This window comes from Photobacterium sp. TLY01 (assembly GCF_021432065.1).
GTDB classification, from domain to species: domain Bacteria; phylum Pseudomonadota; class Gammaproteobacteria; order Enterobacterales; family Vibrionaceae; genus Photobacterium; species Photobacterium halotolerans_A.
Map to the genome: position 1 here is coordinate 1608706 of NZ_CP090364.1, position 57671 is coordinate 1666376.

Sequence of the window (57671 nt, forward strand, 5' to 3'; positions counted from 1 at the left end):
GACCAATTTGGCCGTGTGCAAGCTGTTGGCGGCATTAACGAAAAAATTGAAGGATTCTACAAGGTTTGCGCCTATCGGGGCCTGACCGGACACCAGGGTGTCATCTTACCGAAAACAAATCTGAGTAACCTGTGTCTTTGTGACGACGTTCTAAACGCAGTGAAAGACGGTAAATTTCATATTTGGGCCGTCGATAGTGTCGATGATGCGCTACCTTTACTGACAGGTAAATCTTTCCGCCGGGACGAAAGCAACCAAGAGAGCGATGAAGATACACTCTTAGATGTCATCGCGATACGTATAGCGCACTTCCATAGCGGTCATAGCGACGAAGGGTCAGGTTGGTTGACCAAATTCAAAAACTGGTTGGTCCACCACTGATCCGAGTTGTTAGGCGTACAGGTGTAAGCTAAATTGCCCCAATAATTTCAAAGAGAAAATAGCATCCAATGAAGAAATGCAATTCTTACAACCGTGACGATCTCCTCGCTTCCAGCCAAGGCCAACTGTTTGGTCCTGGCCGTCCTCAATTACCAGCACCGAACATGCTGATGATGGATCGTATTGCTGAAATCAATGATGAAGGTGGTGAGTTCAATAAAGGCCTCATCATCGCTGAACTGGATATCAAGCCTGACCTGTGGTTTTTCGACTGCCACTTCCCTGGTGATCCTGTTATGCCTGGCTGCCTGGGTTTGGATGCAATGTGGCAACTTGTTGGCTTCTTCCTTGGCTGGATTGGCGGTGAAGGTAAAGGCCGTGCTTTGGGTGTCGGCGAAGTGAAATTCACTGGTCAAATCCTGCCTACGGCCAAAAAAGTCACCTATGAGATCCAAATGAAGCGCGTGATTAACCGTAAATTAATTATGGGTGTTGCTGACGGCCGAGTACTGGTTGACGGCAAAGAGATCTATGTCGCTAAAGATCTGAAAGTTGGCTTGTTTCAAGACACATCAAATTTCTAAGCCGCTAACACGAATATGAAAGAAGGTCGCACAATGCGACCTTTTTTGCGTATAGGTGTCAAATAAAGTTAAGCCCCTCTCCAAAGGGGCTCTGCATGGTTGGGGATATGAGGGTGAAGGTTTTATTTTGCGCGGCCAGATTGCAATTCTTCTCTCGCGTCTCGCCAGCCACCTAGCCAGTTCATACGGGCGTCCACGGTTTGATATGGACATGCGTCACTGGAACGACCATTAATGCCAGCTTGATAGCCTCGAGATTGTGCGCGTTCCATACGATCCCGCTTTTGTCTCTTCATAGTTCGATCCTCATCCTTATTCATATTAATCATTACCATTACATAATGATGGAGTTTTTGTGACTCCACTTAAAGGATTGGATATTTCGCTCGAGAGATCAACCTTGATAAAAAATCAGGCTCACAACTTGTGAGCCTGATTAAAAATCGAACAATTTTGACAAATCACTTTCTGCGGCGGAAACCCAGCAACGCCATAAGTGACAACGTCACTAAGCCAATGGAGCCCCCTTTCCGGCTTACGCTCGTTTCATCATCCGTCCGAGGTTGAACCTGCGCATCGACACGAGGGATCAGCTTCACGGCAACTAGACGCTCATCGCCATCACACTCTGCATTCTTGCTGGTCGACTTATACCCCGCATCGCACTTCAGTGCTGTCGCAGAAATAACACCTGCATCATTAATACCTGTCGCCTGAGCAATACGGAACCGGTTCGCATTTCCGTTCACATTGTCATCATTGGTGAGGTCATCCAGCATCCAGGCAGACTTCGCCGGCAACGCATCTGTGACAGCGTCACTACCTGCCAGATAAGTGAAAGCACGTTGACGACGCTGACGACCATTCACCTGATTCACAGTTTCCGCGTCTACCCAACCCACAATCTGATCATGAGTGTTGATGGCACTTGGGTAGCCATTTGCACCGGCAAAGAAAATGCTGCTGACGGATGAGTCGAGCCATTTGAACGAATTCGACGTCGCATCGTACAAGTACATCATTTCTGCGTACGAACGCTCTGTCGACTTGGCCCGCTTAGCCACACCAATCACTTTGTTTTGATCATTGATGTCCGTTGCAATGGTATAGCGGTAAATGCGGTCATTACTCTGTTCAATATTCAGGTTAGGGATATACGAAACCGTCCAGCTCTCTGCAGTCGGCGTACCACTCACACCGTCTTTCAGCTTAAAGATGGCCGCGCGGACTGCGTAATAATCGTTATCCACTGAATCTGTGGTGTATCCCACCATCACAGGTTTCCCGTCAACCAGAGAAACCGCTCGGGCTGATGCCTGGAAAGAACGGTTATTGTCATCTGGATCCAACGCCGGGCGATCCGATGCTCGTGCTGCAATTAACTGAGCTTCTGAAGTAACTGATGCATCAACATTCCAGGTGGCTTCAACATCAACATTCCAGAATGCCGCCTCATTGGCGAAGACAGTAAACTGACAGGCCCAGGATTTTTCATCTGTGCCAAACAACTCACTTGGGTTCGAAGCCTTCGTTTTACAGTTATTCAGGTCACTACGGTTGATTGGCACATCATCAGGCAGCTTGATGTTGTCATTGAGATTGGAGGGCGCAAACGCCGCGCTACCAACCACCAGCAGATTACCAGCTGGATATTCAACAGCATCCCAGGCTAATGTCTGCCCCATATTTTTTACCAGGTCACTCCCGGCTACCGGCAATAATGAAACCTGACTGGCACCAGAGTTCACAAAACCGCGCTTATTGAACTGGCGGGCATAACGGTTGTTATTGGCGAAATAAGCCGAGCTGGTCACACCCAATGCATAATTCACTTCAATTTGTTTTGGTGGAACATCAGTGTCTTCAGGATCATCAATTAATATGGTTCCATAAGAACTAATAGCACCATTTGCAGAGACATGATCGCCGCCATCCACCAGCGTTCCGAGTGACGGTGTCACACTTAAATCATACCCGGCCATATCATTGGCGAAGGTCATGACACGCTCAAACGTTCTTTCAGGATCCAAAGGGTCCGAGTCACTCTCAAGCATCGGCAGCGTGTTCGCATAATAATTATCCTGCCAGGCAAATTGCTCTCTGCGCAGGCCACCATAGCCCGACCCATCTTCCGGCTTGTCTGAGTTATAACCGACACCAAAAAACCGAGTCTCAGCCCAGGTATCGCAGGTGTTGAATCCGTATGCTGAGCTGCAGTGCCTTTCTAGAGACCACTCATCATTGATCTGCTGGAAGTTATCCAGCTGGTAGGGAATTTCGTCGCGGATATCAATGCCGTCACTGCCAAAGCGGCTTTCGCCAAAGACTTTATAACTGGTTGATGAACAGCTGGTTTCAAAACAGTTTTCAGTGCCAGTCGATGGACTGATCCCCTGGCCATAAAACTGCACCTGGCTGGCCAAATCACTGTTGTTTTTGTCGTAATATTGCAGTGCATCTACACCACTGGCATCACCGCTCACTTCAACGACGTCATACACCGCCGCTTGTGCCTGTGTGACGCTGGCAACAACAATGGCCAGCGTTGAAAACTTGAACATCTTATGTCGCATTAGGATTCCTTCTGCATTGCTTCTAGTTCTTCCCAACGCTCAAATGCGACCTCCAGTGCTTGCTCTGCCTCTGCCAGGCGTGACAGCGTCACCTGAGTATCATCACTTGAACTTTGGAAAAAGGCAGGATCATTGATTTTTTCCTGCAACTGGGCAATCTCATTTTCCAAATCTTCCAAACGAGACGGCAACTCTTCAAGTTCTTTCTGAAGTTTATAAGACAACTTCTTACCCGGTTTTTCCCGGCTCACTTGTTGCCGCTGTTGGCTTTCATCTTTTTTATTCTCGGCTGCTTGCGCTTCGGCCTGTGCTTTAGCACGCTGTGCAGCAGAGTTGGCGCGCTGTTCCTGGGCATCATGGTAGCCACCCACGTATTCATTGACGACACCCTGACCTTCAAAAATCCAGCTTGTGGTCACAGTATTATCAACAAACTGACGATCGTGGCTCACTAAGAGCAAAGTGCCCTGATAGTTGGCAAGAATATCTTCCAAAAGTTCCAGAGTTTCGATGTCCAAATCATTCGTTGGTTCATCCAGAACCAATAAATTATTTGGCTTCAGGAACAGCTTGGCCAATAACAGCCGGTTTTTCTCACCGCCAGACAGCGCCTTCACTGGTGTACGCGCTCTTTTGGGGTGGAACAAAAAGTCCTGAAGATAACCTAACGCGTGGCGGCTGCGACCGTTGACAGTGACTTCCTGTTTCCCCTCTGCCAGGTTATCCAGCACAGTTTTTTCCGGATCAAGAATCTCACGGTACTGGTCAAAATACGCCACTTCCAGCTTGGTCCCACAGTGAAAATGCCCTTCTGTCGCCTGCAGCTGGCCCAGCATGAGCTTGAGCAAGGTACTCTTACCACAGCCGTTTGGTCCAATCAGGGCAATACGATCACCACGCATGACGTTAAAGCTGAAATCCTGGATGATAGGCTTGTCATCGTACCGGTAGCTGATATGTTCAGCTTCGAAGACAACCTTGCCTGAACGACGGGCTTCCTGGAGCTGCATATCCGCCTTACCCATGACTTCCCTGCGTTCGCTGCGCTCGACACGAAGTTGTTTCAGCGCTCTGACACGCCCTTCATTACGGGTACGTCGTGCTTTAATGCCCTGCCGTATCCAGGCTTCTTCCTGCGCAAGTTTCTTATCAAATTCCGCATTCTGCTCGCCTTCGATGCGTAACAGTTCTTCCTTCGCGTCGAGATACTTATCGTAATCACCAGGAAATGAATTCAGCTTACCGCGATCCAAATCGACAATTCGGGTCGACATTGAACGAATAAAAGCCCGGTCGTGAGAAATGAAGATAATGGAGCCACGGAAATCTTTTAAGAAGCCTTCCAGCCATTCAATGGTGGCAACATCCAAGTGGTTCGTGGGTTCATCAAGCAAAAGAATATCAGGCTCACTCACCAGAGCACGCGCCAGCGCGGCTTTGCGCTGCCAGCCACCAGACAGATCAGCCAGCAAAGTACCGGCATCTAACTCGAGGTGTTCTAATACGGAGCTGATTTTGTTATCAAACTGCCAGGCATTCGCATGGTCCAGTTTTTCCTGAGCCTTGGCTAATTGCGCAAAATGCACTTCACTGGCATCTGTGGTGATTTTGTCGAGTAAGTGATGATACTCGCGAAGCAAACCACCCACGTCAGATAAGCCTTCTGCAACAAAGTCGAAAACAGTGCCTTCGGCATTGCGGGGCGGATCTTGTTCCAGCCGTGAAACTTTTAACTCGCTCATGCGCTGGATGCTGCCGTCATCCAGCAGCACCTCACCAGCGATGACTTTCATTAACGTGGATTTACCGGCGCCATTGCGGCCTACCAGACACACACGTTCATTTGGTTGCAGCAGAAACTCGGCATGGTCCAATAATGGATGATCGCCATATGCAAGCTGCGCGTTACTAATTTTAATTAATGCCATGACTCTTTAACCAAAGTGCCAGCTCAGCAGCATCAAAAGGCCAGCTAAGCTCAGAAACAGATTCATTATCGTAAAAAGATACGACCGGTATTGTGACGCCGTAACGGGAAAACAGGTTGTCGTCAAATGCAATGTCAACGACATCGACCTGCTCTGAAACTCCGGCCTCCGCAAGCAGTGCATACGCCTGCTCACAGAGGTGGCATCCCTCCGTACTGTAGAGGATGATAGACACGAAACAATCCTTAGTTTATCGACTTGAGCGACTCAAACGTCGCCTTCCTTATGGGTAATAATCCAGCAGTTATGGATTTGCTTATTGCGGGCAAAATCCATCGGCAGTGTTTCAGAAGAAATGTTCTTCGCCACCAGCCCCAAATCTGCTAACGCCGCTTCATCCATCTTGAAGTGACGTTTATTGTTGGAGAACACAATTTCTCCGCCCTTGCGCAGCATTCGCTTCAGGTTTTCCATCAGCATAATATGGTCACGCTGCACATCAAAACTCTGTTTCATGCGCTTCGAGTTCGAGAAAGTTGGCGGGTCAATGAAGATCAAATCAAAAGTGTCATCCACTTCCTGCAACCATTGCAGGCAGTCCGCCTGAACATATTCATGCTGGCGGCCGACCTGGCCATTCAAGGCCATATTTTCCTGTGCCCAACGCAGATAGGTATTTGACATATCAACCGTTGTTGTGGATTTCGCGCCACCGCAAGCAGCATGTACAGTTGCCGAGCCAGTGTAAGCAAACAGGTTGAGGAAATCTTTGCCTTTAGACATCTCGCCAAGACGACGACGGGTAATTTTATGATCCAGAAACAGCCCTGTGTCGAGATAATCAAACAGGTTCACCTGAAGCTTTACACCGTATTCGTTCACCGTCATATAACGCGACGCATTAGACAGTTTCTGATACTGATTTTTGCCTTTCTGGCGCTCGCGTACCTTCAACACGACTTTGTCGCTGTCAACACCAGTCACCTGAATCGTGGCTCGCATAATATCCATTAAGCGTCGACGGGCCGTTTCCTCAGGGACTGATTTCGGTGCGGCGTACTCCTGAATCACCACATAGTCTGCATACTTATCAATGGCAGCATTGTAATCAGGCAAATCGGCATCGTAGACACGATAGCAATCCAACGCTTCTTTCTTTGCCCATTTATCCAGTTTCGACAGGTTCTTCTTCAGGCGATTGGCAAAATCCGGTGCAACCAGCGTTTCTTCCAGTTTCCCTTCTGTTGCTCCTTCAACTTGCTTCACACCACCGGCAGTGATCTGATATGTCTTGAGTACACAGTCTAATGCACCGTTTCGCAGCTTAAACTGCTTATCGGCCCGCATACGCATACAGCTCAGCAATTCATTTGACGATGAGAAAATAGACGCCACTGATCCGGCAAAGGCCAGCTTGAGCCGGTTACCCAACTCAGTGTAAAGCGCAATCAGCTCAGGTGTGGTGCCCAGGCGTTCACCATAAGGGGGGTTACACAGGATCACACCGGTTTCAAATCCATTCGGACGAACCAGCTGGGTGGCATCACCGTACTCGAAATCAATCAACTCACTCACACCGGCGCGGCCTGCATTGTCTCTGGCCACACTTAACACTCGCCTGTCCATTTCACGGCCAAAGAAACGAGTTGTGACTTTCGCCACGCCCCGGCGAGCTTTCACAGAGGCTTCGGCATGCATCTCTTGCCAGGCATCCTGGTCAAAATCATTTAAGGCTTCAAACCCCCAACGCTTACGTTTCAGACCCGGCGCAATTTCCGCGGCAATCATGGCCGCTTCAATCAATAATGTACCGGAGCCACACATTGGATCTAACAATGGCTTCTCTGGCGTCCAGCCACTTTTCATCACCAAAGCCGCAGCGTGCGTCTCGCGCAATGGAGCTTTACCCGCTTCAGTACGATACCCGCGCTGATGAAGACCGCTCCCCGCCATATCCAAACCAACGACGGCTTTATCATTCGACAAACGCACGTGGATACGTAAATCAGGTCGCTCGCGGTCAATGGTCGGACGCGCCTGATTACCCTTGGTAAAACGGTCGACAATGGCATCCTTCACTTTCATCGCGCCATACTGGCTGTTACGGATTTCACGGTTCGTACCATTGAAATCGACAACAATGCGGGTACGGGAACTGAAATACTGCTCCCAGCTGATCGCCGTCGCGCCGAGATACAGATCTAAATCGTTTCTGACGTTGAATTCGCTTAAGACCTGGACGATACGTGATGCAATTCGAGTCCATAAACAGCAGCGATAGGCCGTATTCTGATCAGCGGCAAAGCGAACGCCGGCATGCACAACTTTCACTTGTGCAGCACCGAGTTGAGTCAGTTCATCGGCCAGAAGATTTTCCAGACCACGGGAAGTAATAGCGAGATATTGATTCATGGGTTTCTTTTCAAACAAATGTTGCCCGCGATTATACCTGAATTCACAGATATGCGCCTGTATCACCGATACTGGCAAATCATTTTTTCTGCACTGTTCGAGTATAAATCAACCGAACCATCGCAGTTTTCCCTCACATGGCTTAGCTTTGCCGATACGATACCAATCCATATTGCTCATCAGTGATACAGACTTTTTTCAGCCATCCTTGCCCAGAAGGTGGTTTCCCACAGGAAACAATCTAACCTTAACAGCTTGAATACAAACAGCTTATAACGTTTGAGTAAGTGCCAACCTCCCTTCAGGATCATTATCCCCGCACAGAAACAATAAATATAAACCCAATTAAATCATAAACTTAAAAGCAAACCCGCCAAGGATACATGTCGTTGCTATCGTCAAATAGTCGTTCAGAAACAGTCAGAGTTGGTAAGTATTTGCTACCCCTGGAGTTATGTATATACAATAATCGCAGGGCGCATAACTCGATTCTTTCCTGAATGGAAAGATGAGAGGCGCGATCATTCCGCCTTTGTAACTGAGTTTCACAAACAGGGAAAACAGGGAAATATCCACTTAGAGAAACGATAATTTGACGGAAATTACTGGTGTTTTTTTGTCCAAAAAAAAGACAAGCAACAATAAAAAAGTCCCTATTTTTACTGATTTTTTGCATCAAGCTGACGTTAACTCACTCAATGTCAGTACAAATATCCCCCAAAATACGCATTGATGGCCATTATCCCCACCGGTAAGCGGGGCATGTCCGGCGTACATAAGAGAAATATCAACCGAGCTTAAAGGCAACAATGCTGAATCATGCCTTTCTGAATAAAGTCGATAAGGAAGATGATACTTAGCCAACAGGCTGTTTCACACACGGACAGAGATGCAGGATAAACAAGCCGTTTCGTAAGTAGGAATGATGAAGAGATTCGTAGAGGTAGCTGCTCATCGCGAACGGCAGCTCAGAGTAGCCAATCTACCCTGCTAATAGCACAGTGAGGTCATTAAATCGGAGAAAACGGAACGCTGGCATCACTTATGACAGTAGATTAAACCAGGCCATGACGCGAAACAGATGAAACGTTAAGGGGAGCTGCAATGATGAGGTAAGCCTGTTTCTGTATGCTTTGCTGAATAAGATATCCAGACAAACAATCAGCCTACCAGCGCCAAACCCAGTTCTGCGTCTAAGTGAATGGCCTGCATTCTGTCATTCATGACTTTGATAATGCCGCAAAATTCGAGCTCCTTCCCTGATGTCAGAACATGTGGCTCAACATCAGCCAGCATGCAGAGACTGGCGCAACCACTGTTTTCAATCACCAGATAGCGGGCTGAGCCAAAATCGGTGTCTAACCCAATAATTTCACCGTTATAAGGTGTATAAGCCCCCTCTTGCTGAGAAAAAAACCAGCTTTTAGGCATCATTGGCTTATGGAAGCGACTGGCAGCGACAGCATTTAAGGCCAGTTCGACCTTACGTGGCGCGGATAAATCCAGCCCGGAAATACTTTCGAGATAGGTTTGGTAGGTGCTTGCATCATCAACCGTAAATTCGCAGCGGCTGAAAGCACAAGCAATCAGATGTTTACTCGGAATTGAAACGCGGAAAACCATCTCTTCGCCCAGGTCGAGCATTAAAGAGTCATTCTTCTGGTCGTAATACCACGTCCACGAATTATTTGGTTTTAACACGATAGGCTCCAATGTCAGTGTCTTAACTGTGATCAAAGCAAGAAAATTAAGTACGTAAAAAGAATTGTACTAACTAAGTGATAAAATAAAAGGGGAAAAAATATGTAAGATCATGGTGTTAGCCTCTGTAATTTTGACAAATTACTCCCTTTCCTGAAGTTGAAACATAAAAACGCCCACTTCTTAGTGGGCGCTAGTCATTGTGATGGCTGTGGATCGGCAAATCCGATCATTGAGTGACGGTGTCACTCATAATCGTAAATCACAGTTCAGCACGATATCTTTCACCAGTTTAGGGCCATGATAGATAAAGCCTGAATATACCTGGACCAAACTGGCACCGGCTAACAGCTTCTCTCTCGCAGCAATGGCTGAGTCAATACCGCCTACCCCGATAATCGGAATTTGGCCTTTTAACTCATGATTGAGCATGCGGATAACTTCTGTGCTTCTGTGCTGCAGCGGACGGCCGCTCAAGCCGCCTGCCTCATCACAATGTGGCATGCCTTGTACCAGGGTGCGGTCCAGAGTCGTGTTCGTTCCGATCACACCGTCAATCTCATTACGGATCAATGAATCGGCAATCTGGATCAGCTCGTGATCTTCAAGATCGGGTGCGATCTTCAGGGTAAGCGGTACATATTTGCCGAATTTCTCGGCCAGTGATTTCTGTCTGCCCTTCAATTGCGTCAGCAAATCATCCAATGCCTCACCGTATTGCAGATTACGCAGCCCGGGCGTATTCGGTGATGAGATATTCACAACGATATAACCCGCATGCTCGTAGACTTTATCCATACAAATCAGATAGTCGTCTACCCCTTTCTCCAGCGGTGTATCTTTGTTTTTACCAATGTTGATACCGATAATGCCGTCAAACGTGGCTTTCTTTACATTTTCGACCAGCTGGTCAACACCTTTATTGTTGAAACCGAACCGGTTGATGATGCCTTCTGCAGGCTTTACCCGAAAAAGTCTCGGTTTGTCATTTCCCGGCTGAGGTTTAGGCGTCACAGTACCGACTTCAACAAATCCGAAGCCCATCGCACCAAAGGCGTCAATGCATTCGCCATTTTTATCCAGGCCGGCGGCCAGACCAACAGGGTTTTTAAACTTGAGTCCCATGACTTCAACAGGACGATCAGGGAGGTTTTGACGGTAAAAAATATCGAGAGGTGTACCGGTGAAGCGAGAAAAGTTCTTAATAGCCAAATCATGCGCTTTTTCAGGATCAAGCTGAAACATGGCCGAACGCGCGAGGCGGTAAATCATTATACCTCCTTAAAAAAAAGCCCCGTATAAACGGGGCTAGATTATTCACTGATTTGGTTTGCAATTCAAATTTAATAGCACCAATTCACGCATTGCAACGGAGAATTTTGCAAATTCATGGGCTGTACCCACCTTGAATTCAGCAAGTACACTTTCCCAACGTTGAATGGCGGAGTGATGATGCTCAATCCACATCTCAATCAGCGTTTCAGGTTTTTCATTGCCCTTGCCTGCTCCGATCACCGCAGAGGTGAGCTGACGTTGCTGCCAGTCCAGATCTTCACGAAAAGAAGCACGAGCCAGTGCCTGCCAGTGGTTTTCAACCGGTTGATTGTGAACCTGCTGCAGGAACCAGTGCAGTGATAACTGTGCGCCAAGCACAAAGTAAACCCGAGCAATAAAACCAACATCTTTGTTCAGCTCTTTCGCACTCTGCGCAATATCCATAGCAGAATACAGGCTGCTCAAACGGGCAATATTGTGTGCAAGCTGTGCCGGCACGCCTTCATTGATCATGCTGTTCGCCTGATCATTATGCTCCTGCACTTCTTCTGCCACCAGATACTGTTCCAGATTGTCACGCAGGTTATTCAGCGTTGGCTGATAGAATGCAATTTGTTCTTCAATGCCCATCTTACGATCGCGGTTACGCAAGAACCAACGTGTAATACGGCGCAGCATACGACGACAACGGTACATCATCTCGTATTGGACATGTGCAGGGACTTTGTTATCCAGTTCGCGGATTTGCTCGAAGAACTGCTCAAAGCCAAACACATCGCGGCCTACTGAATAAGCAGAAGAAATTTCCGCAACAGTCGAACCGGTCTCTTCCTGCAAACGGGTCACAAAGTTACACCCCATCTCGTTAGACATCTGGTTGGCCAGCGAGGTCGCAATCAGCTCTCCTTTCAGAGGGTGATTTTCCATCTGAGTACGATACTTTTCCTGCAATGCTTTCGGGAAGTATGCCGGCAGCAGACGGTTGTGATAAGGATCTTCAGTGATCTCTTCAGTGACCAGTTCTTCTTTCAGTACCATCTTGCCGTAAGCAACCAGGACAGCCAGTTCCGGACGTGTCAGACCAATGCCGTCTTTCTCGCGCTCAGCCAGTGTATCGTCATCAGGAAGATACTCCAGGCCACGATCCAGCTTACCTTCTTTCTCCAGATGATGAATGAAACGGATCTGTTCTTTCAGTAACTGTACGCTCTGATGCTGAGTCACAGAAATCGACTCACTTTGGGTGTACGCATCGTCCAGTACGATATCGCCCACTTCATCTTCCATCTGCTCAAGCAGCAGGTTGCGTTGCTTGTAAGTCAGATCACCCGCAGCCACCAGACCATTGAGCAGGATCTTGATGTTCACTTCGTTATCGGAGCAGTCTACACCGCCCACGTTGTCGATGAAGTCGGTATTGACCCGTCCGCCATTGATCGCAAACTCGACACGGCCCAGCTGAGTCATACCCAGGTTGCCGCCCTCACCAACGATCTTGGCACGCAACTCACCGCCGTTCACACGCAGGCCATCATTAGCACGGTCGCCGACATCTGCATGTGTTTCACTGGCAGCCTTCACATAAGTCCCGATACCGCCGTTCCACAACAGATCCACTTCCATCGTCAGGATCAGTTTGATCACTTCGTTTGGTGTCAGGCTTTGCTTGCGCGTGCCTAGCAGTTTCTGAATTTGTGGCGACAGCTTAATCGACTTGCTGCGACGCGAGAATACACCGCCCCCTTCAGAGATCAGGCTGGCATCGTAATCTTCCCAGCTTGAACGAGGGAGATTAAACAGACGGTTACGCTCTTCCCAGCTGGAGGCTGAATCCGGGTTTGGATCCAGGAAGATGTGCATGTGGTTAAATGCTGCCACCAGGCGCGTATGTTTAGACAACAACATACCGTTACCAAATACATCACCGGCCATGTCACCAACACCAGCACAGGTGAAATCTGTGGTCTGGCAGTCAATGCCCAACTCGCGGAAATGACGCTTAACCGATTCCCAGCCACCTTTCGCCGTGATGCCCATTTTCTTGTGGTCATAACCGTTAGAGCCACCAGAGGCAAAAGCATCACCCAGCCAGAAGTTATAATCCGCTGAGACCGAGTTCGCCAGATCCGAGAAGGTCGCGGTGCCTTTATCGGCAGCAACAACCAGATATGGGTCGTCCTCATCGTGACGAACAACATTGCTTGGATAAACAATCTCGCCTTCAATGATGTTATCCGTGACATCCAGCAGTGCGCGAATGAAGCGTTTGTAACAACGCTGACCTTCAGCCAGGATTTCTTCACGGCTCGTCATCTGCGGCTGACGCTTACAAACGAATCCGCCTTTTGCACCCACAGGGACGATAACAGTGTTCTTCACCTGTTGTGCTTTCACCAGGCCCAGGATTTCGGTACGGAAATCTTCCTGACGGTCTGACCAACGCAAACCACCGCGGGCAACTTTACCCCCACGCAGATGCACACCTTCAATATCTGGCGCGTATACGAAGATCTCAAAGAAAGGTACAGGTGCCGGAATTTCCGAAATTTCTGACGGACGCAGTTTCAGCGACAGCCATGGCTTCGGCAGGCCTTGTTCATCAGTCTGATAGTAGTTCGTACGTTGGGTCGCCAGAATCATTTCCATGTAACGACGGATAATACGATCGTCATCCAGGCTTTCGACTTCTTCCAGCTTCTCATTCATTTTCGCGATCAAAGCTTCTTCAGCTTTCGCGCTGAATTTAGTCGCAGGATCAAAACGAAGCGCGAACAGATCCACAAGATCACGCGCTAAATCAGCGTGATTCGCCAGTGTATCTTCAATATATTGCTGACTGAACGGGAAACCAACCTGGCGCATATAGCGAGCGTAGCTTCGAACAATCGTGATTTCACGGCCGGTCAGCTCTGCACAAAACAGAAGACGGTTAAAGCCATCACTTTCCAGTTCACTGTGCCAGATAGCCGCAAATGCTTCCTGGAAACGATCACGGGCATCGCTGAGATCAATATCGTTGCAACCATTCACCAGCATTGCAAAGTCGAGGATCCAGAATACGGTCCCGTTCGCTGTCACGATCTCGTATGGCGATTCACCGATCACACGCAAGCCAAGGTTTTCCAGCATCGGCATCACATCTGACAGATGGATTGGCTCGTCACGATGATATAGTTTCAGCTTCACAAAGCGTGAATCTGTTGCGACTTCCTGCGGACGGTAGAACAGCATGCCCAGTTTTTTGTCTTCACTCAGGCTTTCCAGCAGTTCAATGTCAGCAACCGCGGAACCAGGCAGCATTTGTTCTTTGTAAGAACGCGGGAAAGCACGCGCGTAGTTTTTCGCCAGAGGGGTGCCCTGATTTTCACCGAAGTTTGAGATCAGTGAATCAATTAAACGATCTTCCCAGGAAGCAGCCGCTTCGACCAGATTACGTTCGATCGCTTTTACATCTACATCAAAGTTGTTGTTATCTACACGCACAATATAATGAGTTCTCGCTAGTGGGCTCTCTGAGAAGAACGTGGTGAAATCCACGTTTTGTTTAGAGCCAAAATACTCTTGGAAAATTTTCTGAGTCTTAATACGCAGTTCGGTGTTATAACGCTCGCGGGTGACATAAACCATGCAAGAGAAGAAGCGACCGAAAGGATCTCGTCGAACAAACAAACGCAGAAGATCACGATCCTGCATTCTGACCACGCCGCTGGCCACATCCTGCATTTCTTTTTCGCTGGCCTGGAACAACTCATCACGCGGATAGGTTTCCAGGATATTATTCATCGCTTTCCAGGAATGGGAGCCCTCTGAATAGCCACTGCTCTTCAGAATACGAACCACTTTGTTGCGGATCAGCGGAATGTTCATCGCTGTCTGATGATAAGCCGTTGCTGCATACAGCCCAGTGAAGCGATGTTCACCAACGACATTGCCATCTTTATCCAGACGTTTAATACCGATGTAATCAATATAGGCTGGACGGTGAATCTTCGACTTACCGTTACTCTTGGTCAGAATCAGTAAGTTGGGTTTTCTTGCTTCAACGCGCGCCGATTCAGGCAGGTCAGACAGCATGAGTGAACGGGCTTTCCCCGGTTTACTCAGCAGGCCCAGACCTTTCTCGTCGCACGGACGTAATTCAAAGTCCCCTTTCACTGGCACCAGATCATATTGGTGGTAGCCCATGAAGGTGAAGTTATGCCGGGTGACCCACTCCAGAAACTCAATCGCTTCCTCACGGTGGCTCTTCTCTACCGGTAAGTTCGCTGATTTGAGTTCTTCTGCAATCTCCAGCATTTTGCTCTGCATGGCTTGCCAGTCATCAACAACCAGCTCAATATCTTGCAGGACTTGCTCAAGTTCGTTTTTCAGAGCATCCATCTCAGCTTTGTCAGAGAGACGGTCAACCTCAATGTGGAATAAGGTTTGCAAATCGCCGGATTCTCCACATGCTTCAATGATCACCCCTTGATCATCACGCTTGAAGAAATACGGACCATTGAACATCAAATGACTGGCAATACCCAGACGGTTTAATGTCATTCGGACTGAGTCGACCAGAAACGGATGATCCGGCGTCACAATTTCCACTACCGTGTGGGTTGACTGCCAGCCGTATCGACTCAATGTCGGGTTATAAACACGAACAGAAATTTGGTCAGGTTTGTTTTGCACCAGATGGTGCCAGAGGCTCAGTACGGCACCATACAAATCAGATTCATTCCGTTGAAGCAGATCATCATCTGCCAGTTGTCCTAACAATCGCTGAGCAAACACTTCGACTAATGACTGCTGAGGGGATTCTATCTTGTCCTGGATTAAGCCATACACTTTTTCAAGCAGTACCGGCACTATTGTGTCAGGTGCGGTCATAGCAGATGCTCCATCGTTATTACTTTTATCAATCTAGTATAGGGTTTTATAACGACGCCCTGAGTTCAGCGCTAAAAAACTTCTCTCTGGCGAGGTATTGTTGACTCGAAAGCTATTGTAGGGGGTTTTGTTGCCAAATGGTTACGTTAATTACTCTGGTTTTTGAAGAAAAAATCGAATATGTGACTAAGGTAGATGTTTTGACTTGATACCCGCCGGCAGACAAAAATTCCAATGCGATAACTTGCTGTTACACGCACTTTTTGGTCTAACCATCTAAAAATATAAACTTTTTTCTAGCCGCGAAACGAATCAAAATCCCAGGCAGGTGAATATGAAATACTTTATTCGCAACAGATAAAAAAACCAGTTTCGCATAATTATGTAGGATATTTGTTAATTTCCGACTAAAGACAGGTTTTAAGCGATTTTCTCCAACTTTTCAAAGCGGTTTTCCGCGCTGACGACAACCCGAAAACGCCCTTTTATACCCAACTGACTGAGGAAAGGCCGGAGTCTGACGGCCGGGAGCTGCAGCCTGAGTCCCTCGTCGGTATGAACCAGCACTGAGCTGGCAGCACCTGAGTAATGCTGCAGATAGATGTGATAGGGAATGTTGACTGAAAAGGTGTATCTCTTCATGCAAACAAGCCTGCTTGATCGAATAAAATGGGTCGAATAAAAAAGAAAGGCTCCCGGAGGAGCCTTCTGATTAAAACAGACCTGCCTTATTGTTCAAGTGCTTTTTCCACTTTCTCAAACAAATCTCTCGCCAGATTGTCCAAACCGGCCAGTTTCTCCAGCTCGGCACGCATCAACGCCTGGCGTTCCTCATCATACAGGCGGTACTTGAGGAAAGGCTCAATCAGGCGCGAGGCCAGTTGCGGGTTTGACGTATTCAAGGCTGTCAGTATCTCAGTCAGGAAACGATAGCCACTGCCGTCTTTCGCATGGAATCTAACCGGGTTATTGGCGCAAAAACTTGCGACCAGGCTGCGCGTACGATTCGGGTTCTTCAAACTAAACGCTGGATGTTGCATCGTCTCACGCACATTATCCAGAGCGTTTGCCGCCGGATTCTTGCCCTGAAGAATAAACCATTTGTCCATGACCAAGCCGTCATGCGTCCATTTGTCACTGAAATCTGCCATCTGCAATTCACGGCAGGCCAGCTGTGCTTCATTCGCCGCCGACATAGCAGCCATCGTATCTGTCATATTGTCAGCCGTTTCATACTGGGCTGACACCAGTTTTTCACCCTGCGCTGTCAATGCCAGATAAGCAAGGCAGCGATTACGTAACGCACGCTTGGCGATTGCGTCATGCTCAATGCTATAGCTGGTTTGTTTCAATGAATGATAAACGGCGGTCAGTTCATCTTCCAATTCTGTTGCAAGAAGCGTTTCAAGCTGTCCGAGCACAGCATGGATTGCATCAACATCAACCAGGTCATACCAACCGGCCACTTCATTCTCACTGGGCAGCGTCAGCATTTCAGCAATAAAGGCAGGATCGAGTTTTTCGTCCAGTAACGCTCCGCGGAATGCATCCACCACGGTTTCAGGGAAAACCACCTCTTCCCCTGTTTGTACTGCGGCCACATTACTGCGAATGTACTTCGCCAGCAGCATCTGACCAGCGTCCCAGCGTGCAAACTCATTACGGGCATGGGTCATCAGGAAGACCAGCTCCTGGTCACTGTAATCGTACTCCAGCACAACCGGCGCCGAGAATTCACGTAACATGGAAATCACAGGCTGCTCATGGACCTGATCAAATTCAAAGGTCTGCTCAGACTCAGTGACGTTCAGTACATGATGAATCTTTTCACCGTTACGCTGTAACTCAATCACCTGACCTTTGCTGTCATAAAGTTCAATATCAAACGGAATATGCAGTGGCTGTTTGTCTGCTTGTCCGGCTGTGGGTGCCGTATGCTGCTGAACCGTGACAAGGTAACGTTTGGCATCTGCATCATACTCGGTGCTGACTTTGACCAGCGGTGTACCTGACTGGCTGTACCATAAACGGAACTGGCTCAGGTCAACACCCGAAGCCTCTTCCATTGCCAGCACAAAGTCGTCACATGTCGCAGCTGTTCCGTCATGACGCTCGACATACAGTTTCATACCGGCCTGGAAACCCGCTTCACCCAGCAGCGTATGCATCATCCGAATCACTTCACTGCCCTTTTCATACACAGTCAAGGTATAGAAGTTGTTCATTTCGATGACTTTCTCAGGACGGATCGGATGCGACATCGGACCGCGGTCTTCGGCAAATTGTGGTCCACGCATCACGCGAACGTTGTTGATCCGGTTAACCGGGCGGGAACCCAGATCCGATGAAAACTCCTGATCCCGAAATACCGTCAACCCTTCTTTCAGGCTCAGCTGGAACCAGTCCCGGCATGTAATGCGGTTACCGGTCCAATTGTGGAAGTACTCATGGCCAATCACAGCTTCAATACCCAGATAATCCGTGTCTGTTGCTGTTGCCGGATTTGCCAGCACATATTTAGAGTTAAAGATGTTCAGGCCTTTGTTTTCCATCGCGCCCATGTTGAAGAAATCAACCGCAACGACCATATAAATATCCAGGTCATATTCCAGGCCAAAGCGCTCTTCGTCCCACTTCATCGAATTGATGAGCGATTGCATGGCGTGCTCAGCACGATCCAGATTGCCTTTGTCGACAAAGATTTCCAGCGCCACGTCACGACCACTGACGGTTTTATAATTATCCCGCAACACATCGAAGTCACCGGCCACCAAGGCGAACAGATAACAAGGCTTCGGATACGGATCCTGCCACTGAACCCAATGACGGCCATTGTCCAGCTCACCACTTGCCACTTTGTTACCATTACTCAGCAAATACGGATATTTCGCTTTATCTGCGAGCACTTTGGTGGTGAAGCGAGCCAGCACATCCGGGCGGTCCTGATAAAACGTAATGCGACGAAAACCTTCCGCTTCACATTGTGTGCAGAAGCCGCCACCAGATTTATACAAACCCTCAAGCGCGGTATTGGCTTCCGGATTAATCTCTGTTTCTATAGTGAGTTCAAAGGCTTCAGGCAATTGACGAATCAGCAGACCTTCTGCCGTTTCTTCATAATGTGGCCAGCTTTCACCATTGATTTCCAACCGACGCAAAACCAGATCATCACCGTCTAATTCAAGTGATGTTACCCCCTGAGTTTGTTGCTTCACTTGACTGACAGCAACAACACGGGTCGCCGTGTCTTGCAGATCAAACACCAGATCAATATCGGTAATCGTAAAATCCGGCGCAGTGTAATCAGCACGGTACTTCGCTGTCGGTTGAGCAACATTCGGTTGATCGGCCATAAAGTCCTTCCTTCATCATCCATATGGGCAGTTGCCACAAAACAATGAACAGGCTTCGATCATTCAATCGATGAAACATTGTTTGCGGAACTGAAAAATTAGCATACCCCAACTTCAGGTTATGATAGCGGGTATGGTGCAGGTAAAGTCAGCGTGAAGCATGTGCCATAAACACACCGTTCCAGGTAAGACAAGAATTCTTGAAATCGCATCAACTATACTTGATGTGAATACGTATAATTGGTCGCTAATTATCTTTACACTGTGTTAAGACAAAATGTTAGCAGATAGCACTTGAGGTGAAAATCTTATCTTTCTCTATTGTTACCTGTGTCGCGTCGCGCAACAATGACACCGACGGACAACCTCCTCTACCCCAATATATTGATTTTAGCCTCTTTAACAGGAATGAAGCTGTAATATGAACCAAACGATGCAACCTTGGATCATCGATTCACTGCTTGATACCGATGCGTATAAACTCCACATGCAGCAAGCGATTTTTCACCTCTACCCGGATGTGACCGCTGCCGCCGAGTTTCGTTGCCGCAGTGGCGAAGATCTCAGGCCTTACCTGGCTGAAATCAAAAGACAAATTGCTCATCTGGGTGAATTGCGTTTTACCCCAGAAGAAATTGACTACTTAGCCACACTGCCATTTTTCCAGCACGACTATCTGGCCTATTTAAGCCAGTTTCGCCTTGATCCCGCGCAGGTCATCATCGATCAAAACGATGAACAGCTCACTATACGCATAGAAGGTAAATGGCTGGATATCATCTTGTGGGAAGTTCCCCTGCTTGCCATTATCTGCGAAACACGCTGTCGTCATCGCTATCCTGATGCCTCACCTGAAGAGGCGATTGAGCAACTCAAACACAAACTGTCTCGTTTTCACGTGCTGGCTGCCGATACGGACATCAGCGAATTTTCTCTGGTCGATTTCGGCACCCGGCGCCGATTTTCTAAAGCCGTGCACTATGCCGTTGTCGATCACCTGAAAGCGCATTTCCCTCAGTTCAGTGGTACATCAAACTACCACCTGGCCCGAACTCGACACTTAACCCCTTTTGGCACCCAGGCCCATGAATGGTTCCAGGCGCATCAACAACTGGCCGGCGAACTGGCTGACTCCCAGCAGTTAGCACTCAACCGCTGGCTTCAGGAATACCCGGATTCATTAGGTATCGCCCTGACCGACTGTATCAACATGGAGGCATTTTTGCGGGATTTCGATCTGCGTCTTTCGAATCGCTTCAGTGGTCTTCGTCATGACAGTGGTGACCCGATAGCTTGGGGGGAAAAAGCCATTGCGCACTATCAATCGCTGGGGATTGATCCGAAAAGCAAAACATTGGTGTTTTCCGACAGCCTGACGCTAGAGCGCGCACTGGCAATCTATCAGCACTTCTTTCAGCGTATCCAAATTAGCTTTGGTATCGGGACGAATATGACGTGCGACTTACCCAATGTCGATACCTTAAACATCGTCCTGAAACTGACCGAATGTGAAGGCCGCCCGGTGGCCAAAATTTCAGATGAACCCGGCAAAAGTATCTGTCAGGATGAAGCCTATCTGGATCAACTCCGTGCAGCCTTCAAGCTGGCCAATGACTGAGCTGCATGCAAGTATTACGCAGACAAAAAGAGAGGCGAAAGCCTCTCTTTTTATGACAATGACGCGTAACAAGGTAACATTTAAAAGATAGATAAGGTGTTATTGACGCTGCATCACAGCTTCCATACCAAACTGTTTATTTGTCAGGGTTAAGGTATTGTCTCCGCCCAGCTTAAAGTGACTGTCGTGCTGGCCATCTTCGTAAATCAGCACAATCCTGTCATCTTCCAGGTAGTAGATGCCTTTGTGCTCTTTACGCTTTCCGTCTTTTCCAATCACCTGTGCGGAGAATAAAAAATCCGGACGCAGCGATAGCTTCAGCTCTGTCACGCTGTTGTCTACATCCTTACCGCCTATCGCAGAAGAACGCCATTGACCCGGTAAATTTTCAGGTGCCAGTTTGGTAAATCGCGCACCATCTAAAAGAAACTGGTTATAACTCAACACATATTCATGTTGCTGGGAGGGCTGGTTGGCAGAATTCATGGTAAGCGTCGTTTCATCAATGTCATAATTTCCGCCCCACTCATCGATCAGTCCATCAGTACGAAGCAGGCGTACTTTAAAATGATAAGACGAATTGAACTTAATATTCATGGCGCGATAGTTGACCCCCTCACTCTCTACGCCTTCGTCAGTCGTACTGAACCAATACCAGTCTCCTAACAGCAGTGGGTAGTCAAATTCAGTCAGCTCATCGGCTGCTGCAGTATTGCTCCATGTAAAAACACTGAGAACAAATGATAAAAGAACGGCTCGCAGCATGATAGTACCCCTAAGAAGTATCAGCCCCTTCTATCAAATTAGCCCTCATTGACATGTCTCGCGCGCGAATCTGATACTTGTCATAAGTATTCAACAGCTTGTTTCAACTATGAGACACGGCCAGACATCAACATCAGCCTTGTTCAGAGCGTAACTAACACACTGTTATAAAAAAGAAAAACGGCGCAGAAAGCGCCGTTTTTTGTATGGTCATTCAATCTGAATCACTTTAGCTTTGCTCTTCCCGAACTAAATCGGCCGTGATTGCGACAGCTTCATCCAGATAAGCATCAGGCGCTTCATAATCTTTAGGCACGTCTTTCAATGCAATGAAAGGCTTCTCACCTAAAGCTTTCTGGCGTGCGTTCAAGCGCTCCAAGCGCTCTTTCTCATCCAGATCCTGCTCAGACCGACGCTTACTCTCGTTCAGAGACAAGGCATTTTTATCTTTCTCTGCGTTGTACTTGGCTATATCATCGAAAATAAAGCCAAACTCCATATCGTTCTTGATACGTTGCTCGTGTTGAGCGCGTAACGAAGGCAATAGCGGAGAGAAGTCATACAGTTTCTGGTAACCTGCAGGCTTAATGCTATCCCACGGCAGCGCATTATCTTCTACACTTTCACCCGTATCCGCGGGATCAATGGCAGTCGGGAAACTGATATCCGGTACAACCCCCAGATTCTGCGTACTGCCGCCATTAATGCGGTAAAACTTCTGAATCGTGTACTGTACGTGACCTAGCGGTTTATCGAAGAGATCATAGATATGATTCAGAGAACGGTGCTGCTGGACTGTCCCCTTACCAAATGACTGTTCACCGATAATAACGGCACGACCGTAGTCTTGCATTGCTGCAGCAAAAATCTCAGACGCAGAGGCACTGTAACGGTTAATCAGCACAGTTAACGGGCTGTCAAAGTAAACGCGATCATCAGAATCACCATTCACTTTCACACGACCATAGCTATCACGCACCTGAACCACTGGGCCACTGTTGATGAACAAACCGGTTAATGCCGTTGCTTCCGTTAATGCACCACCACCGTTATTGCGCAAGTCAATCACAATACCGTCAACCTGTTGCTGGTTTAATTTCGCCAGCTCTTTCTTGGTATCCTCGGAAAGACCGACATAGAAACTCGGGATTTCAAGGACACCAATTTTACGGCCTTGATAGGTTTCTACCGATGACTTGGCTGCCCTGTCTTCAAGGCGGATCTTATCCCGGACTATAGTGACACTGTAACTCTTGGCATTCGCACCTTCTGGTAGAATCTCCAGACGGACCTTACTGCCTTTTGGCCCTTTGATCAGCTGAACAACATCATCCAGTCGCCAGCCAACCACATCAACCATATCCTTACCATCCTGAGCAACACCGATAATACGGTCTCCTGCAGACAGTTTTTTAGAATTGGATGCCGGGCCACCAGCCACTAAAGAACGAATCACAGTGAATTCATCATCCACCTGAAGCACAGCACCAATCCCTTCCAGAGACAGGTTCATCTCTGACTGGAACTGTTCAGCACTGCGAGGAGAGAGATAACTGGTATGCGGGTCTACTTCACGCGCGAACGCATTCATATAGAGCTGAAATACATCTTCGCTGTGGCTTTGGGTCAGGCGCTTCAACGCGTTGTTATAGCGTTTACTTAGCGTTTCCTGGATGTCTTTCCAGTCTTTACCGGCCAGTTTCAGGTTCAGCTCATCCGATTTGACACGCTCGCGCCAAATTTCATTCAGCTCTGCCCTGTCCTTCGGCCATGGCATTTCTGAACGATCGACCACGATGTCTTCATTGACATTGAAAGACATCGGTTTGTCCAACAAGGTCAACGCATACTGGTAACGATCAAAACGGCGCTTCAATACCGTATTAAAGATATCGTAAGCGGCTGTTGTTTCACCTCTTTTTAACTGGTCGTCAAGCTGATATTTCCACTGTTCGAACTGTCTGATATCAGATTGTGTGAGGAAGCTTTTATTGAAGTCCAGCATTTCCAGATAGCGATCGAAAATGTTGGCAGAAAATTGATCATCAAGTGAGAACTGGCGATAGTGAGAACGGGTAAACCGTGAGGCTACACGCTTACTGGCGGTCGCATGCTGTTTTTCCGGGGTCAAAACAGGCAATTCACTTTGTGTATGTGTGGCTTCCAAGGCCTGGGCTGATGCTGCCAGCATGATACCGGCAGCAATCAGTGAGAAACGGAATCGACATTTCATACGTCGAGCATTCTCCTTTATGAACGCAGGTGCTCCGCTTTCACAACCATGGTCAGGCCATTAGTCAGACGGACACGCACATCGTCCTTATTAATTTCTACAATGGTTGCCGGCATGTTGCCATTGCCCATATTGACACTGACATCTTTACCCACTGTCACTTCATCAGAAGATAAAGCACGTGTTGTTTCTACCGGCTTCTTATCTAGCTTAGACGTTTTTGGCTTAACGTTTCTAGGTTTAGATGATTTTTCCCGAACTTTCTTTGGCTTAGCATCACCTTCAGCGGCCGCTTTCGCCGCTGCCTGCTCTTTACGACGGGCGCGTACTTTCGCTTTGCTTTCTTCTAACGCCTTTTGCGCGTGATCGACATGTTCCTGTTCTAACACACCACACTCATTGCCATCAAGGTCAATACGGCTAGCGCCTGCTTTAACACCATGAAGATAACGCCAAGAAGAAGTGTACTGACGAAGTGCGGCTCGCAGCTGAGTTTTACTGACTTTCGGATCATCACTCAGTCGTTCAGCGAGGTCTTGGAAGATACCAATTTTTAATGGCTTAGCTTCACCTTCAACAGTAAAACAATTCGGGAATTGCTCTGCAATATAGGCAATCACTTCTTTACTGTTCGTTAACTTTTCAGAGTTTTCCATGGACTTTCCTGACAAAGCGAGAGTACCTCGCTGTTAGTGCTTTTAAATAAAACCAATAAGTGCGGGCTATTATAATTACCTGATGTTGAAAAACCACCGAAAGCATGCAATTAGAGCTTAATTTGTAGTTCCTCAATGAGTGAAACCAGCCCGTTTTCGTCTTCCTGGTCAAATCTTGACAGACTTGGGCTATCAATATCCAGCACACCGTACAACTTACCTTTCACTGAGAATGGAATCACGATCTCAGAATTGCTGGCAGCGTCACAGGCAATATGGCCCTCAAACTGATGAACATCACTGACACGCTGAACTTTGTTTTCTGAGATTGCAGTGCCGCAAACACCACGACCGACAGGGATGCGCACGCAGGCAGGTTTACCCTGAAATGGCCCTAAAACCAGTTGGTCATCTTTCAGCAGGTAAAAACCAACCCAGTTAATATCCTCTAACTCCATGTTCAGTAAAGCACTAATATTAGAAATATTAGCAATTACATCGGGTTCACCGTCAACGATTGCCACAGCCTGTTGGGTTAAACGGCGGTAGAATGCAGATTTATTTTCCATGGCTTACTCCATATATAGCCGTTAAAATGCCACCTTTGCATCGTAATAGGAATCGTTATCACTGTGAAAGGCTCAACGAATCAAATGATTAACTGGTCATGGTTGATAAAGCAAGCAAAACATCACAAAAAAAGACTGATTGCTGCCAATATCATCGCCCTGATTGCCACGCTGGTCAGCGTCCCGATTCCACTGCTGATGCCGCTGATGGTCGACGAGATTTTGCTTGACCAGCCCGGAAAAGGAATCGCCTTATTAAACCACTTATTGCCGTCCGATTGGCAACAACCGGCGGCCTACATCATTCTTGTTCTCCTGCTGGTCGTCGTGATGCGCGCAGCCAGCCAAGCTTTGAATATCTTACAAAGCCGCCAGTTCACCTTAGTTGCCAAAGAGATCACCTACCAGATGCGCAGGCATCTGATTGATAAACTGGGCCGAATCAGCATGCGTCAGTATGAAGAGCGCGGCAGCGGTGGTATTACCTCTCATCTGGTTACCGATGTTGAAACCATCGATAAATTTGTGGGCGACACGCTAAGCCGTTTTCTGATTGGTACACTGACTGTGCTCGGGACAGCCGTGGTACTGCTGTGGCTGAACTGGGAGCTGGGGCTGTTCATTTTGCTGGTCAATCCCGTTGTGATTTATGCATCACGGAAAATGGGAAACAGAGTCAAGCACCTGAAGCGCAAAGAGAACCAAGCGTTTGAAAAATTCCAGCAGCGGCTGGTTGAAACACTGGATGGTATTTACCAGCTCAGAGCCGCAAACCGTGAACGCGATTTTCTGAAAAATCTGAAAGAACATGCAGATGGTATCCGTGACAATGCCGACAAATATGCCTGGCAGTCGGAAGCCGCCGGGCGGATATCCTTTCTTTTATTTTTGATTGGATTCGAACTCTTCCGTGCCGGAGCCATGCTCATGGTACTGTTCAGCGATTTGACCATTGGCCAGATGTTCGCGGTATTTGGTTATCTGTGGTTTATGCTGGGCCCGGTTCAGGAACTGCTGGGTATTCAATTTGCCTGGTACGGTGCTTCGGCCGCTATGCAGCGTCTGAACCAGCTGATTGCACTGGAAGAAGAGGTTCGTCCTCAGGCCAAAGTGGATCCCTTCTCCGGCCATAAACAGATTGCCATTGAGATCAATCATCTGGACTTTGCCTATGACGAAGATAAAAAAGTTCTGAATGGTCTGAATCTCTCATTACCTGCAGGAAAACGTGTTGCATTAGTGGGCGCATCCGGTGGCGGAAAATCCACGCTGATCCAACTGCTCCTTGGCATCTATCAAAAAGACAGTGGCGATATACTGATCAATGGTCATCCGGTTGAAGACGTCAGTTATGAAGCACTCAGGGAAAGGATGGCCGTTGTTTTGCAACAACCCGTGCTGTTCAATGATACGCTTCGCCATAATCTGTCATTGGGCGCTGAGTACAACGACGAACAACTCTGGCAGGCGCTGGAAATTGCACAGCTCTCCGATGTTACGCAACGGCTGAGTGACGGGCTGGACACCCAGATTGGTCGTCAGGGTATTCGTCTTTCCGGAGGGCAGCGGCAACGGCTCGCGATTGCCAGGATGATTCTGACCAATCCGGATTTCGTCATTCTGGATGAGGCAACCTCAGCTCTGGATACAGCCACAGAAGCTGCGTTGCATACTGCGTTGAACCATTTCCTGGCCGATCGGACAACCCTGATCGTGGCGCACAGGCTCTCTGCGGTGAAGCAGGCTGATCTTATTTATGTACTCGAAGATGGTCAGGTCAGCCAGACGGGCACACACACTGAGCTGGTGAATACAACAGGCCTGTATCAGACCCTGTATGGCACAGCGCAATCCAGCGATGCTGAACATCACATAAACAATCAGAACCTGACAGTAGCCAGGCTCAATTCAAAATAATATAGTGATGCCAGTTCAACAGGTTAACGGCTCCAGATAGGATGGACATTCATGTCAACGGTAAGACTCTGCCCTAGTTGTGATTTACTTTTGACACCCAAAGTGACTGCCAGAGGACAAAGCGCGTTTTGTCCTCGCTGTGAATCTCGTATGTATCGTGGCGGTATGCCATCAATACGCGGGGATCTGGCGCTTGCTGTCGCCGGCTTGATATTAATCATTCCGGCGCATTTCTATCCTTTAATCACGATCCGCCTGTTTGGTGTCATGATACCCGCCACCTTACCCTCTGGCGCACTGACGCTGTCGTCTGATTACCCTGTCGTTGCGCTATTAATACTGTTCTGTAGCACAATCGCACCTTTCATGGTTTTCCTGTCGGTGCTCGGTGCTCAGTTTGCCCTGGCAAAGCGCCAGCTTGGCCTCTTTAAGTACTCGATGTGGTGTATAGAACACCTGAAACATTGGGCAATGTTTGATGTTTTTCTGGTCAGTCTGGGCATCGCCTGCTTCAAAGTGAAAGATTATGCCGATATTTATGTCGGCCCAGGTCTGTTTTGCCTGGTTATGATGGAAATACTCATGGTCATCATGCTCACACGCTTTCATGTCAAACGGTATTGGGAAGCCTGGCAACCTGAAACCGATCATAAAGTCCCGGCATTAAAGTTACACTGTGACAACTGTCATTTAAGCCTGGGAGAAACAGACACCTGCCAGCGCTGTCATTGCCCAACTCACTATCGCAAACCTTTTTCTATTCAGAAAACATGGGCTTACCTGATCACTGCAGCTATTTTTATCATCCCGGCCAACATCTACCCAATCTCAATATTTTTAAACAACGGAAAACGGATTGAAGACACCATTCTTTCTGGCGTTGCCTCACTCATCAATACCGGTATGGAAGGCATCGCCATTCTGATTTTCTTTGCCAGTATTGTTGTGCCCGTTGCAAAAATACTGGGGCTTGCATTTATACTTCTGTGCATCCACGGTAAAAGAAAGATCAATCATTTATACAGAATGCGGCTTTACCGTATCATTCAATGGATTGGTAAATGGTCAATGATGGACTTATTCGTTATTGCCTTGATGGTCTCACTCATTGATCGTGGACAGATTTTGGATTTTACCCCAGGCCCTGGAGCCATTGCCTTTGCAATCGTTGTCGTGCTCACCATGCTGGCAGCAGAAAGTCTGGATTCTCGCCTGATTTGGGATAATTATGACAAACAATAAATACCCTCCACAGTCGCCTTTTGGTGCGCCTGTCGGCCCGCAACAGCCTCAACCGGTGAATGTCAAAAGAGACAGGCAGATATCACCATTGTGGATTTTACCAGTGCTCGCTTTGGGGCTGGCTGCATGGCTGGTGATTCAGGCGGTCAGTGAAGCTGGCCAGCGAATCACTATCCATTTTGACGATGCGGCTGGCTTGGTTGCGGGCAGAACCATGATTCGTTATCAGGGGCTGGAAGTCGGTATCGTCCGGGACGTTAAATTGTCTGATGATCTGCAAAGTATCTATGTGACTGCCGATATCTATCCCGAAGCGGTCCAGGTTTTACGTAAAGGGACGCGTTTCTGGCTTGTTAAGCCCAAAGCCTCAATCACGGGCATCAGTGGACTTGATGCCCTGGTGTCGGGTAACTATATTGCGCTGCTCCCCGGCGAGGGAGAACCGGCTCAGGAATTTAATGCATTAGACAGCCAGCCCTCCGAAAGCCCCGTGGGTGACGGACTGACCATTCAGCTTCAGTCCCCCGATTTGGGTTCTGTCTCTATCGGGGCGCAGGTTTACTATAAAAAAATTCCTGTTGGCGAAGTCTATAACTACACCCTCAGCAACAATAAAAAACGCGTGTTGATCGACGTTCTCATCCAACCTCAGTATGCCAACCTGGTGACCAATAAAAGCCGCTTCTGGAACGTGAGTGGTGTCAGTGCCAATATCGGATTTAATGGTGTTGATGTGCAGTTTGAAAGCCTTTCGGCATTGATTGCCGGGGCGATTGCTTTTGATTCGCCGGATGAGGGGCTTCCCATCCAGCCCAACCATTTGTTCCGGCTGTATCCGGACCTGAATACTGCGGGACGCGGCATCGCCATTACGGTTGAATTGCCTGATGACAATAAGATCAGCGCCGGCGGCGCGCCGATTGTGTATCGCGGCCTGCAGATTGGCCAGATCTCTGATTTGCGTTTAGACCCTCAGCGCAAGCGGATTATTGCTCATGCAGCGATTGAACCGAGTATGAGTGATTTACTGACATCCGGCACCAGCCTGTTGCTGGAGGAGGCTAATCTCTCCCTGCAAGGTGTGAGTAATCTCGGTAACCTGATCAAAGGCAATTATCTGACGCTGATTCCCGGCGAGGGTGAACCCGCTCGGCACTTTAAGGCATTCACTCAGGAACAGCTCGAAGAAAAACGTCCCGGGGCCGCGGTCATACACCTATACGCCGACAAAAATATTGGTATCAGTCGCAACACGCAGGTGACACACCGGGGAATGGTCGTAGGAAGCGTCAAAAAAGTCAGCCTGGAAAGGGAAAAAGTTCGCTTCGATATCATGATCAAACCTGAATTCACCTCCCTGGTTCGAAGCCAGAGTCGTTTCTTTATTGATGGCGGGATTCAGGCCGATATCAGTACTGACGGCATCAAAGTCTCCGTACCGCCAGCCGAACAGTTAATCAGTAACAGCATTGCCTTCACTTCCGAAGGCTCGGGAAAAATGCGTAGCCAGTACCCGTTGTTTGAAAGCCGGGCACTGGCCCAACTGGCCAGTAGTCAGCAGTCGGGCACGACCACAGTCGCACTTTTTGCAGACACGCTTCCTTCTGTCAATGAAGGAAGCCCGGTGCTTTACCGGAACCTTCCCGTTGGTAACGTCAGTGGTTATGCATTAACACGTGACGGCGTCACAATAAAACTCTCGATTCAGAATAAGTACCGCCATTTGGTCACAGCCGACAGCGTCTTCTGGGATCAGTCCGGTGTTGAAATCGAAGCCGGTTTGTCCGGTGTGAATATCAAAGCCAGTCCCGTTACCTCACTGCTCAAAGGCGGCATTGCTTTTGATAATATGGCCGGCATTCCCAACCGCGTTGGCAAACAGTTCAAACTGTTTGGCAGCCTGAAACACGCAAAAGAGTTTGGAACACAAATCAGTCTGACTGCGCAGCATGCCAAAGGCATATCCGTAGGCACAGATATCAAATATCAGGGAGTCACTGTGGGTAAAGTGTTGTCCCTGACGCCAGATTTTAAAACCGGTCTGGTTCAGATCGATGCGCGTCTTTTTTCCCGGTATGCCGATGCGCTGACAAAAGATAAAACACATTTCTGGCTGGTCACTCCTCAAGTCGATCTCACGGGCGTCAAAAACCTCGACAGCCTGTTAAACAGCTACATAGAAGTAGAACCGGGTGATGGAAATTACCGGCAGACATTCGCGCTGTCTGAACAAGCAAAAACAGCGTTCGATGGTCTGACCGTGATTCTGGAAAGTATCACCCGTGCCTCGATACGTTCAGGGACGCCTCTGCTGTTCAGGGACATACAAGTAGGCCAGGTCAGCAAAGTCACGCTCGGTGAGCTGGCAGACCGAGTGATGATAGAAGCGCATATTGAACCGGATTTCCGCCATCTGGTTCGCTCAGATACCGTATTCTGGAACACTTCAGGTCTGGATGTCAGCGTCGGTCTGACAGGTGCCAGTATTCAGGCTGGCACAGTCGATAGCCTGGTTCGTGGCGGCATTGCGCTCGCAACACCCGAAGGCCAGCCGCTTTCAGCCCCGGCCCAAACCGGGACCCACTTTTTGCTTCACGAGAAAGCGAAACCAGAATGGAAACAATGGCGGACCGCTATTCCAGCCGAATAGCACCAGGATCAACCCGCTCCAGCATCAACAAGGCAAGCGTTCAGACTTGCCTTGTTATTTTATCCTGCCGCCAGATTGTTATAGACTTGCCGCCAGCATTCCAACTGAGATAAAGCAAGTGCATCAGTCCATCTACATTCCAGACGATTTCATTCACCTTATCCGCCAAATTCTGCCAGAGAGTCTGGATATGGACAGCTTTCTCGCCAGCTGCCGTACCCCGCTACGTCGCAGTATCCGGGTCAATACCCTGAAAATATCCGTCACCGATTTTTTGGCAAAGGTCAGTAACAAAAACTGGAGCCTCACACCAGTTCCCTGGTGTAAAGAAGGATTCTGGATAGACTACGATGAGTCAGTCACTGAATCGTTAGGCAATACCGCAGAACATCTGGCAGGACTGTTTTACATACAGGAAGCCAGCTCCATGCTGCCTGTCTCTGCGTTACTCACTGACAATGATCAGATTGGCTGTGTTCTGGATATGGCGGCCGCGCCGGGTTCAAAAACAACGCAGATTGCCGCTTCAATGCAGCAAAAAGGTGCCCTGGTTGCGAACGAACTGTCCGCCAGCCGTATCAAAGTTTTGCACGCCAACCTGCAGCGCTGCGGTGTGTCTCATGCCGCAATTACGCATTTCGATGGCCAGATCTTCGGTAGCTGGACCCCTGAGGCGTTTGACAGCATTCTTCTCGATGCCCCCTGTTCCGGCGAAGGCGCAATACGCAAAGACGAAGACGCCATGGCGAACTGGAGCCTCAAACACATCCAGGACATCGCAGAGATTCAGCGAGGGCTGATCGTCAGTGCTTTTCAGGCACTGAAGCCCGGCGGAGTCATGGTCTATTCCACCTGCACGCTCAATCATACTGAAAACCAGGACGTGTGTTTTTTCCTGAAGGAAACCTTTGGGGACGCGGTGCAATTCGAGCCTCTGGCTGATTTATTTGACGGTGCAGCAGCAAGCTGCACAGAAGAAGGCTTCTTACACGTATTTCCACAGGTTTATGATAGTGAAGGTTTTTTTGTTGCCAGGATCCGTAAACTTGCCGCTGTTGAGAGTGAACCGGCTAAAAAAAGAAAAGCCAGTTTTCCCTTCTCTCTGGCTTCCCGGAAAGACAGCGAACAAATCCACCAGCAGTTATACACCGATCTTGGCCTGACACTCCCGTCAGAACGGGAGGTTTGGCTTCGGGACCAGGAAGTCTGGCTGTTCCCTGCCCGCCTTCGTCCGCTATTAGAAAACATCCGTTTCCAGCGTATTGGCATTAAATTGGCCGAAAAGCATAAAAAAGGATATCGCTGGCAACACGAAGCAGTCATGACACTCGCCACAGGCAAAGAGCCAAGCTGTGTTTCTCTGAATACAGATGAAGCCAATGAATGGATCATGGGCAGAGACATACGCCCGCAAAACCTGACGGGTAAAGGTGAAGTGATTGTTACCTATCAGGATTTCCCTCTTGGATTGGGAAAATGGGTTGGCAATCGCATCAAAAACGGCCTGCCAAGGGAATTAGTCAGAGATACAGGTTTATCTGGAAAAACAGTTTGAATCTGGCGCAGATGGTTATCGATACCGACGATTGCAGTAGCCTTGACTGTCTCAGGGCTAAAACTGGCAAAAAATGCTGCTTGAACTAAGATTGTTATTGTAATTGATCTCCATTTATAAACCAGTTAGCGCAAGGCTCTCACGAGCCATTCCCCTAAGCCCGAAACAGGAGTCGTTTCGGGCTATTTTTTATCTGTTTGTCCCCACCGCTACCCGTTCGATTTTGTCTAGCTCAAGATTGCTTCATTCAAATTACTCGAACAACTTACACAAGTTTTTCAGCTTTTAGTGTTGTAGCTCAACATTTATAGTGAGCCCAAGTTCATCAAAGAATCACAATAGAAGGGACAACATCATGTCTAAAGTTCTTGTTCTGAAATCCAGCATTCTTGGCGGTTACTCTCAGTCAAACGCCCTGATTGATCATCTTGTCAACGTAAAAGCAGATACCATTAGCACCATTATTGAACGTGACCTGGTCGCGCATCCCCTTCCTGTACTAGACGGCGAACTGGCAGGTGGATTACGTGGTGGTGATAATCTGACCCAACGTCAGAAAGAAACCCTTGCCCTGTCTGATCAGTTGATCGAGGAGATCAAAGCCAGTGACACGATTATCATTGGTGCACCTATGTATAACTTCAGTATTCCGACTCAACTGAAGAACTGGTTTGATTTGATTGCTCGTGCAGGTGTGACTTTCTCTTACACCGAAAACGGGCCGGTTGGTCTGCTGACGGGTAAGAAAGTGATTGTTGTTTCTTCTCGTGGTGGCATGCATAAAGGTAACGCGACGGACACTATGGTTCCTTACCTGACTACGATCCTTGGCTTTGTTGGCATGACTGAGGTTGAGTTTGTTTACGCAGAAGCGTTGAACATGGGTGATGAACTGGCCGATAAAGGTCGCGGGGAAGCGAAAGCACAGATTGAAACACTGGCAATCTGACATCATTTTATTTCCCAGACACACCTGACGAAAAAAGCCGCTTAAGCGGCTTTTTTATTATTACAGACAATCAGTTATCACAGCTTATTTCACCGGACGGTTTGCCAGTTCTGTACGCTTATGTTCTTTCAAAAGCTTACTGGCTTCGCGGCGTTCTTTTGATAATTCAGCAGTGATGATGATGTGGTCATCAACACGGTCTTCATAATCCGCTTTCATGTTCTCAATAATGCTCACAATCTCTTCATGTGTCATATTAGGTTGAATGTAATCAATCAGGTTTTCCAGCAACTCGACACGCTTGCGGTTGTCTCTGATCTTGCGGTCATTATCAAGAATTTCACGCTTTAGTTTATTTTTACGTCTTGCAAGACGCACCAATTCCAGGATATTGCTCATGTTTTGTCCTTACTTTGAACCTAGAAAACCTGCATGCCTTGGGTTATAACAGAAACTTGTCTTCCTTCACAAGTAAGATCACGCTTAAATCACAACAGCCTGCATTTCATTGATCTTGCGCAATGCCTCGGAATAAGCAACAAGTTTTAACTGGTTAATTATACTATTAATTTTTAGTATTCCGATGACAGATGCTTTTCATTCATGCGACAAGCAGTAAAAAAACTGATATGCGCATTGTTTCTTGTTATGTGACTCACAATATACTGCGGAATTATTTGCTTTTGGAATACAAGAGCCTACTCTTTCTTAATACCAGTATTGATTTGGCCAAATGCGATTGCGTCTAGCACCTTTCGTCAGGATTCACACCGATGACTGTGAGTTGGGGTTAGCATTGCTTTAGTGTTGACGTTAAAGATTATTGGTTAGCTACGTAAAAGTAAAAGATTCAGGAGACAACATGTCTAAAGCAACAGGTACCGTTAAGTGGTTTAACGAGGAAAAGGGTTTCGGTTTTATCACTCAGGATAACGGTGGTGCCGACGTATTTGTTCACTTCCGCGCAATTGCCGGTGATGGATTCAAGACACTGCAAGAAGGTCAGAAAGTACAGTACGAGGTCGAGCAAGGTCAAAAGGGCTTGCAAGCAGCCAACGTAGAAAGAATATAAGCTAACTTCACATTAGCGTAAAAGGGGCTGTTAAGCCCTTTTTTTGCCTCTGAAATCCGACCAGCGCCCTATCTGCTTTCAGGTAAATGTCTGAATGCATTTCACAATTCACCACATTTGCAGTTATCTTCACAATTTTTCAGGATTTTTTGGGTATGACTCACTATTTGCTTGCCGTCAGGCTAGCATTGTGGCCTAATAACTCTGCCTATAATGCAACGCTATTTATGCAACAAAGTGAAAAGTATACTTCGATACACCCGCTTCACCTAAGCGCCGTTGTCCTGAAGAGCTACATCCTTGTCCATAAGTAATCCATTATGTTGGCATGAAGCACGCCCTTGGGCGTATTTATTCCTATATTTTCAGGAGACATCCTATGTCTAAAGCAACTGGTACTGTTAAGTGGTTTAACGACGAGAAAGGCTTCGGTTTCATCACTCAAGACAACGGCGGAGCAGACGTATTCGTACACTTCCGTGCTATCACTGGTGAAGGCTTCAAATCTCTGGCTGAAGGTCAGAAAGTGAAGTTCGATATCGAGCAAGGCCAAAAAGGTCCTCAAGCTGCTAACGTTGAGCGCGCATAAGCCCTCTTCGAGCACATGAACACGAAAAAGAGCGCCTGAGGGCGCTCTTTTTATTTCCCCGGCTCTCTCATCCCCTCTAAAAACCCTTTTCACTGACTCCGAAGCTTTACGCTTCAAAATTAAAGCAACATTCCCGCCGTGTGACTTCACTGCCCCCCAACTCAGTTGGGTTAAGCCAACACATCAGATGCACAACCTGTTGTCCACTTCCCCTTTAGCGAGACAATTCAAAACTAGAGGTTTCCAGTTGCCACCGGTATTCAGCCGGAGGAATATTGCCTAAGCTCTCGTGTGTTCGCTCTTCGTTGTAATCGCACATCCATACCCAAGCCATATCCCGAACCTGCTCAAGTGACTCGAATAAATAGGCATTCAAGAACTCGCGGCGAAATGACCCGTTGAAGCGTTCTACAAACCCATTTTGCTGAGGTTTTCCTGGCTGGATATAAACCAGCTCGATGTTATGAACCTCACACCAGTCGGTTAACTGGGACGATATCAGCTCTGGCCCATTATCCATTCGAAGCTGTTTTGGCAGACCTCTCCACCACGCGTCCTGCGGGCAAACTCGTATCCACTTCTATCACCAGACATTCTCGGGTCGATTCATCAAGAATGTTCAGTGTCCGAAAACGCTTGCCACAATATAAGCTGTCATGCATAAAATCGAGTGCCCATTGATAGTTCGATTGATTCACCACATCTAATGGTGTAGCGATGCGAGCCGGTAATACGCGTTTTTGTCGCCTTTTTAGGTTTAACCCCATCCGGCAGTAAACTCGGTATACGCGCTTATGATTGAACCCTTTTCCCTTTCGTCGCATTCGCCTGAAGCATTTCCAGAATCCTGCATTGGGTGACTTCTCAAGCACCGCGTTCAGGGCATCGATGACATCGCTGTCGGCAATGCGCCAATCCTTGGGACTTCTGTAGTAACTGGCCCGTCCCAAAAGCGTGAGTCGGCACGCACGGGTGACACTAAGACCTGCAGCCACCAACATACATGCACAATCGCGCCTGCTGCTGGCTACCAACCCTTTTTTTCGAACAGCTCCTTCATGGCCTGGTTTTCTAAACTGACGTCTGCGAACATCTTTTTGAGCTTGGCATTTTCTGCTTCAAGCTCTTTGATTCGCTTGAGCTCAGAGGCGTCCAACCCGCCATATTTGGCTTTCCAGTTATAGTAGGTGGCGCTGCTAATCCCGTGCTGGCGGCAAATATCATCGACCTTCAGGCCCGCATCCGCTTCTTTGAGAATCGCGACTATCTGTGTTTCGGTGAACCGTGACTTCTTCATGGTGAACTCCTGCTGTTATGTGGCAGAAATCTCCAGTTTAGACTGTCTCAGCATAGGGGAAGTGGACACTGTCTTCTTCGTTCATATACCTTAAATCACGCTGTTCATTTCGAACCACGATAAGCACTCAAATGCACTATAGTTGAACACATCTTTGTACAGAAAAGCAGGCAATGCCCTGAGTTCAGACGTCTCCTTATTGCGTTCTGCTTTTTAAATAACAGAAGTAAGGAATGAGGATCGAGAAATGACAACCATTGCTAAACTCAATTACCGCAGAAAATTGGCGGGCTTACCCCTGATCCGTTTTAACCTGTTGCGCCTGAATCCTCAAGATATGAACGATTTACGAGACGCCTATGCAGCAATGTATGAAATATCAGACATTGCTGTTGGCGATCGCCGTGGCTATTTTTCACTGGCCCGTGGCCATGGTTATGATCAGGATCTTTGTCACGATGATAACCGGGTATTCCTGACCTGGCACCGCTCATACATCTACTCGTTTGAAAAAGCCCTGAATACAGCCTTACAGTGGAAACGTAAAGATAAAGAACTTGAACTCACATTGCCTTATTGGGACTGGACACAGTTCAGTCAATCAACTCATGCGGCAAACGGTCTGCCTAAAGTTCTCAATGACCCTCAGTATAAAAATGCTGAAGGCGTCCAGCTGAATAATCCCCTCCACCGGGCAAAAAGCCTGTATCGCATCACGTCGCAGGGGTTGGAAGGTGATGAGCAGTACACACAACGCTTCCCCAATGCTTTTAAAAGCATGATCAGTCAGCTCAAAAACGATATAGATCGTTATATGGACAACCCCAACTTTATGCGCTTCCAGGAAGATTTCGATTTTGGCGCCCATGGTGCTGTGCATGTGTATGTCGGTGGTGCAGGCCACTCACCCTTACCACAAGGATCGGGTGACATGAGCTCAGTCATTTCAGCGGCCTATGATCCCCTCTTCTGGCTTCACCATTCCATGGTCGATAAAGTCTGGTTTGACTGGCAAACATTACACCCTGATGCAAATATTCCGACATTCGTTCAACAGAAAGTTGTTTATGACGGGCGTATCGGGCGTGATCTGATTGACGCAGAGAATTCGCTAAAATACATCTATTCTGACAATTCAGTGGAATCCGCCATCGCAGCTACAGGCACCACGAATACTCTGCCGGCCAAATCACTCTCCGCCGCAGCAAGCCGGGCAAAAGAGCTCTCAATGGGACTGATTGAAGGTGGGTTTGTTCGCGCGCAACTTGACTTCCTTCGTTTACATCCCCCCAAAGAGAGTTACGAAATCCGCGCATATATCAACAATCCCGCCTGCAATGCTTCAACCGGTTACGAGGATGAGAGCTACTGTGGACGTCTCGTTCTGTTTGGTCACGGAACCTGTCACGGCGCATCAGGACACTGTAATCCGGCCATGGCCGTACGGGACGACTATGATATTCGCACAAAGCACCCATTGCGCTACGAGCACACACGTTATTCCATTGATCTCACTCGCGGATTGCGCTGTTTTATTGGCCGGAAGAAGTCCGTCGATGATGTCAAAATCTACCTGCTTGTGATTGATGCAAAAGGCAAAGCCGTTCCACCGGAAACTCTCAAATATGACGGTTGCTCCCTTCGCACTTTTGCGAAGAAATAGCCATTACCCTGTGGTTTGTCGCCTTGCTGCCACAGGGCTTAACTATAATCAAATGACGATGAAAATTACCGTCCCCGCTACCGCCGCAAACAGCGGCATTCTTCGAGTCTGGCTTCGGCGGATCCCTGCCGACAGCCAGATTATTTATGCCTTTCGAACCAGCCCGGATGCCATGGATAACTATCCTGTCAGTCAGGCCCCTATTTACGGTCGCGGCCAGGATTCACCAGCCATTGAAAAGGTCATGCTGCAATTTCAAGTCAATTCCGAAGAGCAACCTTTTCGGGCTGGAGAGGTACTGATCCTTAAAAAGCTCAAGTCATCTTATGATGCCTCTGCAAATCCACCCTTGAATGCCTATGAGGATATTGAATTTGATGTGATTGAGATAACATGAAACGCCTGAGCTGTGACAGTGTCACAGGGTTATGTTCATCCACGTGACATGAGCGTTGCCAGATAACCCTTATTTTCCAGAGTACAGCACGTCATCCATGGCAAAATCACCCACAGCCCGTGTAATTCTTTGATAGAATGGCCTCAGAAAACACGTTTTATACCAGTAAAGGTAAGAATGAGTAATAACAATAACCAGCCAACCTTGTTTTGGCTGGACTATGAAACGTTCGGCGCAAATCCTTCTGTTGATCGGCCTTGCCAGTTTGCCGGGGTGAGAACCGACATGGATTTCAATGTAATTGGTGAGCCATTAGTCATTTACTGCCAGCCGCCCAGCGATTACCTGCCTTCACCCGAAGCCTGCCTGATCACAGGCATTACACCGCAAGAAGCGATGGAAAAAGGCTTGCCGGAGCATGAGTTTATTGCGCGCATTCATGCTGAACTCTCAAAACCTAATACCTGTGTCGTCGGTTATAACAATGTGCGGTTCGATGACGAAGTCACACGCTATACCCTGTATCGCAATTTTTACGATCCCTATGCCTGGAGCTGGCAAAACGGCAATTCGCGATGGGATATGCTGGATATCATGCGTACTTGCTATGCGTTACGTCCCGATGGACTGAACTGGCCAACGAACGAAGACGGATTTCCAAGTTTTAAGCTTGAACATTTATCCGTTGAAAACGGGATTGAACACGCGAATGCGCATGATGCGATGGCAGATGTGTATGCCACGATTGAACTGGCAAAAAAGGTCAAAGCCAGTCAGCCCAAACTCTTTCACTACCTGTTTAACTTACGTCATAAACGTAAGCTGCAGGAATTGATCGATATCGCTGAAATGACACCATTGGTACATGTTTCAGGTATGTTTGGCTCTGAGTGCGGCAACACCAGCTGGATCGTTCCCCTGGCCTGGCATCCGGATAACAAAAATGCGGTCATTTGCGTCAATCTGGCAATGGACCCTGCCCCGCTGTTCGATCTGGATGCCGACAGCCTGCGGGAGCGGCTGTACACTAAGCGAGCTGAGCTGAACCCTGGCGAGCTGCCTGTTCCGCTCAAACTGGTCCATGTGAATAAGTGTCCTGTACTGGCACCGGCGAAAACACTGACTGCAGAAGATGCAGAGCGATTGGGGATCGACAGGGCTCAATGTCTGGCGAATTTAAGCGCATTAAAAGTGCAACCTCAGATACGTGAAAAACTGCTGGCTGTATTCAGTCAGGACAGAGAATTTGCGCCAAGTGATGATGTGGATACACAACTGTATCACGGATTTTTCTCTGCGGCGGACAAATCGGCGATGGATATCATTCGTGAGTCTGCGCCAGAAGAGCTGGGCAAGCTCGAGCTGAATGTGGATGACAAGCGCATCAAGCCATTACTGTTCCGTTATCGTGCCCGTAATTTCCCGTTGACCTTAAGTCATCAGGAACAACAGCAGTGGAAATACCATTGTCAGGATTACTTTGAAGCCAAGCTCCCGGCTTACATGCAGCATCTTGAATCTGTCGCAATGGAACACCAAAGCGATGAGAAAAAGATGAAAATCCTGAAAGCCGTGTATGAATACGCAGGCAGCCTGGTGTAATTACACAATCAGGATCCCAGAAAGACAGATCGTTACAGAGCGCTGATCTTGCTCAGTAATTTCACAACCCTGGCCCTCTGAACGGTCAGGGTTTCTTTTTTCAGACACTTTTCCTTCCTCTGCAGTTTGAAGTTCAATACAAGGCCAGTAACAATTAATAAGTACCTGCTTAGTGTCATGCGTCATGGAGACGTTTGGCTACATAAGCCACCATCAGACCAATGATGTTTTACTGTCAGATTCAAAAGGACACCATGCCGACAGTAATTGGAAAGTGATTATTATGGCAACCGAGTCTCTCACCCGCTGTTATCGCTTTGCCAGGGTGGATTTTGAACCCGATCTCCGGCTTCTCGTCTGGCCGGATAAATCAGAGACAGCCCTGACCCTGCACGAGTCACGCCTGCTTGAAGCATTGTGCTACTTTGCCGGAGAAGTCATTAGTCATAAATCGTTGTCTGATAAAACATTTCTTCCGCAGGATTCCATGTCTCAAATACAGAAAATCGATCTGGCGTCGGTTTTCAATTCGCTTCGTCGCAAGCTGACGGTGGAAGGTGTGATGGCAATTCCTATCGAGGTACTGCCTCATTTTGGCTTTCGTGTTCCCTTACCGAAAGAAACCTGTCGTCATATTCATCGTTTTACACAACCCGAGAAGCTGCCTGCCAAATTGTCACCACAGCCGGCAGTTACAACGGTGAAAACCCGTCGGCCACATCGTTCAGCAACAGAGCATATTGTGAAACACAGCCTGATGCATAAACTGTCTGTGTTACTTCTTGCTGCGGCGGGCATTGCAATCGTCATCGTTTCAAACCTGTGAACAAGCTGACCAGAATCAATACAGCCGCAAAGAAACGTAGTGTCGATCTCATCAATTTTGTATCATTGCAACACCATTCATCATCATCCTGACGTGTATGAGTTATCTGCGTTCATTTGCAATCATTGCCATTTTTCTGATGGTCGGGAAAGGGTTTCAGTCACTGACCCAGATCCCTATCCCCGGCAGCATTCTCGGCATGTTATTCCTCTTCGGTGCTTTGTCTGCTGGCCTGCTACCGCCAAACTGGGCGAAACCCGGTTGCCATCTGATGATTCGTCATATGGCTATTTTATTCGTTCCGGTTGGCGTCGGGCTCATCAATTATCTGGATCTGCTCAAGGCCAATGCTTTACCGGTTCTGGTCAGTACCATAGGCAGCAGTTTAGTGGTTCTGTTATTCGTTGGCTGGTTTGTGCAGCGTAAGGAGTCTGACTGATGTGGTTAGTCGTTACGCTGATTGTTTTTATTCTTGCCCGTCAATTGTCCAAGCGCTACCAGCACCCCATTCTGAATCCGTTACTGATCTGTCTGGTGGTGATCATTCCTCTGCTGTTGATGCTGAATGTGCCCTATGAGGTCTATTTTGACGATAACAAGTGGATTCATTATCTGCTGGAGCCGGCGGTCGTTGCCCTTGCTTTCCCGCTCTACGAGCAGTTGCCACAAATCCGTAGCCGCTGGAAAGTCATCGTCACCGCCAGCGTGTGTGGCAGCATACTTTCAATGATGACCGGAACAGCCATTGCTTTTGCTCTTGGCGCAGATTTACAGCTGACCGCGAGCATTCTGCCTAAATCCGTGACGACACCCATTGCTATGGCGGTCGCGGAACAAATTGGTGGCGTACCGTCTCTGGCTGCGGTCATGGTTCTGATCGCCGGTGTATTCGGAGCCGTATTGGGCTATCCGCTGTTTAAACTCGCCAGGATCACCCATCCGATGGCAAAGGGATTAAGCATGGGGACCGTAGCACATGCGTTAGGAACAGCTAAAGCAGCAGAGGAAAATTACAAAGACGGTGCATTCAGTTCACTGGCCCTGGTGCTCTGTGGTGTCATCACAGCCATACTTGCTCCAATCATCTATCCCTTGTTGTTGTCTATCTTCCACTGACAACCTTTCCCCTCATTTCCCTGCTTTCACTGAACGATTTCGCTGTGCTACGCCTACCGAGGCACCAGCACAGCGAACTTTCTTTATTGAGTATTTAAATACATACACTTATCTCATCAAACATGTGAAACCACTCACTAATTTGCAAATTAATGAAATAACCAACATGAAATGGTGACAAAGATCACCCTATATATTCATTGACGCACTACAATGCGTAGGTGAATGCATTAAGGAGAATCAGTATGCGCACCGAAGTAATGGACGCTTTAGAGCACCTGCCACACACCTTGTCACAGGCGCTTAAGCCTATCATTACCACTCCGGGTTTTGATGCCACACTGAGCAAAGCAGAATTCGAACAGTTAATGAAAGAAAGCCAGCTGACAGATGCAGCGCTACGTATTGAGTTGCTGAAAGTAGCAGCGGCTTACTCGATTGCCACGCTCTCAAACTTCCATGTGGGAGCCATTGCCCGCGGAAACTCAGGCCGCCTGTATTTCGGTGCCAATATGGAATTCAGTGCGACGTCTATGTCACAAACAGTTCACGCAGAGCAAGCTGCCATCAGCCATGCCTGGTTGAAAGGCGAAACGGGAATTCGCGACATTACCGTGAACTACTCCCCTTGCGGACATTGCCGCCAGTTCATGAATGAACTGACGACAGCGAAAACAATCATGGTGCAATTACCCGAACGTTCACCCAAAGCCCTGCAAGACTATCTTCCGGAATCCTTTGGCCCGTCAGATCTGGGGATTACCGACTTTTTGTTATCAGACAGCTCACATGAGCTGACATTCGAAACCGATGATGCGCTGCTGCAAGAAGCCTGCAACGCTGCCCGTAAATCACATGCCCCCTACAGTAAAAACTATGCGGGAGTTGCGCTGAAAGCGAAGGATGGTCGCGTGTTTTCTGGCATGTATGCAGAGAATGCCGCGTTTAACCCGAGCCTGCCGCCACTCCAGGTAGCACTGATTCATATGAATATGACGGGCTATCCGCTGTCAGATATTGTTGAAGCTGCTTTGGTTGAGCAGAAGGATTCTGCAATCAGCTTGCTGGCTGATACCCAGAATACGCTGGAAACCTTCAACCCTGACATGCCGCTCTCTTACGCCGCCATCTGATGACAAACTAAAAATACCTTGCAGCCGGCAAAGCACTCTGTTTTGTCGGCTTTTTTATCAATTAACAATTTCTTCTATGCACTCATCAGAGTATGATTTCAGATTATTTTTTCTGAATGACACCTTATGACTCATCGACACAACCCGATTCAGGGCGCTTGCTGGATGCTGACAGCCGGAATGGCGTTTGCCGTAGTGAATAGCATGGCGCAATACCTGAGTGTGACCTTTCATTTACCATCGACCACAGTCGGCTTGATTCAATATTTTATCGCTCTTCTTGTCATGCTTCCCTGGCTGCACAGCATCGGTCTTCGTCAGGCTCTGAAAACACAACATTTTGGTATGCACTGTTTCCGCGTGTTTTTGTCTGTGATCGGGATTCAATTGTGGTTATGGGCGCTGGCGTACCCTGTTCCAATCTGGCAAGGCATTGCACTACTGATGACATCGCCTCTGTTTGCCACTGTTGGTTCGGGTTTGCTGCTGAAAGAAAAGGTTGGCTTTGTTCGCTGGATGGCAACACTGGCTGGCTTTGCCGGTGCGATGATCATTTTGGAGCCGTGGGCCGATAATTTCAATCTGGCTTCATTGCTACCTGTTGGCGCCGCTTTCTTCTGGGCGAGTTATTCGCTGATGGTGAAGAAGATGTCATATCACGACTCCCCGACGACTATGGTTGTCTACCTGCTAGTGCTGATCACGCCTTTTAACCTTTTTCTTGCGGCGCCTGATTTCACTCTGCCTGTGGGTCAGCACACCTGGGTTCTGCTAGTCGGTGCCGGGTTATTTACCGCACTGGCGAACTGGGCCATTGCTAAAGCCTACGCCATTGCTGACGCCTCTTTCGTACAGCCTTTCGACCATGCCAAACTGCCTTTGAACGTGCTGGCCGGATTTATCGTCTTCGGATGGGTGCCACCCGGGCGACTTTGGCTGGGAGCCGCGGTTATTATCGCCTCAGTCGCTTTCATCACACAGTGGGAGCGAAGAAAACCGATGTTACAGGCGGCGACAATTAATGAAGCAGCTTAACTAAAAGATACCCAAACGACTTGACGTTGCAGGTAGGCGGCAAGTAAGTGAAGCCCCATGAGCACAGATAACTATGTGATTGGGGTGAGGGAACGCAGCCAACACCGCTGCGGCATCAAGTAGGGCGGGTATACAAAAAAGCTGGCATTTCGCCAGCTTTTTTGATTGATACGGCTTGATGAATGATGCCGAATCAGAAACGTACTCTGACACCCATCGCCGCTTCCAGCTCTACATCAACATCTTCCACCATATACAGCGTCGGCCCGACTTCACCATAGAGTTCGAACTGATTTACAGGCAGTTCCAGACCAATACCGGAACGGATACCCAATTTGTCATAACGGTTATCAACATACTGCGCACCAACAAATGTATATCCCATGTTCAGTTGCGGATTTCTTGTCAGTGTTCCCAGGTTAAACGTTTTATCCACCGCAAAACCAAATTCGTCCAAACCCAGCGAAAAGCGCAGGTCATTCTGTTTGTACTGCACACCACTCATTGGCGAACCAAGAAAAATACCTGCTGATTGCGACGCCAAAGCAGACGTAGACAAACCGCACAACAAAATACCAATCAACGACTTCTTCATGTTACTGTCCGTTTTCCCTGAATTGCGCTCTAAAAACCTTAGATTATACTGATAGAGCTCTCTTTAAGCTTGTCACTCTACTGTATCTGCAATATCGCGGCAATACGAACCGATAACCATACAAATGACAAATATTTGACATAACAGCTGTCAAATAATTACAGCTAAACGCATCATCATTCGGCGGAAATCATTGTTCTCAAAACATAATGCAAAATTCCTCCAGCCTTGAGGTACGCCATTTCTGTTCGGGTATCAACCCGGGCTTTTACGCTATATTGTGATTCCTGTCCCTGTTCATTGGTGATTTCCAGCGTGAGTTTAGCCCCCGGCGACAAGCTATCAATGCCCTTCAGGTGTATTTTTTCCTTGCCGGTTAACGACAATGAAGCCAGTAAACCTTCAGGGAGTTCAACAGGAATCACCCCCATACCCACCAGGTTTGAACGGTGAATTCGCTCGAAACTTTCCGCCAGTACCGCTTTTACGCCCAGTAAGCTGGTCCCTTTTGCAGCCCAGTCCCGGCTGGATCCCGTGCCGTATTCTTTCCCGGCAAAAATCACCAGGGGTATATTCTGATCCTGATACCTCATCGCAGCATCATAAATAGAGACTTCTTCACCTGTCGGCTGGTAAATAGTGTACCCGCCTTCTTTCCCCTTGAGCATCAGGTTCTTAATGCGAATATTGGCAAAAGTGCCGCGCATCATGACTTCATGATTCCCGCGCCGTGACCCATAGGAATTGAAATCTGCCGGTTCAATCCCCTGCGCCTGTAAATAGTGTCCTGCCGGACTGTCTGCCTTGATGTTACCCGCCGGTGAGATATGGTCGGTCGTGATTGAGTCACCAAACAGCGCCAGAATGGCTGCATTTTCAATATCTTTCAGCGGCTTTAGCGGCTGCGTGATCTCGTCAAAATAGGGAGGACGCCGGACGTAAGTCGAGTCTGGCCGCCACTGATAAGTATTCCCTTGATTGATGGTGATCTGCTGCCAGATGTCGTCGCCGGCAAAAATATCCGCATATTCCTGCTCGAACAGGCTGCTCTTCACTTCCCTCATCGCCTGAGTGATGTCTTCCTGAGAAGGCCAGATATCTTTCAGATACACCGGCTGACCATGACTGTCATGACCCAGCGGCGCTTGGGTCAAATCAATCCGTGTCGTGCCCGCCAAAGCAAAAGCCACGACCAGCGGCGGAGAAGCCAGCCAGTTCGCTTTCACCAGCGGATGGACGCGACCTTCAAAGTTTCGGTTACCCGACAGCACCGAAGAAACGGTCAGGTTGGCATCATTGATGGCTTTTTCGATTGGGGCAAGTAAGGGACCTGAATTCCCGATACAGGTCGTACAGCCATACCCCACTAAATTAAACCCCAACTTATCCAGATAATCTTGCAGGCCAGATGCCTCAAAATACCGGGTCACCACTTTCGAACCTGGCGCAAGGGAGCTTTTCACCCAGGGCTTGGTCTGCAGACCTTTCTCCACTGCATTTTTCGCCAGTAAACCCGCAGCTAACATCACGCTGGGATTCGAGGTATTGGTGCAGGATGTGATGGCGGCAATCACAACATCCCCATGTGTCAGTGAAAAGCTCTTCCCTTTACTCTCCTCGCCAGAGTCGCCCAAATCGACCTGGATTTGCTGCTCCGGTTCCAGACCGCTCAGTGCCAGCAAATCATCTGTCGCGGTTTTAATCTCAGGCAGCGGGACTCTGTCTTGCGGGCGCTTGGGCCCTGCCAGGCTCGGGACAACCTCGTCCAGTGCCAGTGCCAGTGTATCTGTATAGAAAGGCTCTGGCTGGCTGGAGTCCCGCCACATGGCATTGGCTTTGGCATAGGCTTCAACACGGGTAATCAGAGTCTCACTGCGCCCGGAAAGGCGCATATAGCGCAGCGTTTCCTGATCAACAGGAAAGAACCCGCAGGTTGCACCGTATTCCGGTGCCATATTGGCAATGGTCGCCCGATCAGCCAGAGGCAGGGCATCTAAGCCGGGGCCGTAAAATTCCACGAATTTACCCACCACCCCTTTTTTTCGCAGCATCTCAGTAACAGTTAACACCAGATCGGTTGCCGTCACGCCCGGATGTAATTTGCCACTCAGATGAAAACCAATCACTTCAGGGATGAGCATAGAGATCGGCTGGCCGAGCATAGCGGCTTCAGCCTCAATGCCGCCAACACCCCAGCCAAGCACACCCAAGGCATTAATCATCGTGGTATGCGAGTCGGTTCCGACCAGGGTATCCGGATACAAGACGCCACTGTCCTGCCACACAGACTGTCCAAGGTATTCCAGATTGACCTGATGACAAATGCCCGTTCCCGGCGGAACAACACGAAAATTAGTAAAGGCCTGCTGCCCCCAGCGCAAAAACTGATAGCGTTCGATATTACGCTGCATTTCAAGTTCAACGTTTCGGGCAAACGCCTGTTCCGAGGCGTAGACATCCACCATCACAGAATGATCGATCACCAAATCAACCGCCGACTGAGGATTGATACTGTCGGGGTCTTTGCCTGCACGGGTCATGGCATCGCGCATCGCAGCCAGATCGACCACAGCCGGCACACCGGTAAAATCCTGCATCAGCACACGGGCTGGCCGGTATTGAATTTCTTTATCGGAACGGCGGGTATCAAGCCAGTCAATGATGGATTGAATATCAGATTCAGTGACCGTGTCACCATCTTCAAACCTGAGCAGGTTCTCCAGTAACACTTTGAGAGAGAAAGGTAAGCGATCAACTTCCCCTAAATGACGTAGTGCGGTCAGATCAAAATAATCAAAGTGCTGACCACCTATGTCCAAGGTTTTTTTACTGTGAAAACTGTCCTTTGAAATTCGTGCATTCATTGCTCACCTCCGTCTTAGTCATTTTGACTATAGACGGGATCAAGCTAATGATAAAAATGCATAATCATCAGGGCAAGCAAGTGTGACTGAAAGCACAGTCACACGAAAAAGGAGTGTCAGGCTGGCGTTTGGATAAACCAGACTTCTTCGGCAAAACGACTTAAACCCTGCTGACGACGCGGATGTGATTCATCAGCCTCTTGCCGCGCGATATGAGTAACTTCGCAGCCAGCGAAAAGCGAGCGCACTTCTTCGGCGCTGACACTAAACGGTGGCCCCGCCATTTCTTCCTGAACGTAATCAAGTGTCACCAGCATGATCTTTCCGCCAGGTTTCACCAAAGACAGCAGGCGCTGAACATAGCTGTATCGCATCTTCTCCGGCATCGCAATCAACGCAGCACGGTCGTACACAGCGTCTGCGGGTTGAACAGGCGCAGTAAAATAGTCGCCACAGTAAATACGGACCTCATCAAACTCATACAGCGTCTGTCCGTTCCCTAATGACGTCACAGTCGGTAAATACAGATGTTCGGCAAAATAAGCACGGACAGCGATTTCACTCAGCTCTACGCCCGTCACTTGCTGGTGCTTCTCGGCCAGCCAGGTCAGATCCAACGATTTACCGCACATGGGGACAAACACGGTATCTTCCCGTTGCAGCCCTAACTTCGGCCAGTAGTAAGGTAATACCGGGTTCGTGTCGTTTAAATGAAATCCGATTCGGTTCTCTGCCCAGCGGCTATGCCAAAATTCTGCATCCATCGACTACTCTCTTTGTACTTGACTGACTTCAGGGCGGTATCAGACCACATTTCAGTACCGAGATCCAGCAAGCCCTGACTGTGATGAAATGCCGGCAGAAACGAAAAAAGGATGCCTGAGCATCCTTTTTCTTCCCTTTGGCAAACCAAAGGCCTGCATTCTGTTCTCAATTTCTTTATGCGAGCTTAGTGACAAGGTAACGCACCGGTATCAAGCACCTGTATCAATCAATGCGGAATCAACCAATGCGGAATAGCTTGATTGAATCACGACGCACGGTAACCCCACGAAAGGTCACAGGCTCCAGCAAGGTCATCAATTGCTTAGACACAAAAAATTTACCGCCGTAACTACGGTCACCACCACGGTTGACCCAATCTGCAAATTCATCTGCCAGGTTGAACATTGAGTTTCCTACAAGTAAAACCAGGACTTTCGCAACTTCGCTGTCGTTGTTTTTATTGAATTCTGCGTCACGAACCTTCTTGCGGTATTCTTCGACAATTCTCTCAAGGCAATCAAATCTGCTCATATACACCACCACATAAAAAAGAGGTGCGGATACTACTGATGAATAGGGTTTAAATCAAGCCATCAGACCATGATTTTGGCTATTGCTAACACAAATCTATGCCGTCTGAGCAAGTCAACAGAATTTCAGTTAATAGAAGCGATTCAATACCTAAGTTTCTATAACCATTGCTTTACTTTTATGTGTTTTCATTTACCTGCCTGTGGCTATCGGTAGTAGTCCACCACCTGCACGGCAACCGGTGTATTTTGAGGAACTATTTCAAGTGTGAACTGGTACGGCCCCGCTATATTGAGCGATCCACCGGACTCTCCGGTCACACTCACGCCTTCAATTTTTGTAAAGGGTTGCTCTTCGCCATAAAACATACTGACCGACAATGTCACTTTCTGGTTGCTTTCGAGCTCAAAACTGCAGATTCCCGACGAACAGTACACATCCAGTGATGTCTCTTGCCGCTGAATACGGTCTACGCCCTTTACGGGTGTCGCAGTCACAGACAAAGCCTCACTGCAGCCCGTCAAAAACAACCAGCCCGGCATTAGCACTATCAAGCACTTTGCCCAGCCACTCAGGCAGATTCTTTTTTCCATAGTTCACTCCAACGACATTTTCTGATCTGTATAGAGAAAAGAGTACTGTATAAGACACTGCCCATACATACTGTATAAATACACAGTTAGCATTACTGGGAGCAAAAAATGTTCAAAAGCCCAACTGCAGAATCAGAGTGGAAAAATAAAAATAACCCTTATTTATCAGATAAATAATGAGTTATCAATTCAATCAAACCCAAAGACGTGTCCAGATTATTGTGAATCAGACTCAAAAAACACTTGCATCCCTATCGGTTCAAAACTACTGTATACACATACAGCATGTATAAATAAACACTAACATCGACTTAAGCAGAGGATGGAACTCTCATGACAGCACAATCAGACAGCATCCAATCAGTGACCGCTTCTCAGGTGTACAAATCCACTTTTCTGTCTCATTCTTCTTCCCTGAGTTCCAACCCGGTTCAGTATCCTATCGAAGTCAGTTTCTGCGATCATGAACAAGCCCAGCTCGCCTATCTGCTCAGACTGCTCAAACAGGCCAGTGAGCAAAACCGCTGGATTATGTTTATCGGTGCAGATGCGCTGCTGGATCGCCAACTGCTCAGCAATGCCGGGGTCGATATTAATAAAGTGCTGGTGTTAAAAGAAAAGCATCGTCAGTCCACTCAGGCGCTGATGGCAAAAGCATTACATATGGGGAATTGCAGCGCGGTCATCGCCAGCGGGAACGTACAGGACTATTGCAACCAAACCATTCATGATGCCGCAATTCATGGCAACTCAATGGCTTTTATTGTGCACCGAACCCAGCAAGCCAGTTCTTTACTGCATTGAAAAGCAGCGAAAACGATTGCTTTCGACTGAAATGAAAAATGCCAGGAATCGGAACATTCAACTGGCATTTTTCCAGACAAGTTGAGTCATGATTTCTGTCGCCTTCCTGGCTCAGACAGGCTTCAGTGACCCGGTTCAGAACCTGATCAAACGGATGTGCAATTGTTCGCCGTTATGATCAATTTTCTGAATCTCGCATTCTGCTTTTTCCGTGATCAGATCCAACTGGTCCTGATCCAATGAATACGGCAGGCGAATATCCAACTCAGAAATCTGCTCCATACGAGCCAGACGAAGCAGTCTCACCAGATTATTCACATCGCTGGTATGGGTAGACAAGACTTTCAGCGCCTGGTTACGTAAACGCTCTGTCTTGCTGGCACTGGTACCGGCGGATCTGCCCCAGGAAAATTCCAATGCCGGCAGCACCACTTTAAACGCATCCCACAAGGTTGGTCTGTGATGACACAACACAGACAGAAATGAGGTGTAATCAAACACAATCTCTTTCGCTTGTTGGGCTTCAACTGAAGATTTCATAATTTTCCTTCACAAGAATTCAACAGCATTAATGTGCAAGCTCAAGTAAATTGGACGAATGCTTTATTTAGCGAGACACTATAAAGGCTTCGCCAATCACTTACTTTTTTATCTCTTCATTTTTTTGCGCATGATCGTGTTTTTTCTTACTTCGCATCAATTAAAAAATATTGAAAAAACACTTAATTAACATCCTTTGAACGCACATTAAACAACTCTTCATGCTTTGTAATTTTTCAGTTTTTGCTAATTCACTGCAGCTTTTAACTTAAAAGCAACAAATTAAATACTTTATTTAAACCTTATCCCGGGTTCGCCACCTTATTTTATCCAGTCTGATTCATAGTTTCTGTAAAGCAATTACTGAGCCAACACTGGCGAAAGGTGATTCAACACATGCATCGAAATCTGAATTAATCATTATTTTCATGTAGTTACAACTTCAGAGAAACTGATGTGTGGATGGCAGGCGATATAGAGAAAGAGGATAGGTGTATTAAAAACGGGCACTTGCACCAATCTGCCTCAGAGTGATGTATAAATTCAATAAACGAATTAAGTGCAACGTTTTGAATAAAGCCAGATTGTTCTGCTCAGTATTCTCAAAATAACGGCAAAAGAACCTGGCTTTTCTGTAAATTAACGATGTGAAACAGATTTAAGGACGCTCACCTGCTGCCAGTCTGCGATTAATATCAGTAATCACACCGGGTAAGTCTGCAATTGTGTCTATCTGATAATGTGGATGACAGGCATGAAAGGCTTTCCGTGCTTTTTCTCTCGCAACGGCCAATTCATGCTCTGACGCAGACAAGTATTCTTTTTCAGTCAATCCCGCTTCATTGCCCGATAGTAAAAGCGCAACCGTCCACATACCTGCATTGTGACCTTCTTCAATACCCGGCACTGAGTCATCAATTTTGACGCAAGCAGCCACATGACTGACACCAAGCGCAATCACATTTTGCAACGCCATAAACGGGCCAGGACGACCGCCCGCGGCCAGATCATCGGTGGCGACCACATAATCCGGCGCGAACCCTTTTTCAGCCGCCGCCGGCAGCAATTCGTTCATCACAACTCTGGGATAGCCCGAACAGGAGCCCAGCTTGATACCCTGCTCACGAAGCCGGGCAACGACCTCGGTGGTACCTGGAATCAAGTCGGCATGCTCTGAAACCTTTGCCACCTGTAGCGGCATAAACGTCTGGTAGATGGTATCGATGTCTTCCTTACTCATGGCGCGGCCAAACCGGCTTTCCCAGCGGGCAGCAACATCAGGTAATTCACCCACCGCCTTAATATGATCCCACTTCCCCAGCCCCATAGGGACGCGGGCTTCTGCCAGTGAAATGTCAAAATCGTATTCACGTTTGAACGCTTCAACAAAAATGGTGGTTGGCGCGAAGGAGCCGAAGTCGACAACCGTTCCCGCCCAGTCAAAAATTACCGCTTCTACTTGTGTATTCATCTTCAATTACTCGTTCATTTCGTGGCCCGTCACTTCAGGCGCTGACTCAATGGTTAGTTAACACGCTTGCACACAGATTCAATGGCGTCTTCCAGCCAGTCCATGGCCAGCGACAGCTCTTCTCTGGTAATAATCAAAGGCGGGCTGAGCTGTAATACATTTCCCTGAGAAACTTTAAAGCTCAGCCCGCGCGCCAGACAGCGGTACATCACCTGCTCTGCCGCGTCATAGGCGCGTACTTTTGTTTTCCTGTCTTCAACCAGCTCAATGCCCCACAGCAGACCGATACCGCGAATATCGCCTATGACTGGCAACCGCGCCTTCATAGCCTCCAGCCGCTCTGCCATATAGATCGCATCGCGCCGGACCTTCAGCAGCAATTGCTGCTGTTCGATGACCCGGATGGTGGCTAACGCTGCCGCGCAGCCGATCGGGCTCTTCTCGTGGGTGTAATGGCCCAGCGAAATCTGAGTCGCTGTGTTGTATCTGTCTTTCGTCAGCATGGCTGCCATTGGCACGACGCCGCCGCCCAGCCCCTTGCCGATGCAGAGGATATCCGGTTCTATACCGAATGCCTGGTGTGTAAACCAGTGGCCGCTTCGCCCCATGCCATTGGGGATGTCATCAATAATCAGCAGCACATTGTGGCGATCACAAATGTCCCGGACGCGCTGCCAATAGGCCTGGCTGGGCACCTGAACATCGGTATTTCGAACCCCTTCTGCAATAAATGCCCCAATTCCGCCTTCTTTCTCAATCACATATTCCAGATAATCGGCGTAATGCACATCTGAGTCATCATCACGCGGGAAAGCGCCCCGATAGCGAACCGGCGGTGGGATACGTTCAACCCCGGCCATCAGTGGCCCCATACCTTCTCGAAAGCAAGCTTCTCCACCCACAGAGATCGCATCCAGCGATGCGCCGTGAAACGCATCCCAGAGTGAAACCACTTTCGGATTGCCTGTGACATACCGCGCCAGCTTCAAAGCCATACCCACTACGGATGTACCTCCCGGCGCAAACAGCACACGGTTCAGCTCACCGCCGGCAATGCGGGTCAGCTCTCGTGCGCAGTCAACAGCGGTCTGATGGGTGAAACGCCGGGGGGCGAATGGCAGCTTGGCTAACTGGGTCTGGATGGCATCCAATATCTCCGGATGGCCGTAGCCCAGCTGATGGACATTATTGCCATGAAAGTCCATATACCGTTTGCCGGCCACATCGGTCAGATAGATCCCCTCAGCGCTTTCCAGAGCGTCCAGACAAGGGGTCGACATGGCCTGATGTAAAAAATACTGACTGTCTTCCTCTAGTAATGTCTGCGTCTGCCGGTCCGAAATACTGGTTGTCCATCGTACCCGCGCCGAGGAAGTATTCGTATCTCCCTCACAAGCCAGCGCACGCTGACTCAGATCAACCTGCCGGGATGTCATGCCTGCTCTCCGATCATTGCTGTCTCACCAGTCCAGAACATAGATGCCTGAATGGCCTCCAGCAGGCGCTGAATGTCGCCCGGATGCACATCACCGATGTTGCCTATCCGAAAACAATCCGCATCAGAGACTTTGCCCGGATAGATCACAAAACCTTTCGCTTTGAGGCTGTCATAAAAAGCCTTGAATTCGTATGCCGGTGAAGCGGGTGAATAGAAAGAGGTAATAATGGGTGAATGTAATGTCTTGGCCAGCAGGCATTGAAAGCCCAATTTTTCCATGCCTGCCACCAGCGTTTTTTGATTGGTCTGATAACGCTGAAAACGTGCTTCAATGCCCCCTTCCTGTTCCAGTTCGGTCAACGCCTGAGCAAACGCACGCACTGTGTGCGTTGGTGATGTGAAGCGCCATTTGCCATGGTTGTTTTCCATACACTGCCACTGATCATAAAGGTCTAGCGACACTGAACGCGCACGTCCGCGGCATGCTTCCAACAATGATCGGCGTGCAATCACAAAACCAAATCCTGGAACGCCCTGAATGCATTTGTTTGCTGAGCTAATCAGAAAATCGATGCCCAAATCGCCGATATCCATCGGGATACCGCCGAAACTCGACATGGCATCCAGGATCATCACTTTGCCGGCCGCTTTCACGGTTTCGCACACCGCTGGCAACGGATTCAGCATGCCTGTGGTTGTTTCACAGTGCACCATGGCAACATGCGTGATCGCAGGATCTTCAGCCAGTAAACGTGCCAATTCACTGACATCAGGTTGCGCCACTTCCCCTAATGACCAGTTCAGGTGCGGGATATTCAGGCAACGGGCAATTTGTGCAATGCGGGCACCGTAAGCACCATTGTTAATCACCAGTAACTTACCCTCTGCCGGAATCACAGAGCCTAAGGTGGCTTCCACAGAAGCAGTACCGCTGCCCTGCATCAGCACGCTGGTGTAGCCGTCGTGCGCGGTGGCCAGGGCAACCAGCTGCTGGCGAATGTGCTGCACCACGCCCACATTGTAGTCATCATCCCAGGTGCACCAGTCTTTCAGCATGGCTTCCCGAACGCTTTGGGTTGTCGTCAGCGGACCAGGCGTCAGCAGTAAATATTGATTGTCGGAGTTTGCCATTTGTTGATCTCTTTTGGACTATACCAGATTACGAAATCACTATAACGATGGCCAACCGATGCTGTAAATGCGACTGAAGCAGTCTTCATAAAAGTTTAATAATGGCAACGTTCGCCGATTTTCAGCACAAGTTTGCGCTGAATCACGATCACACCGTCCTCATGAAACTGACATCTGGCAATCATCGAACTGTCATAAATCGCACCTAGCATCTTCCGTGTCGAACCAATCTGGTACATACCACATTTACTTTTTTAGGAAGGACATATGAAAAAGACATGGCTTGTTGCCCCCCTGACGGCATTGATGGCACTAAGCAGCACTCAGGCATTCGCTGCGCAGGAACTGACGGTCTACACAGCGTTCGAAACGGACATGCTGGCGAAATTCAAAACCGGATTTGAAAAAGCCAACCCGGATATCAAGATCAAATGGGTCCGTGACTCCACCGGTATCATGACAGCCAAACTGCTGGCCGAAAAAAGTAACCCACGCGCGGATGTGGTCTGGGGTCTGGCCGGCTCTTCAATGGCACTGCTGAAAGAAGAAGGTGTACTGAAGCCCTATCAGCCAAAGGAACTGAGCAAGATCCACAGCAATCTGATCGATCCGCAAGCCAACCCGGCCTGGTTTGGTAACGATGCCTTCTTTAATGCGGTCTGCTTCAATGAAAAAGTGGCCAAGCAACTGGGTCTGAGCAAGCCGAACACCTGGGATGACCTGCTCAAACCTGAGTACAAAGGCCATATCGCCATGCCCAACCCCGCCTCATCCGGCACAGGTTATATGCAGGTCTCAGCCTGGCTGCAAACCATGGGTGAGCAAAAAGGCTGGGATTATATGGCCAAACTGGATCAGAACATTGCCCATTACACGCACTCAGGTTCCAAGCCTTGCGTTCAGGCCGGTATGGGTGAAGTCGCCATTGGTATCTCTATGGCCATTCGTGGTGCCAAGCTGAAATCTCAGGGGGCGCCGATTGACATTATCCTGCCCGAAGGTGGCGTAGGCTGGGAAGCCGAAGCCGTTGGCCTGGTCAACACCCAATCGGATGCCGCAAAGCGTCTGGTTGACTGGTCGCTGTCGAAAGATGCCAACCAGCTGTATAACGAGTTCTACCCGGTTGTCGGCCATAAAGACGTGAACAAGCCTGTGAAGAACTACCCAAATGTTCAGCAGGCGATGGTGAAAATGGACTTCTCTAGAATGGCCGTCAGCCGTGAAGATGTGCTGAAAACCTGGTCGGATAAATTCGACGCGAAATCTGAACCGCGTTCTTAACCTCATCCCAATCCAATATCAAGGCAACCGCACGGGTTGCCTTTTTCATTTATCGGGCAGAACCGGCTGTCTTCTTATCGTCAAGCTTCTGTCATCCAAGTGTCATTCACTCGCACTACATTTGGTATATACCAAATAGAGAAATGACGTTGCTATGGAAACTTACCTGAAAATCTCACAAGTCGGTAAACAGTTTGGTCAGTTTACTGCCCTGAACAACATCTCGCTGGATATCAATAAAGGTGAATTTATCTGTTTTCTTGGCCCTTCAGGCTGCGGAAAAACCACCTTGCTGCGTGCCATCGCCGGACTGGATCTGGCCAGCTCAGGCACGATTGAACAGGCTGGACGTGACATCACCTATCTGCCGCCTGAAAAACGGGACTTTGGGATTGTTTTTCAGTCCTACGCCCTGTTCCCCAATCTGACTGTCTATGAAAACCTGAGCCTTGGCTTGCGCAATCAGGGGAAATCTGTCGCAGAAACAGACAGTATCGTCAGCCAGTGGCTGGACACCATTGCCCTGCCGACAGCCGGCAACAAATACCCAAGCCAGTTATCCGGCGGACAGCAACAGCGGGTTGCACTGGCCCGAGCCTTATCATTATCACCCGGATTGTTACTGCTTGATGAACCGCTTTCGGCTTTGGATGCCAAAGTGCGATCTCACCTGCGCGAAGAGATCCGCCGCTTACAACGCAAGCTGGGTATTACCACCATTATGGTGACGCACGATCAGGAAGAAGCGCTCGCGATGGCCGACCGTATCGTGGTCATGAATCACGGTTGTATCGAACAGGTCGGCACACCACAGGAAATCTATCAGAACCCGAGTTCCCGTTTTGTCGCTGAATTTGTCGGCCAGATGAATTTCTTGCCTGCCTCAATCGTGAGTGAGCATCAAATGCGCATCGGTGAAAGCCTGCTGCCACTTCCGGCCGCTCAATTCCAGCGCGGCGAGCAGGTCGAGCTGGGACTCAGACCAGAAGATCTGCATTTTCTGCCCGCAGGTGAGAAAAGTGACAGCAGCGTGCTGGTTCGCATCGACGATCTGGAGTTTCAGGGCACCTTCATGCGTGCCGACTGCCAGCTTCAGGGCGCCCATCAGTTGCCGACGATCAAGGTAGATGTCCCTATCCGGGAGACACGCAACCTTGGCCTGAGCCGCGGGCATTATCTGCAGCTACACATTGCCGATAAGCATACCCATATCTACCGTCAAAGCCGATAAACAGGACGACACCATGACTCAACTGACCCGACCGCTTCCTACGTCAAAGCCAGGTCTTTTACAATCCATGACTCGCCTGCGCCATCACCTTGGTCGTGACAACCTCACTCTCACTGGGCTCTTAGTGGTATTCAGCGCACTCATGGCGGCCTTTATCGTCGCGCCGCTGCTTGCCATGCTGCAAAAAAGCGTGCACAACGCGGAAGGCGACTTTGTGGGTCTGGCCAATTTTGCCAGCTACTTTGCATCACCTGCCCTGTGGCAGTCATTGCAAAATACTGTGGTCATCGGTGTGGTTGTCACTGTCATTGTCGGGCTGCTGGCCTTTGGTTTTGCTTTTGCCTTAACCCGCAGTTGTATGCCATTCAAAGGCGTCTTTACCGTCATCGGCTCGGCCCCCATTCTGGCGCCATCGCTGCTCCCGGCCATCAGTCTGATCTACCTGTTCGGTAATCAGGGCATCG

The 57671-nt window shown here is 48.5% G+C and carries 46 protein-coding genes and 1 pseudogene (2 of these 47 only partly in view); 22 read left to right on the plus strand and 25 right to left on the minus strand.

The genetic code is table 11. The features are described from left to right. Together LN341_RS07800 and fabA are read left to right on the plus strand one after the other, a co-directional pair. Positions 1–381: the 3' portion of a Lon protease family protein gene (locus tag LN341_RS07800; protein WP_234204707.1), read on the plus strand. Its footprint begins 1332 nt before the window's first position; 381 of the gene's 1713 nt are visible here — the last part of the coding sequence; its start codon lies beyond the left edge, outside the window; its stop codon occupies positions 379–381. A 68-nt stretch (positions 382–449) separates the two neighbouring features. Next, positions 450–965, plus strand: coding sequence for a bifunctional 3-hydroxydecanoyl-ACP dehydratase/trans-2-decenoyl-ACP isomerase (fabA, locus tag LN341_RS07805; RefSeq protein WP_046221907.1), 516 nt, complete (start codon positions 450–452; stop codon positions 963–965). A 122-nt stretch (positions 966–1087) separates the two neighbouring features. On the opposite strand, the gene rmf is transcribed toward fabA, so the two are convergent. From rmf to pepN, 10 genes are all read right to left on the minus strand, one after another. Continuing rightward, positions 1088–1261, minus strand: coding sequence for a ribosome modulation factor (rmf, locus tag LN341_RS07810; RefSeq protein WP_027252207.1), 174 nt, complete (start codon positions 1259–1261; stop codon positions 1088–1090). Between the two features lie 165 nt (positions 1262–1426). Further along, the gene (locus LN341_RS07815) at positions 1427–3538 is read right to left on the minus strand and encodes a DUF3466 family protein (RefSeq protein WP_234204709.1); all 2112 of its coding nucleotides are present in this window, start codon (positions 3536–3538) and stop codon (positions 1427–1429) included. Further along, entirely contained in the window at positions 3538–5466 is a 1929-nt protein-coding gene (locus tag LN341_RS07820; protein ID WP_234204710.1) for an ABC transporter ATP-binding protein, read from the minus strand. The genes LN341_RS07815 and LN341_RS07820 overlap by 1 nt, the downstream gene beginning before the upstream one ends. Next, positions 5453–5701: a glutaredoxin family protein gene (locus LN341_RS07825; protein ID WP_046221904.1), complete on the minus strand. Its 249-nt coding sequence runs from the start codon at positions 5699–5701 to the stop codon at positions 5453–5455. Before LN341_RS07825 ends, LN341_RS07820 begins: the two co-directional genes overlap by 14 nt. A 32-nt stretch (positions 5702–5733) precedes the next feature. Beyond that, the gene (gene rlmKL / locus LN341_RS07830) at positions 5734–7878 is read right to left on the minus strand and encodes a bifunctional 23S rRNA (guanine(2069)-N(7))-methyltransferase RlmK/23S rRNA (guanine(2445)-N(2))-methyltransferase RlmL (protein ID WP_234204720.1); all 2145 of its coding nucleotides are present in this window, start codon (positions 7876–7878) and stop codon (positions 5734–5736) included. A 1161-nt stretch (positions 7879–9039) separates the two neighbouring features. Continuing rightward, positions 9040–9579, minus strand: a complete 540-nt coding sequence (locus LN341_RS07835) for a cell division protein ZapC (RefSeq protein ID WP_234204722.1) — start codon at positions 9577–9579, stop codon at positions 9040–9042. A gap of 249 nt (positions 9580–9828) precedes the next feature. Beyond that, positions 9829–10851 carry a quinone-dependent dihydroorotate dehydrogenase gene (gene pyrD, locus LN341_RS07840; RefSeq protein ID WP_234204723.1) on the minus strand — a complete coding sequence of 341 codons (1023 nt, stop codon included), beginning with the start codon at positions 10849–10851 and terminating at the stop codon, positions 9829–9831. Positions 10852–10896: 45 nt separating this feature from the next. Beyond that, complete coding sequence (locus LN341_RS07845; protein WP_234204725.1) at positions 10897–15726, minus strand: NAD-glutamate dehydrogenase; 4830 nt, start codon at positions 15724–15726, stop codon at positions 10897–10899. A 420-nt stretch (positions 15727–16146) separates the two neighbouring features. After that, on the minus strand, positions 16147–16368 hold the full coding sequence (locus LN341_RS07850) for a DUF2835 domain-containing protein (RefSeq protein ID WP_046221900.1): 222 nt from the start codon (positions 16366–16368) through the stop codon (positions 16147–16149). A gap of 86 nt (positions 16369–16454) precedes the next feature. Further along, positions 16455–19079 carry an aminopeptidase N gene (gene pepN, locus LN341_RS07855; RefSeq protein WP_234204727.1) on the minus strand — a complete coding sequence of 875 codons (2625 nt, stop codon included), beginning with the start codon at positions 19077–19079 and terminating at the stop codon, positions 16455–16457. 421 nt (positions 19080–19500) lie between these two features. Here pepN and pncB point away from each other — a divergent pair, with 421 nt between their 5' ends. Continuing rightward, a complete protein-coding gene (gene pncB, locus LN341_RS07860; protein WP_370643717.1) occupies positions 19501–20697 on the plus strand; it encodes a nicotinate phosphoribosyltransferase in 1197 nt (398 codons plus the stop codon). A gap of 99 nt (positions 20698–20796) precedes the next feature. Here pncB and LN341_RS07865 read toward each other — a convergent pair whose 3' ends face one another. The 4 genes from LN341_RS07865 to LN341_RS07880 form a co-directional block, all read right to left on the minus strand. Then, positions 20797–21462: a lipocalin family protein gene (locus tag LN341_RS07865; protein WP_046221897.1), complete on the minus strand. Its 666-nt coding sequence runs from the start codon at positions 21460–21462 to the stop codon at positions 20797–20799. A gap of 229 nt (positions 21463–21691) precedes the next feature. Then, positions 21692–23695, minus strand: coding sequence for a carboxy terminal-processing peptidase (gene prc, locus LN341_RS07870; protein WP_046221220.1), 2004 nt, complete (start codon positions 23693–23695; stop codon positions 21692–21694). A gap of 17 nt (positions 23696–23712) precedes the next feature. Further along, positions 23713–24351, minus strand: coding sequence for an RNA chaperone ProQ (proQ, locus tag LN341_RS07875; protein WP_046221221.1), 639 nt, complete (start codon positions 24349–24351; stop codon positions 23713–23715). A gap of 110 nt (positions 24352–24461) precedes the next feature. Beyond that, positions 24462–24920, minus strand: a complete 459-nt coding sequence (locus tag LN341_RS07880; RefSeq protein WP_234204729.1) for a GAF domain-containing protein — start codon at positions 24918–24920, stop codon at positions 24462–24464. An 84-nt stretch (positions 24921–25004) separates the two neighbouring features. On the opposite strand from LN341_RS07880, the gene LN341_RS07885 reads away from it, so the two are divergent. The 5 genes from LN341_RS07885 to LN341_RS07905 all read left to right on the plus strand — a co-directional run bounded on the left by LN341_RS07885 (position 25005) and on the right by LN341_RS07905 (position 33233). After that, positions 25005–26837: an ABC transporter ATP-binding protein gene (locus tag LN341_RS07885; protein ID WP_046221223.1), complete on the plus strand. Its 1833-nt coding sequence runs from the start codon at positions 25005–25007 to the stop codon at positions 26835–26837. 51 nt (positions 26838–26888) lie between these two features. Next, entirely contained in the window at positions 26889–28079 is a 1191-nt protein-coding gene (locus LN341_RS07890; protein WP_234204730.1) for a paraquat-inducible protein A, read from the plus strand. Beyond that, a complete protein-coding gene (locus tag LN341_RS07895) occupies positions 28066–30729 on the plus strand; it encodes an MlaD family protein (protein WP_234204741.1) in 2664 nt (887 codons plus the stop codon). The genes LN341_RS07890 and LN341_RS07895 overlap by 14 nt, the downstream gene beginning before the upstream one ends. A gap of 118 nt (positions 30730–30847) precedes the next feature. After that, a complete protein-coding gene (gene rsmF / locus LN341_RS07900; protein ID WP_046221225.1) occupies positions 30848–32284 on the plus strand; it encodes a 16S rRNA (cytosine(1407)-C(5))-methyltransferase RsmF in 1437 nt (478 codons plus the stop codon). A 355-nt stretch (positions 32285–32639) separates the two neighbouring features. Further along, positions 32640–33233: an FMN-dependent NADH-azoreductase gene (locus tag LN341_RS07905; protein WP_046221226.1), complete on the plus strand. Its 594-nt coding sequence runs from the start codon at positions 32640–32642 to the stop codon at positions 33231–33233. A gap of 84 nt (positions 33234–33317) precedes the next feature. Here the strand turns inward: LN341_RS07905 and LN341_RS07910 are convergent, their stop codons facing one another. Beyond that, positions 33318–33632, minus strand: a complete 315-nt coding sequence (locus LN341_RS07910; RefSeq protein ID WP_046221227.1) for a DUF496 family protein — start codon at positions 33630–33632, stop codon at positions 33318–33320. A 463-nt stretch (positions 33633–34095) separates the two neighbouring features. On the opposite strand from LN341_RS07910, the gene LN341_RS07915 reads away from it, so the two are divergent. Further along, on the plus strand, positions 34096–34305 hold the full coding sequence (locus tag LN341_RS07915; RefSeq protein WP_046221228.1) for a cold-shock protein: 210 nt from the start codon (positions 34096–34098) through the stop codon (positions 34303–34305). Positions 34306–34684: 379 nt separating this feature from the next. Beyond that, positions 34685–34894: a cold-shock protein gene (locus tag LN341_RS07920; protein WP_027252186.1), complete on the plus strand. Its 210-nt coding sequence runs from the start codon at positions 34685–34687 to the stop codon at positions 34892–34894. 214 nt (positions 34895–35108) lie between these two features. On the opposite strand, the pseudogene LN341_RS07925 reads toward LN341_RS07920, so the two are convergent. After that, positions 35109–36191 (minus strand): annotated as a pseudogene (locus LN341_RS07925) (IS3 family transposase). A 316-nt stretch (positions 36192–36507) separates the two neighbouring features. On the opposite strand from LN341_RS07925, the gene LN341_RS07930 reads away from it, so the two are divergent. The 8 genes from LN341_RS07930 to LN341_RS07965 all read left to right on the plus strand — a co-directional run bounded on the left by LN341_RS07930 (position 36508) and on the right by LN341_RS07965 (position 43963). Then, on the plus strand, positions 36508–37854 hold the full coding sequence (locus LN341_RS07930) for a tyrosinase family protein (RefSeq protein ID WP_234204743.1): 1347 nt from the start codon (positions 36508–36510) through the stop codon (positions 37852–37854). A gap of 58 nt (positions 37855–37912) precedes the next feature. Next, a complete protein-coding gene (locus LN341_RS07935; RefSeq protein WP_234204745.1) occupies positions 37913–38251 on the plus strand; it encodes a hypothetical protein in 339 nt (112 codons plus the stop codon). 177 nt (positions 38252–38428) lie between these two features. Then, positions 38429–39853 (plus strand): exodeoxyribonuclease I, encoded by a 1425-nt coding sequence (gene sbcB, locus LN341_RS07940; protein ID WP_234204747.1) that lies wholly within the window; start codon positions 38429–38431, stop codon positions 39851–39853. A gap of 283 nt (positions 39854–40136) precedes the next feature. Further along, on the plus strand, positions 40137–40679 hold the full coding sequence (locus tag LN341_RS07945; protein ID WP_046221336.1) for a hypothetical protein: 543 nt from the start codon (positions 40137–40139) through the stop codon (positions 40677–40679). Positions 40680–40776: 97 nt separating this feature from the next. Then, complete coding sequence (locus LN341_RS07950) at positions 40777–41118, plus strand: CidA/LrgA family protein (protein ID WP_046221233.1); 342 nt, start codon at positions 40777–40779, stop codon at positions 41116–41118. Next, positions 41118–41795: a CidB/LrgB family autolysis modulator gene (locus LN341_RS07955; protein WP_200896210.1), complete on the plus strand. Its 678-nt coding sequence runs from the start codon at positions 41118–41120 to the stop codon at positions 41793–41795. The genes LN341_RS07950 and LN341_RS07955 overlap by 1 nt, the downstream gene beginning before the upstream one ends. A 245-nt stretch (positions 41796–42040) precedes the next feature. After that, entirely contained in the window at positions 42041–42928 is an 888-nt protein-coding gene (gene cdd, locus LN341_RS07960; protein ID WP_046221235.1) for a cytidine deaminase, read from the plus strand. A gap of 126 nt (positions 42929–43054) precedes the next feature. Next, a complete protein-coding gene (locus LN341_RS07965; RefSeq protein ID WP_234204748.1) occupies positions 43055–43963 on the plus strand; it encodes a DMT family transporter in 909 nt (302 codons plus the stop codon). A gap of 193 nt (positions 43964–44156) precedes the next feature. On the opposite strand, the gene LN341_RS07970 is transcribed toward LN341_RS07965, so the two are convergent. From LN341_RS07970 to LN341_RS07990, 5 genes are all read right to left on the minus strand, one after another. Continuing rightward, positions 44157–44558, minus strand: a complete 402-nt coding sequence (locus LN341_RS07970) for a hypothetical protein (RefSeq protein WP_046221237.1) — start codon at positions 44556–44558, stop codon at positions 44157–44159. Between the two features lie 176 nt (positions 44559–44734). Continuing rightward, entirely contained in the window at positions 44735–47422 is a 2688-nt protein-coding gene (gene acnA, locus LN341_RS07975) for an aconitate hydratase AcnA (RefSeq protein ID WP_234204750.1), read from the minus strand. 116 nt (positions 47423–47538) lie between these two features. Next, a complete protein-coding gene (locus LN341_RS07980; RefSeq protein ID WP_046221239.1) occupies positions 47539–48186 on the minus strand; it encodes a thiopurine S-methyltransferase in 648 nt (215 codons plus the stop codon). 238 nt (positions 48187–48424) lie between these two features. Then, a complete protein-coding gene (locus LN341_RS07985; RefSeq protein WP_046221240.1) occupies positions 48425–48718 on the minus strand; it encodes a hypothetical protein in 294 nt (97 codons plus the stop codon). A 206-nt stretch (positions 48719–48924) separates the two neighbouring features. Beyond that, the gene (locus LN341_RS07990; protein ID WP_234204752.1) at positions 48925–49311 is read right to left on the minus strand and encodes a spore gernimation protein; all 387 of its coding nucleotides are present in this window, start codon (positions 49309–49311) and stop codon (positions 48925–48927) included. A gap of 333 nt (positions 49312–49644) precedes the next feature. Between LN341_RS07990 and LN341_RS07995 the strand changes: the two genes are divergently transcribed. Further along, on the plus strand, positions 49645–50115 hold the full coding sequence (locus LN341_RS07995) for a SulA-like leucine-rich domain-containing protein (RefSeq protein ID WP_234204754.1): 471 nt from the start codon (positions 49645–49647) through the stop codon (positions 50113–50115). 135 nt (positions 50116–50250) lie between these two features. On the opposite strand, the gene LN341_RS08000 is transcribed toward LN341_RS07995, so the two are convergent. The 4 genes from LN341_RS08000 to phnW form a co-directional block, all read right to left on the minus strand. Further along, positions 50251–50655 carry a hypothetical protein gene (locus LN341_RS08000; RefSeq protein ID WP_046221243.1) on the minus strand — a complete coding sequence of 135 codons (405 nt, stop codon included), beginning with the start codon at positions 50653–50655 and terminating at the stop codon, positions 50251–50253. A gap of 658 nt (positions 50656–51313) precedes the next feature. Then, entirely contained in the window at positions 51314–52126 is an 813-nt protein-coding gene (phnX, locus tag LN341_RS08005) for a phosphonoacetaldehyde hydrolase (RefSeq protein ID WP_046221244.1), read from the minus strand. Between the two features lie 53 nt (positions 52127–52179). Further along, a complete protein-coding gene (locus LN341_RS08010; protein ID WP_234204755.1) occupies positions 52180–53562 on the minus strand; it encodes an aspartate aminotransferase family protein in 1383 nt (460 codons plus the stop codon). After that, positions 53559–54695, minus strand: a complete 1137-nt coding sequence (phnW, locus tag LN341_RS08015; RefSeq protein ID WP_234204757.1) for a 2-aminoethylphosphonate--pyruvate transaminase — start codon at positions 54693–54695, stop codon at positions 53559–53561. The genes LN341_RS08010 and phnW overlap by 4 nt, the downstream gene beginning before the upstream one ends. A 267-nt stretch (positions 54696–54962) precedes the next feature. Between phnW and LN341_RS08020 the strand changes: the two genes are divergently transcribed. The 3 genes from LN341_RS08020 to LN341_RS08030 all read left to right on the plus strand — a co-directional run. Next, positions 54963–55976 (plus strand): putative 2-aminoethylphosphonate ABC transporter substrate-binding protein, encoded by a 1014-nt coding sequence (locus tag LN341_RS08020; RefSeq protein ID WP_234204759.1) that lies wholly within the window; start codon positions 54963–54965, stop codon positions 55974–55976. A gap of 154 nt (positions 55977–56130) precedes the next feature. After that, positions 56131–57207, plus strand: coding sequence for a putative 2-aminoethylphosphonate ABC transporter ATP-binding protein (locus LN341_RS08025; protein WP_046221248.1), 1077 nt, complete (start codon positions 56131–56133; stop codon positions 57205–57207). A gap of 67 nt (positions 57208–57274) precedes the next feature. Further along, on the plus strand, positions 57275–57671 hold the 5' portion of the coding sequence (locus LN341_RS08030) for a putative 2-aminoethylphosphonate ABC transporter permease subunit (protein ID WP_234204975.1). 1280 nt of this gene lie beyond the right edge of the window; the window shows 397 of its 1677 coding nt (coding positions 1–397); the start codon lies at positions 57275–57277; the stop codon falls past the right edge of the window.

Coding starts and splice junctions, on each gene's coding strand:
- LN341_RS07990 (WP_234204752.1), bottom strand. CDS start 49,311: ATGGAAAAAAGAATCTGCCTGAGTGGCTGGGCAAAGTGCTTGATAGTG.
- LN341_RS07965 (WP_234204748.1), top strand. CDS start 43,055: ATGACTCATCGACACAACCCGATTCAGGGCGCTTGCTGGATGCTGACA.
- LN341_RS08000 (WP_046221243.1), bottom strand. CDS start 50,655: ATGAAATCTTCAGTTGAAGCCCAACAAGCGAAAGAGATTGTGTTTGAT.
- phnX (WP_046221244.1), bottom strand. CDS start 52,126: ATGAATACACAAGTAGAAGCGGTAATTTTTGACTGGGCGGGAACGGTT.
- LN341_RS07865 (WP_046221897.1), bottom strand. CDS start 21,462: ATGCTGCGAGCCGTTCTTTTATCATTTGTTCTCAGTGTTTTTACATGG.
- LN341_RS07950 (WP_046221233.1), top strand. CDS start 40,777: ATGAGTTATCTGCGTTCATTTGCAATCATTGCCATTTTTCTGATGGTC.
- LN341_RS08010 (WP_234204755.1), bottom strand. CDS start 53,562: ATGACATCCCGGCAGGTTGATCTGAGTCAGCGTGCGCTGGCTTGTGAG.
- LN341_RS07905 (WP_046221226.1), top strand. CDS start 32,640: ATGTCTAAAGTTCTTGTTCTGAAATCCAGCATTCTTGGCGGTTACTCT.
- pncB (WP_370643717.1), top strand. CDS start 19,501: ATGAACCAAACGATGCAACCTTGGATCATCGATTCACTGCTTGATACC.
- LN341_RS07970 (WP_046221237.1), bottom strand. CDS start 44,558: ATGAAGAAGTCGTTGATTGGTATTTTGTTGTGCGGTTTGTCTACGTCT.
- LN341_RS07820 (WP_234204710.1), bottom strand. CDS start 5,466: ATGGCATTAATTAAAATTAGTAACGCGCAGCTTGCATATGGCGATCAT.
- rmf (WP_027252207.1), bottom strand. CDS start 1,261: ATGAAGAGACAAAAGCGGGATCGTATGGAACGCGCACAATCTCGAGGC.
- fabA (WP_046221907.1), top strand. CDS start 450: ATGAAGAAATGCAATTCTTACAACCGTGACGATCTCCTCGCTTCCAGC.
- LN341_RS07890 (WP_234204730.1), top strand. CDS start 26,889: ATGTCAACGGTAAGACTCTGCCCTAGTTGTGATTTACTTTTGACACCC.
- LN341_RS07985 (WP_046221240.1), bottom strand. CDS start 48,718: ATGAGCAGATTTGATTGCCTTGAGAGAATTGTCGAAGAATACCGCAAG.
- LN341_RS07995 (WP_234204754.1), top strand. CDS start 49,645: ATGACAGCACAATCAGACAGCATCCAATCAGTGACCGCTTCTCAGGTG.
- phnW (WP_234204757.1), bottom strand. CDS start 54,695: ATGGCAAACTCCGACAATCAATATTTACTGCTGACGCCTGGTCCGCTG.
- LN341_RS07885 (WP_046221223.1), top strand. CDS start 25,005: ATGATTAACTGGTCATGGTTGATAAAGCAAGCAAAACATCACAAAAAA.
- LN341_RS08025 (WP_046221248.1), top strand. CDS start 56,131: ATGGAAACTTACCTGAAAATCTCACAAGTCGGTAAACAGTTTGGTCAG.
- LN341_RS07935 (WP_234204745.1), top strand. CDS start 37,913: ATGAAAATTACCGTCCCCGCTACCGCCGCAAACAGCGGCATTCTTCGA.
- LN341_RS07895 (WP_234204741.1), top strand. CDS start 28,066: ATGACAAACAATAAATACCCTCCACAGTCGCCTTTTGGTGCGCCTGTC.
- LN341_RS07955 (WP_200896210.1), top strand. CDS start 41,118: ATGTGGTTAGTCGTTACGCTGATTGTTTTTATTCTTGCCCGTCAATTG.
- LN341_RS07845 (WP_234204725.1), bottom strand. CDS start 15,726: ATGACCGCACCTGACACAATAGTGCCGGTACTGCTTGAAAAAGTGTAT.
- pepN (WP_234204727.1), bottom strand. CDS start 19,079: ATGGCCGATCAACCGAATGTTGCTCAACCGACAGCGAAGTACCGTGCT.
- rlmKL (WP_234204720.1), bottom strand. CDS start 7,878: ATGAATCAATATCTCGCTATTACTTCCCGTGGTCTGGAAAATCTTCTG.
- LN341_RS07850 (WP_046221900.1), bottom strand. CDS start 16,368: ATGAAGAGATACACCTTTTCAGTCAACATTCCCTATCACATCTATCTG.
- LN341_RS07980 (WP_046221239.1), bottom strand. CDS start 48,186: ATGGATGCAGAATTTTGGCATAGCCGCTGGGCAGAGAACCGAATCGGA.
- LN341_RS07945 (WP_046221336.1), top strand. CDS start 40,137: ATGGCAACCGAGTCTCTCACCCGCTGTTATCGCTTTGCCAGGGTGGAT.
- acnA (WP_234204750.1), bottom strand. CDS start 47,422: ATGAATGCACGAATTTCAAAGGACAGTTTTCACAGTAAAAAAACCTTG.
- sbcB (WP_234204747.1), top strand. CDS start 38,429: ATGAGTAATAACAATAACCAGCCAACCTTGTTTTGGCTGGACTATGAA.
- cdd (WP_046221235.1), top strand. CDS start 42,041: ATGCGCACCGAAGTAATGGACGCTTTAGAGCACCTGCCACACACCTTG.
- proQ (WP_046221221.1), bottom strand. CDS start 24,351: ATGGAAAACTCTGAAAAGTTAACGAACAGTAAAGAAGTGATTGCCTAT.
- LN341_RS08020 (WP_234204759.1), top strand. CDS start 54,963: ATGAAAAAGACATGGCTTGTTGCCCCCCTGACGGCATTGATGGCACTA.
- LN341_RS07920 (WP_027252186.1), top strand. CDS start 34,685: ATGTCTAAAGCAACTGGTACTGTTAAGTGGTTTAACGACGAGAAAGGC.
- LN341_RS07815 (WP_234204709.1), bottom strand. CDS start 3,538: ATGCGACATAAGATGTTCAAGTTTTCAACGCTGGCCATTGTTGTTGCC.
- pyrD (WP_234204723.1), bottom strand. CDS start 10,851: ATGATTTACCGCCTCGCGCGTTCGGCCATGTTTCAGCTTGATCCTGAA.
- prc (WP_046221220.1), bottom strand. CDS start 23,695: ATGAAATGTCGATTCCGTTTCTCACTGATTGCTGCCGGTATCATGCTG.
- LN341_RS07880 (WP_234204729.1), bottom strand. CDS start 24,920: ATGGAAAATAAATCTGCATTCTACCGCCGTTTAACCCAACAGGCTGTG.
- LN341_RS07915 (WP_046221228.1), top strand. CDS start 34,096: ATGTCTAAAGCAACAGGTACCGTTAAGTGGTTTAACGAGGAAAAGGGT.
- LN341_RS07910 (WP_046221227.1), bottom strand. CDS start 33,632: ATGAGCAATATCCTGGAATTGGTGCGTCTTGCAAGACGTAAAAATAAA.